The organism is Nocardioides sp. NPDC000445 (assembly GCF_040300245.1).
In the GTDB taxonomy this organism is placed as follows: Bacteria; Actinomycetota; Actinomycetes; order Propionibacteriales; family Nocardioidaceae; genus Nocardioides.
This window is the reverse complement of sequence record NZ_JBEPDH010000002.1, coordinates 57672-115342: the sequence shown is the minus strand read 5'-3', so window position 1 is coordinate 115342 and position 57671 is coordinate 57672. Positions and strand designations below refer to the sequence as shown.

The following is a 57671-nucleotide window of genomic DNA, read 5'->3' as shown; positions in this document are numbered from 1 at the left end:
GACGGCTCCACCGCGATCGTTCTGGCCGGCGCCGGCGCCGACACCAACGAGATGGTCCGCGTCGCCACCGACCTCAAGGCCGAACTTCAAAACCTCTCCACCGACACAGTCGAGGTCAACCCAACTGGGTCCTCGCTGCTATGGAGCGACTTCAACGAGGCCAACCTCGACGCCATGCTGAAGTCGGAGTTCATGTCCTGGCCGGTCACCCTGGCCATCTTGGTACTCGCCTTCGGCGCCCTCGTGGCCGCCGGACTCCCACTGATCCTCACCCTGGCCGGCCTTGTCGCCTCGGCCGGTTCCCTGGTGCTGATCAACGAGCTCGTGCCCGTCTCCATCTGGGCCATGAACTTCGCAATGATGTTCGCACTCGCCCTGGGCATCGACTACGCCCTCTTCTTGGTCGTGCGCTACCGCGCCGCCCGCGCCGTACGCCGCGAGGCTAACCGCGCCGCCGGCCGCCCCGACACCCGCGAAGACCGACAGTGGGCTATCGCCCAGACCATGGACACCGCAGGCAAGGCCGTGCTGCTCTCCGGCCTCACCGTCCTCGTCTCGCTGTCCGCGGTCATGCTGGTGCCCTCACCCTCCTTCCGCTCCATGGCCGGCGGCATCATGCTCTCGGTGGTCTTCGTCCTAGCCGCCACCCTCACCCTGCTGCCGCTGGTGCTGTTCGGCCTCGACGACCGAATCAACAAGCTCGCACTGCCCTGGTCCCGCGCTGGTGAGCACCGTTCCTCGGCATTCGCCGCCTGGGGCGAGCGACTCTGGAAGCGCCCCGTTGCCTGGGGCCTCCTCGCCACGGTCATCCTGCTCGCCCTCGCCGCCCCGATCCTCGGCCTGAAGACCGCCATGCCCTCCATCAAGGTGCTGCCCGAGGACGCTTCTGCCCGAGTCGGCTACAGCCAGGTCCAAGACGCCTTCGGCACCGGCGCCCCCGGTACTTTGCAGATCGTCACCGACGACACCGACGCCTCGGCCGCCAGCGCAGCACTCAAGGACGACCCCGGCATCGCCGCTGCCATGCCGCCGATGCCGGCTGCCGACGACAGCGGACTGGTGCTGATCCAGGCCGTTCCCTCCGTTGACCCCTCCGACCCCGCACTCAGCGACACCGTCGACCGGCTCCGCGCAGACCTCCCCGACTCCGCCGTCCTCGGGGGCGCCGCCGTGGAGAACCTCGATCTCAAGGCGCAGCTCGACGAGTCCACCCCGCTGGTCATCGGCGTCGTGCTCGTCCTCGGCTTCATGCTGCTCCTCATCGCACTGCAGGCCCCGCTCATCTCCCTACTCGGCACCCTCGCCAGCCTGCTCTCCACCGCGGCGGCGTTCGGTGTCGCCCGACTGATCTTCCAGGAGGGACACGGCGCCGACCTGCTCGGCTTCGAATCACAGGGCTTCCTCGACGCCTGGGCGCCGGTGTTCTTCTTCGCCATGATCTTCGCCATCGCGATGGACTACACCGTGTTCCTGCTCGCCTCGGCCAAGGAGCACTACGAGCGCTCCGGGGACCCCAAGGACGCCATGATCGGATCACTTGCCCACTCCGGCCGGGTCATCTTCGCCGCCGGCGCGGTCATGGTCGCGGTCTTCTTCACCTTCGCCCTCTCCGGCCCCATCCCGCCCAAAGAAATGGGCGTCGTCCTCGGCCTCGCCGTCCTCCTCGACGCCTTCCTTGTCCGGCTCGTCCTCCTACCGGTCATGCTTCGCCTTACTGGCAAGGCCGCCTGGTACACCCCCGCCTGGCTGCGGAAGATCCTGCCTAACATCACCTTCGCTCACGACTGACCTCCGGATTCGCCGACAGGAGACCTGGCGACGACCCCACCCTTAGCACTGACGGTCCTCCACCGGCATTCCCGATTACGGATGCCCTAGGGAAGCTGGCTCCCGGAGGAACGCGGCCCGGTCGGACCCAGCTCGGAGACGTTTCGACCGGTGCAAGCACATCAGCGCTGGCCGTCTTGTCGCCGCGGTTCCCGGCCCGAGCGGTTTGCGAACTTAGGTGGCCCCGTGCTCTTGGTCTTGTCGCAGACCTGGAACGTTGAGTTTCTGCGAGTCGTGGGGTGTACTTAGCGACGGCCCTTCCCCCCGGGGCCACGAGAATGCAGACGAAGAGGCCCACCGTAGAACGGTGGGCCTCTTCGCGTTGCCGCGAGTTTGTGCCGAAACGGTAGACGTGCCAGTTCGGGAGGCGCCTGTCTAGATGCATGGGCCCAGCATGTGTGTTGCCGATAGTTACCTCTATCGGGTTAGGTCTAGTGCTCCCGACGTCGTCGCACTCTCTGCCAAGGAAGTCTCGTCGGCCGGCGCGAATCCGTGGGTGATCGCCCATCTGACCGCCTGGCTGCGGGTGGTGGCCTCGATCTTGCGGTATGCCTGTCGGATGTGACTCTTGGGCGTGTTCACGCTCATGACGAGCTTGGCGGCGATCTCCTGGTTGGAGAGTCCCTGGGTGATCAGCGCGAGTACCTCCACCTCTCGGGAGGTGAGTCCAGCGACGGCACTCATCCGGTCCTCATGTTCACCGATCGGCTCGCCGGCGGCGGTCGCTTCGATGCTGCGCACGAGGTCTCCGGCATGGAGGCTCATCGAGACCCAGGCGCTGGCGCCGAGCGAGTAGGCCTTGGCGCGCAGGTCCGGGCGCGTGTCGCGGCTGAAGATCAGCACCTTGGCGCTTGTCTCGTTCAGCAGGTGCTCGAGGTCCGAGATGTCGCCCAGATGCAGACCGAGCGTGTCGTAGAGGACCACATCGACACCAGGAGCCCTTGCTGCGTACGGCAGGCAGCGCTGTGACGACTAGTCGGTCGGGATAATCGGCGAGCATCGTGGAGAGTCCCCGCATGACGACTTCCTGCGGACTGACCACCGCTACGCGCACAACCCCCGAGCTCATCATGGGCTCAACCTTCTCAGGTCTGTGTTCGGATTGACAGGTGGTGCGAGAGCATGCCTCGCAGCACTGAAGATTGCCGATCGTTACCTCTTTCGGCGGAGCCCAGGCATTTTTCCGATGGGCACCTTCGCTCCCGAAGGCCCCGAGTCGTGCTCAGGCCTGCCCACCGCCTGCCATGACGCCGACTCGGTCGCCCGGCTGTTCGCGAAGTCGACCAAGAGTCGCTGGTTGCAACCGGTCCGCAGACGTTGACCAGCCCGACGCGGCCGCTGTCCAGGCTCATTTCGACCGGCTGCTCGACTACGTCGAAGCCAAGCTCCCCGCTGTCTTCGAGCACCTCGACCGTGCCCGCGTCGACCTGCTGGCCTTCATCGCGTTCCCGAAAGAGATCTGGACCCAGATCTGGTCCGACAACCCCACCGAACGTCTCAACAAAGAGATCCGCCGCCGCACCGACGCTGTCGGGATCTTCCCCAACCGCAACGCGATCGTGCGCCTGGTCGGCGCCGTGTTGGCCGAGCAGACCGACGAGTGGGCCGAAGGCCGCCGCTACCTCGGACTCGACGTCCTAGCCCGGTCCCGCATGAACATCGTGCCCACCAACGAACCCGAGATCGGAACTGATGACCTGCCCGCGCTAACTGCCTGACCCTCATCAAGGAGAACGCAGCGCTACACCACTACCTGGGACATAACCACGTGCGGCAGCATCTTCTCGAGCGTGCGCGGCAACGCCGACCCTGATCAGAAACTTGCAATGGGCTTCGATCGTCCTCGGAGATGCGTCCGATTCACGGCACCCGCCGAGAGCCATCCATCGGTTCTGATCAACATTCCTTCTCGTGACCCAACCGTGCATTGGTCCATAGCCTCGTCGAGGTGTCTCGCTCTGAGACAACTCGACGAGGAACACCTTGGTGGTTGGAGAGGCGTAGAAACATCCCTGACCAGCAAGAATTGTCGAAATCTGCTCCCCCTTCGAGCGGGGCCGAGACGGTGTCTCCGATTGAGACAACGCGATCGCAGTCAACGCTGCAAACATCTTTCCGACACAGCCCGATACCCGGGCTAACGAGAGGAAACGCCCGTGAGCACCGAAGAACGTGACGTCTTGATCGTCGGCGCTGGATTCGCCGGCCTCTACCAGCTCAACGAATTGCGTAAGCGGGGGCACAATGTCCACGCCGTGGAGTCCGCCGGCGGACTAGGGGGCGTGTGGTACTGGAACTGCTACCCCGGGGCCCGTGTCGACACCTGGGGCCCCATGTACCAGTTCTCCGATCCGGAGCTGTGGCGTGACTGGAACTTCTCGGAGCTGTACCCGGACTGGTCAGAGGTCCGCGCCTACTTCCAGCACGTGGACGACAAGCTGAACTTGTCGAAGGACATCAGCTACAACACTCGGATCACCGCAGCTCGCTTCGACGAGGGCTCGCGGCGCTGGGTGGTGACCGCCGTGAACTCCGAGACCGACGAGAGCCGCGAGATCTCCACGCGGTATCTGCTGCTGTGCACGGGCTTCGGCTCGAAGCCCTACATCCCCGAGATCCCCGGCCTGGAGTCCTTCGGAGGCATCGCGCACCACACCGCGCGTTGGCCGCAGGACGGCGTGGACCTGACCGGCAAGCGCATCGCGGTGATCGGCACCGGTGCCTCCGGGGTGCAGGTAGCCCAGGAATCCGCACCAGTGGCCGCGCAAGTCACGGTCTTCCAGCGCACCCCGATGATCGCGCTACCGATGTGTCAGCGGAAGATCTCTGAGGAGGAGAACGCCGAGGAGAAGTCGACCTACGTCGACCGGATGGCGAAGCGCAACACCACTTTCGCCGGCTTCGACTTCGACTTCCTAGACAAGGCAGTGGCCGACGTGACGCCCAAGGAGCGGGACGCCGAGTTCGAGCGGATGTGGGAGATCGGCGGCTTCGTGCCGTGGCTCGGGAACTTCAACGACATCTTCTTCAACGAAGACAGCAACCGCGCCTTCTACGACTTCTGGCGGGACAAGACCCGCCAGCGGATCAACAACAAGGAGCTGTGGGAGGACCTGGCCCCGACTGATCCGCCGCACCCGTTCGGGGTGAAGCGACCCTCGTTGGAGCAGCGCTACTACGAGATCTACAACCAGGACAACGTCGACTTGGTCAACCTCCGCAAGAACCCGATCGACCACGTCACCGCCAAGGGCATCGTGACCTCCGACGGGGTGGAGCACGCGTTCGACATCATTGCCCTGGCCACCGGCTTCGACGCCGTCACCGGCGGCATCACCGCCGTCGACATCCGCAACGGCCAGGGCGAGCCGATCGTGGACTCGTGGGCCAAGGGCGCTCACACCGCCCTGGGGGTCGCTACTTCGGGGTTCCCCAATCTGCTGTTCGTCTACGGCCCCCAAAGCCCGTCTGGGTTCTGCAATGGCCCGACTGCGGCCGAGGCACAGGGCGACTGGGTCGTCGGACTTGTCGATCATCTTCTCCAGAGCGAGGTGACCCGCATCGAGCCCACCGGTGAGGCCGAACAGACCTGGCAGCAGAAGATCGACGCGGTCTGCGAGGTGGCGCTCTTCGATCGGGCCGCCTCGTGGTATATGGCCGCGAACGTCCCGGGCAAGAAGGTCCAGATGCTGATGTGGCCGGCCGGACTGCCCGCGTACCTCGACGAGGTCAATACCTCCGCGGCCAACGGATACCCCGAGTTCATCAAGGCCTGAGGCAACCCAGTTGCCGCCGATCCACGCAAGGAGTCGCACCGTGCAGAGCCTGATGATGGAGACGCCGCTACAGATCAAGACAGTCCTGTGGCGTGCTGAACACCTCTACGGGCACAAGGAGGTCATCGCCCGCACTGACGACGGCTTCGACACTTTCCCCCTCGCCGAGCTTGGCCGCCGAGCCCGCAGGTTGTCGAATGTGCTGACCGACCTCGGCGTCCGGGCTGGCGACAGAGTGGGGACCTTGGCATGGAACACGGCCGAGCACCTGGTGTCATACTACGCCGTGCCCTGTATGGGCGCGGTGCTGCACACCATCAACACCCGACTGTCTGACGAGCAGATCGCCTACATCATCGCCCATGCCCAGGACACCGTCCTGCTCGTGAGCAACGACCAGATTCCGCTGCTCGAACGGCTCGGGGACCGGCTGGCACACGTCCGGGCCATCATTCAGCTCAATGGTCCGGTTCCAGCAGAGAGCGCGCTTCCCGTGCCGGTGCATTCCTACGCCGACCTGATGGCCGCAGCTTCCGACGAGTACGACTATCCCGACCTCGATGAGCACACGGCCGCCTCGATGTGCTACACCTCCGGCACCACAGGAGATCCGAAGGGGGTGGTCTACAGCCACCGCAGCACCGTGCTCCATGCACTTGGGCTGTGCACCACCGGCACGATCGGCGTGAGCGAGGCCGAGCGGTACATGCTCGTCACCCCGCTATCGCACGTCAACTCCTGGGGCATGCCATTCGCCTGCGTCCTGCAGGGCGCCACCATCGTGCTGCCCGGCGATCATCCGGTGGACACTGACTACCTCGCCATCATCGACCACGCGAAGCCGACCGTCTTGGTGGGCGCGGTCACTGTTGGCATGCTAGTCCGCCGCGCTCTAGAGCGGTATCCCGGGAAGTACGACATCTCGTCGTTGCACACCTTGTGGCTCGGCGGCCAGGCGCCACCGATCGGTGAGATGAAGTGGTGGAAGCAGCACCACGACGTCCACGTCACCCAAGCCTGGGGCATGACCGAGGCCTCGCCGGTCCTCACCTTCTGCGGCTTGACCACCGCAAACCGGCACCTGGATGACGAGGTCCGCTTCGAGATCTTCGGTTCGCAAGGGCAGCCACTGCCCTTGGTCGAGCTGAAGCTGGTCGACGACGACGAGCGGGAGATCCCGTGGGACGGGACGACGCCGGGCGAGGTCCTCGTCCGCGCGCCCTGGGTGATCCGCGACTACTACAACGATGCTCGCTCCGCCGCCAGCTTCAGCGACGGCTGGTTCCGCACCGGTGACATCGCCACGATGACACCCGACGGCTATCTCACCATCGTCGACCGCGCCAAGGACCTCATCAAGAGCGGCGGCGAATGGATCTCCTCGGTGGCACTGGAGAACGCGCTGATCGGCCACCCGAAAATCGTCGAGGCCTCGGTGATCAGCGCGCCGGACCCGAAGTGGATCGAACGACCCGTCGCCTTCATCGTCGTGGCCGAGGAGGTCTCCGAAGATGAACTCAAGGCCCATCTGAAGGAGCGATTCCCATCGTTCTGGGTTCCAGACCGGTTCGAAGTCATCGACGAACTGCCCAAGACGAGTGTCGGGAAGTTCGACAAGAAGCGGCTCCGCAGCGAGTTCCTGTGAACCGCAGCCCCACCCCGACCGCAGCCCATCGATTCGGATTCAAGGAGAACGACATGCCCACCGACCACAAGTTCAATGAGCTCAGCAGCGGCCACGGATTCCTGGAGTCACCGCGCTACCACGACGGCAGGCTCTACCTCAGCGACTTCTTCAACACCCGGGTCATCGTCATGGACCCCAAGGACGGCAGCTGGGAGAAAATCGCCGACGTTCCCACGTCGCCCTCCGGCTTGGGCTTCCTCGCTGACGGCTCGATGCTGATCGTGTCTCAGCACGACCACAAGCTGCTCCGCCGCGCGGCCGACGGCACGACCACCGTCCACGCCGATCTGGCCGCCTTCTGCGGCGGTGACGCCAACGACATGCGGGTCGTGGACGGGCACGCCTACATTGGCAACTTCGGCTTCGACCTGGCCGGCGGCGCAGAACCGCGCCCCACCAATCTGATCCACGTCAATCCCAATGGCGAGGTCTCGACCGCGCCCGGCGACGTGCTCTTCCCCAACGGCGCAGAACTGCACCCCGACGGCAAGACCTTCTTGCTCTCGGAGACCTTCGCTCACAAGATCGCCGCCTACGATCGACAGCCCGACGGCACTCTGATCAACTACCGGACCTGGGCGGAACTTCCCGAAACCCACAGCCCGGACGGCATGACCGTCGACTCCGACGGCGGCGTGTGGTACGGCAACGCGTTGACCGAAGGCCCGGAGAGCGGCTTCTACCGGGTCGAGGAAGGCGGGAAGATCACCGACCAGATCCTCGTCCCGGACGCCTGGGCTGTCGCCGCCACCTTCGGCGGACCTGACAACGACGTGCTGTACCTGATCACCAACGCCACCACCCTGCCCGACTTCGCGGAGGGCAAGTCCGCCGGATACGTCCGCACCGCAAGCGTCGGGCGACGCGGCGCCAACTGAGCCACCCGCCGTCCATTTATGTGACAGCTGTCCGGTCGACGGAGCCCGAGAGGGCTCCGCCGTGCGGCCATCTCCACCAAGGCTCCCGACCATCCGAGAGGACCCCCATGTTTACCGGCCGCATCGCCCGGTTCGACGCACCCAACCAGCCCTTCACCCTCACCGACGCCACCCTCGACGAGGTGCGCCCGGGCGAGATCCTCATCAAGGTAATCCGCACCAACATCTGCGGCTCTGACCTGCACGCCTGGCATGGCGCGTTCAACACCAAGGGACTCGGCGGTCAGCTGCCCACCGTGCTCGGCCACGAGATGGTCGGCAAGATCGCCGCGCTCGGGGACGGGGTCTCCGCGGACTCCGACGGCCGCCCGCTGCAGGAGGGGACGAGGGTGGTCTTCCCCTACTTCTTCTCCTGCCACCGGTGCCACTACTGCCTACGAGGACAGCGCACCGCCTGCGAACACCTCTCGATGGCCATGCTGGGCAACGCCGAACAGCCCCCCCACTTCGTCGGCGGCTACGGCGACTACTTCCTGCTTCCAGCCGGCGCCACCCTCTACCAGGTCCCCGACTCAGTCCCCGACGAGCTGGCGTCCGGCGCGAACTGCGCGTTGTCCCAGGTCATGTACGGTCTGGAACGCGCGAACCAGACCTTCGGCGAGGCCGTGGTGGTGCAGGGAGCCGGAGCACTCGGTCTCTACGCGGTCGCGGTCGCCAAGGCGCGCGGGGCGCGCACCGTGATCGCGATCGACGGTGTCGCCGAGCGACTGGAACTCGCCACCGCCTTCGGCGCTGATCACGTCATCGATCTCACCGACGTCACCGAGGCCAAGGACCGGGCCAAGCGCGTGAGGAGCTGGACCTCCGGTCGGGGCGCGGACGTCGTCGTCGAAGTGGTCGGCATCCCTGCCGCCATCGACGAGGGGCTGAAGATGCTCGCGATGCACGGCCGCTACGTGGAGATAGGCAACATCAACATAGGTCGGACGTTCGACTTCGACCCATCGCGTTTCGTCTTCGGAAACAAGACGATGATCGGGGTGTCGCTCTACGAGCCCGACGTGCTCTCACGCGCCCTGGCCTTCCTCGAGGAATGGCAGCACAGGATCCCGCTCTCCCGGCTCGGGGCGGCCACCTACCCCCTCGGCCAGATCAACGACGCCTTCGCCGCCGCGGAGAGCAAGCGCGACGTCCGCGCCAGCATCGTGATGTGAACCCATCCAAGGACAGAGGCGAACAGATTATGCACGAACGCAACCAGCTCTACATCGACGGCCATTGGGTCGATCCGATCGCGGCAAGTGGGGTGATCGAGGTGGTGAATCCGGCCACCGAACAAGTGATCGGCCACGTCCCCCATGGCACCCCCGCCGATGTTGATGCCGCCGTGGCCGCCGCTCGCCGGGCTTTCGATCCCGATGTCGACCTGACCGAACGCCGGCGCCGTGTCTCGAACGTCATCGAGGCCACCACGCGTACCCTGCCCACGATCGCCGCCCTGATCACCGCGGAGATGGGTGCCCCGACCCGGATCGCCGATGGTGTTCAGACGAAGGTGCCGCTGTCTGTGGCCCGCGGCATTCTCGACGTCCTCGACCAGCCGGTCGCGGAAGAACGGATCGGCAACTCGCTGATCCTGCGCGAACCCTACGGCGTGGTGGGCGCGATCACCCCGTGGAACTATCCGTTGTACCAGGTGGTGGCCAAACTCGTCCCCGCGCTCGCGGCCGGCTGCACCATCGTGCTCAAGCCCAGCAACGAGGCACCGTTGTCGGTTTTCGCCTTCTTCGACGCCCTCGCCGAGGCCGATCTCCCACCCGGCGTTGTCAATCTGGTGTCGGGGCCAGGCCGCGTGGTCGGTGAGGCGATCGCCTCGCATCCGGAGGTCGACTTCGTCTCCTTCACCGGCTCCACCAGTGCCGGTGCTCGCGTGGCCGAACTCGCCGGCACAGCGGTCAGCAAGGTCGCCCTCGAGCTCGGCGGCAAGTCGGCCAACATCATCCTGGACGACGCCGACCTGGCGACCGCGGTGAAGGTCGGGGTCAGCAACGCCTTCCTCAACGGTGGACAGACCTGCATGGCCTGGACCCGCATGCTCGTGCCTCAAAGCCGCTATGACGAGGCCCTCGACCTCGCCGCCACAGCCGCCGCTAGGCTCACCGTGGGCAACCCCACCGACCCCTCGACGCGGATCGGGCCCTCGGCCTCCGCCTCCCAGTTCAAGACGGTCCGGGGCTTCATCGACCGCGCGACGAACGCGGGCGCCCGCGCGGTCACCGGCGGCTCAGAGCAGGTGCTGCCGGTCGGCTACTTCCTGGCCCCCACCGTCCTCGCCGACGTTGACCCGATGACCGAGATCGCGCAGGAGGAGGTGTTCGGACCCGTCCTGGTGGTCCTTCCGTTCGAGGACGACGACGACGCCGTTCGGATCGCGAACTGCACTCCGTACGGGCTCTCGGGCGCGGTCTGGTCCGGTGACCAGAACCGGGCGATCGCGGTGGCGCGACGTGTCCGCACCGGGCAGATGGACATCAACGGCGGCGCATACAACCCGCGAGCGCCGTTCGGGGGCTACAAGAACTCCGGTTTCGGCCGCGAGCTCGGCTCCTACGGCTATGAGGAGTACCTGCAGATCAAGTCGCTGCAACTCCCTTCCTGATCACTGCACACCAGACACCGAAAAGGACCAAGACCCCCAACCGGGACCCGGCTCTTTCCAAACAACATCGGGCCGCTGGCTCGTTTCAGCCGATCCGGACACTTCAAGAGGGCAGCCGAACATGAAACCCACCCTTAACATCACCGCCTCCGGGCACGTACAGACGTGGACCATCGACAACCAAGACATCGGCAATGCCATCACTGGTCCGGACTTCATCGAAGCATTTGAGCGGGCCGTCGATGGCGCCAATCAGGACCTGAACGCCCGTGCCATCGTCCTCACCGGCGCGGGCAAGATCTTCTCCTCCGGCGGCAACGTCAAGGAGATGGCCGACCGGCAGGGCATGTTCGGACTCGACCCCCGCCAACAGCGACGGGCCTATGTCAACTCAATCCAGCGTATCCCCCGGGCTCTCGAACGACTCGAGGTCGCCATCATCGCCGCAGTCAACGGCCCCGCCATCGGCGCCGGCTGCGACCTGGCGATGATGTGCGACATCAGGGTCGCCTCCGACCAGGCCGTCTTCGCCGAGAGCTTCGTCTCGATCGGACTGATCCCCGGCGACGGCGGCACCTGGTTCCTGCCGCGCGCCATCGGGTACGAGCGTGCGGCGCTGATGACCCTCACCGGCGAACGTGTCGACGCGGCCACCGCGAAGGAATGGAACTTGGTCAGCACCCTGGTCCCTCACGAGGAACTGCTCCCCGCGGCAACCGGTATTGCCGAGCGGATCGCCGCGAACCCGAGCGAGTCACTGCGGATGGCCAAACGGCTGCTCCAGGAATCCCGCACAGGGGCACTGGAGTCCGTGCTGGGCATGGCTGCCGCGATGCAGCCACTCGCGCATTTGGACCCCGAGCACGAGCAGCGACTGGACAGGTGGCGTAGCAAGTGAGCGGGTCGATGCGGCTCGTCCCGCCCACGTCCGGCGATCCCCAGGGCACCGCGGGCCTGCGTCGCGAGGTCCGGCAGTTCCTGGCCGAGCAGCGCTCGGCCGGCAACTACCGGCCGAGCATCGACTGCTGGCTCTCCGCGTGGGACGCGGACTTCACACGGGCACTCGCCGCGCAGGGTTGGATCGGCATGACGGTGCCGGCAGAGTATGGCGGTCACGACCGCTCGTTCGTCGAGCGCTTCGTGGTCACCGAGGAGCTGCTCGCCGGAGGTGCCCCGGTGGCGGCGCACTGGATCGCTGACCGCCAGATCGTGCCCTCACTGCTCAAGTACGGCACCACGCAGCAAAAGCAGAGGTACCTGCCCGGCATCACGCGTGGCGAGATCTTCTTCGGCATCGGCATGAGTGAGCCCGACGCCGGCTCGGATCTGGCGAGTGTCCGCTCCACCGCGACGAGGACGGACGCCGGCTGGCTGATCAACGGGTCGAAGGTCTGGACCTCCGGTGCACACCGCGCCCACGCCTTCATCGCCCTGGTACGCACCTCGCCCGTGGATCCGGCGAATCGCCATGCCGGCCTCAGCCAGTTCCTGATCGACCTTCACGCACCCGGCGTGGAGGTCCGCCCGATCATCTCGATGAGTGGCTCCCACCACTTCAACGAGGTGTTCTTCACCGATGTCCTAGTCCCGGACACCCATGTGTTCGGAACGATCGGGGAGGGTTGGGAGCAGGTGACTTCTGAGCTGAGTTTCGAGCGCAGCGGCCCTGAGCGGTTTCTGTCTACTTTCCCGCTGCTGGGGCAACTCACTGCGATGAACGACGGACTCGAACTTGGACGGCTGGTCGGACGCATCGCCGGGCTCCACGAGATGTCGGCCGCGGTGGCCGGTGCGCTCGAGCGTCGCGAGCCGGCCGATGTCGCGGCTGCGGTGGTCAAGGTGCTCGGCACCAGCACCGAGGGCGACATCGCCGAAGCCGCCTCTCTGATCAGCGGGGACGAGAACCCCTCTGGAGCCGGATGGTGGGAGTTGGTGAACGCCGGACTGGATCAGCGCCCCGGCTTCACCCTCCGCGGGGGTACAAACGAAGTGTTGCGCGGCGTGATCGCGCGAGGATTGGGACTACGATGACGATCATTCCCGGCGTGGACAGCGACTTGTCGTCGATGATGCACGCAGTTTTCGCCGAGCATGCGGCAACCCGCGAGAACTCCACCGTTACTCAAGACGCCGCATTCTGGCAGAGACTGGGTGATCTTGGGCTCTCCCGGCTCACGGGTGCGGCCCAATCCGGGGGCAGTGGAGCCGGCTGGCTCGAGGCCGCTGAGTTGCTGTCCGCGGCGGCAGGAGCTGGAGTTCACATCCCGCTCGCCGAGCACGACCTGCTCGCCGGTGCACTGCTCGAGGCCGCCTCGCTTGAGGTCGATGACCGGCCGCGTACCGTCGCAGAGCTCGACTCTGCAGGTGTCGCACGCGCGGTTCCGTGGGGTAGCACCGCCGCGAGCATTGTGACGTTGTGGCGCTCCGCCGACTCGTGGTTGGTCGCTGATGTCGAGGTATCTGCGGTCCACGAGATCATCCCCAGCTTCAACCTCGTGGGCGAGCCGCGGGATCGGGTGACGGTCGACACAGGGTCGCTACGGGGCGCGGTAGTCGATGCGACAGCGGTGGAGCAGTATCGCTTGAAGGGTGCTCTCGCCCGCTCCATCCAGGTGTCGGCCGCGCTGGACCGTGCGATGACGCTCTCCTGCGAGCATGTCACCACTCGCATCCAGTTCGGTCGTCCACTGGCACGGTTCCAGGCGGTGCAGATCCTTATCGCCGACATGGCGGCCGAATGCGCACTCGCACGCGCCGCCACCGAGGCGGCACTTGCGGCCGCGGTGCAGAGCGGGTGGTCCAGCGATGATCTCGGTTTCCGAGTCGCAGTGGCGAGATCGTGCACTGGTCACGCCACGACCACGGTGGTCCGTAACGCCCACCAGGTTCACGGCGCCATCGGTACCTCCCAGGAGCACGATCTCCACCGATTCACGCGCGCGGCGCTCGCCTGGCGCGGCGATTTCGGTTCCGTCGACTACTGGGATCGACGGCTCGCCGCAGCGGCGGCGGCCGCAGGCCCGGAAGGGCTTTGGCCCCTCATCGCTGGCTGACTCCGGTTCCAGCGCGACATCGCGGTGGTCTGGTTGGCAGAGTGCAGCCCGACGAAGCCACGCACCAGTCGCCTTCCCATCGCGACCGCGAGCGGTTGTTAGACCGGGCGCTGGCGTTAAAGGCGGGTCTGCATCAAACGCGGCCCGAACGGCTCTAGGCCGTCAGATCGGAGCCGTTCGGGATGGCCAGTGTCCGGAGCTTGCGATACAGCGTGGCTCTGCCGATGCCTAGCACGCGTGCCGCCTCGGCCCGATTGTTCGCAACGCTGGCAAGCGTATCGATGATGAGGTCCCGCTCAGATTGCTCGATGGGGGTCAGTTGCCGACGGTGTGCGCGCTTCATTAGCCACGCCGGCAAGTCTCCAACCTCAATCTGAGATCCTCTCGCCTCTACCAGCGCTGCGGCGAGCACATCGCGCAGTTCGGCCACGTTGCCTGGCCAGGAGTAGCGCATCAGCACCTGATGGGCAGGCAACGAACAGGTCTTCTCCCGGTCCGGTTCCAACTCTGCAAGGAGTTGCGGGACGATGTCGGCGAGGTCGTCCAGTCGCTGCGCCAGCGGGGGAATCCAGAGTTGGTGGGCGAACCCGGCAAGTGCGCGGACAACCGTGTCGCGCGGATCATCGGTACAGGTGACGGTCAACCGCATACCCCAACCGGAATGGCGGACGAGGTCGTCCAGTTCAGCCCGGATCGGGACGGTGAGCCTGTCAATCCGGCGAAGGATGACCGACTCGCCCGCGGCGAGAGCGCATCGGCAGCGGTCGATCAGCGTGCTTTGCCGCGCTCCCCGCTCGAGCTCGGCATCAAAAATTCGCACGCCGCCGCCACGCATCGCTGCAAGCCGCCTTGCCGCCCAGAGCTTGCCTGATCCGTCGTCGCCAGTGAACGCGACGGGTTCGGAGACTTGCGCCAGGGCTTCCATTCGGTCGAGCAGCATCTTCCACTGCGCACTGCGCCCCGATTTCGGCTGTGGGGTGCTGGGCAACGTTGTCTGGCCGGAGCGAGATGACTCCCCATGGAGGGATCGGGAGCGACTGGCCGGGCGCGCTACGACGAGCCGGGTGGAGTCCGGAGAAGTCCCGGGCGGTTGGACGCTAGTCTCCTGGCGAAGCATGAACACCACCCCGCCGCCTGCCTCCGTGCAATCGGCGTCCAGGGCCATTCGAAACGAATAGCGCCCACGTGACAGCTCGACGAAACCTTCGCTACGGCCACGCTTCGCGTACGTGCTTGCCACGTCCCAAAGGACCGCCTGGTCAGTAGCGTTGATCTGTTCTGTTGCGACGGTGTTGGTAAGGAACACGTTCGGCCGCATGCCGACCACGGGTCCGCGATGACGGCGAGAGTTCCGCACAAAGCACTCGAGCAAAGCGACCTCGGATGCCGACGCCTGCTGCGCGAATCGTGTCTCGATGTGCTTGGCGACTTCCACCAGCAGTGGCGTCATCAGCACATTGAACTCCTTGGACAAGCAACTGAAGTCCAAGATCCCCTCGACGTTTCCCCGGATGGGATTGCGGATCGGCACCCCGACACAGGCGAAGGAATGCAGGCTTTCGGTGAAGTGCTCCGTGCCGACGACCGTGACCACCCGCGCCTCTTCCAGCGCGGTCCCTACACCGTTGGTGCCCGCATGCTCCTCGGCGAACACGAAGCCAGGAGCGATGCTCGCACTATCCAGCCGCCCGTGCAGCGCGTTTGTTCCCACCCACCTATGGATGAGCCGCCCGTCAGGATCTGCGAGCAGCAGGCTGTACCGAGTCTCGGACATCGTGGCCATGAGACGCTCAAGCACAGGTTCAGCCGTCCGGATGAGTCGGCTGTCGTCGTCGACGTCCTCGTCATAGGGAAGTTGCAGGTCTGACCCTTGTCCTACACCACATGCAGTAGATCTCGCCCATGACCGCGCGATGACGGGGCGCACACCTACGTCCGGACCATCCTGGGCGAGCATCTCCATTGACAACGCCATACCTCCATTATGTGACGAGCGTCTCTCGATGTCTTCACACTGTGCGTCGTCAGTCAAGGTTCACTGTGTCTCATTGTGAGACACACGGTGCCCTTCGTCGGCGGGCGCACGCATCGGGTCAAGTCCCAGGTAGTGGTGTAGCGCTGCGTTCTCTGTGAAGTCTCAAGAGATCGAGGACGCTTCTGTCTCGTGACATCGTGGACAGCCGGTCTCACGACATCGTGGCCGGTTCGGTTCAGCTATGGACTCGAACCACGTGGCCGCAGACGTGCGGTGGGCGATTGCGAACTGGCCAGAAGATGCTGAGCGCGGTGCGGTGACGCGCTTTTGTGAGCGGCACGGAATCAGCCGGTCGGTGTTCTACAAGATCCAGCGGCAGGCACGCGAGCAAGGTCCCGTCGGCGCGACGGAGCCGGGGTCAAGGCGGCCTCATCACAGCCCGACGCGCACAGACCCGCCCGTGATCGAGCATGCGCTGGCGGTACGCGCGTGGCTGGTTGAGCAGGGCCTTGATGCCGGCCCACTCTCGGTGGTTGCCAGGATGCAGCGCCAGGGACTCAACCCACCATCACGAGCGACGCTCGCCAGGGCGTTCGCCGCGGCCGGGGTGTCCAAGCCTGAGCCGCGCAAGCGTCCACGGGCAGCGAATCGACGCTTCGTCTACCCGGCACCGAACTGCTGCTGGCAGATCGACGCCTTCGCGTGGTCACTTCGCGACGGCACGGTGGTTGCGATCCATCAGGTCCTCGACGACCACACCCGCATGGCGGTAGCGACCCTGGTTGCCGACGGCGAAACCGCCAAGGCGGCCGTGCAGGTTGTCTCGACCGCGGTACGACGGTGGGGCGTTCCGCAGCGGCTATTGTCGGACAATGGGCTGGCATTCAACCCCACGCGCCGGGGGTTCACCGGCAAACTGGTCGACTACCTCCTCGACCTGGGCGTCAAGCCGATCACCGGCAAGCCTGGACGGCCCACTACGCAGGGCAAGAACGAACGGCTTCACCAGACCCTGCAGAAGTGGCTCAACGTACGACCACCCGCCGCGACGGTCACCGACCTTCAGGCACTGGTTGATGAGTTCGACCGGTACTACAACCACGAACGCGTCCATCAGGCCCTGGACGGCAAGACTCCGGCCGAGGCCTGGGCTGCCACTGATCCTGCCCCCGAGCCCGTGGCCGAACCCCGGATGCCCTCGGTGCCGTCCTCGGTGCCGTCCTCGACCGTCAGCCCTGTCGACGGCTCTGCGATGCCGGCGACCGGCAGCAGGACTCCACTGGCGTTGCATGCGGCCGAGGGGACCGCTGACCTGAAAGTCAGACAGAACGGTCAGATCAAGGCGCTCAGCTGCCTGTTCTACGTAGCCACCAGCCGCGCTGGCCGGACCGTCCACGTTCTGTGGAACGAGACCACCGTCGAGATCTTCGCCCACGACGGCGAACACATCATCAGCTATCCACGACCAGCGAGCACCGGGATGTACTACGGACCCCGCACAGGCCCTCAAGGCACTCCCGTCAAGGGCATCAATCAGAACCCATCGGCTGGCGTCACGGGGACCGTCGAGCGGACAGTTTCCACGGGTGGCTACGTCGGCGTGCTCGCCTGCAAGTTCTACGCCGGCTACAAACGCCACGGCCAGCAGGTCACGATCACCTGGAACGCAACGACCGTCACCATCACCGAGGCGACCGGGCAGACCATCGCAAGCTACGCCAAACCGTCCCAGCCCGGAGGCTGGCACGGTCCCGCCGAGGCTCAACCGTCCACGAAGTCCTGAGACATGCCAGTGTCCACGATGTCATGAGACATATCCGTGCACGATCTCCCGAGACATCACACGGGCGACCGCGCTACACCACTATCGGGGACTCAACTACGCATATATCGCGACCATCGCGTGTGCATGCGCGGCCAGGTGGCTTGGAAAGAGCCACCGGGTAGGTCCAGCCCGTTGACAGCCGACGTACGTATCCGCTGTGGCGGGTGCGGCGTCACATCTTTGTCGACGCCGTTCGCATTCACGGCGTCGAACCGGATGGCCACGTCAAGACCCGCCTTGCCGCGCTGTTCCCGATGTCCGACGCAACTCAAAGACTCCTCGAGGATCCGCACCGCGGTCAGATGCTGGCGGACGAGGGTTCCCTCCAGCGCCCATCGCAACAGTTTCCCCAGGAGCCGTGCCCGCGGCTGCGCCCATCCGCGCCGGCAGCGAATGCGTCGGTGGCGCGGATATTGATCTCCGGGTCAACTCGCCCGCAAAGCCCGGCGGCTTCTCCGTCAACCGCCGAGCACGGTGGTTCGTGAAAGTGGCCAGCATCCGCAGCGTAGGGACACCATCCACCCTGTCGGGCCACCAGCGGGCCAGGACTGCAGATCGGCCTTGAGTCGCTGATCGGTCACTACCCCGCCGGGCCCGTCGAGCCGACAGACGTTGGGTCAGGTCAGGCAGCGAAACGAAGCCGATATCGTGGTGGCTCAGGCACGTTGAGGTCTCCACGCGGGCGAGGTGAGCATGGCCCGTCCTTGGGCGCCTGGACCTCTGTCCGGTCGTCGCCGCGCCGTGGCAGCGCACACCCTCATCGACGAAGAGTCTCGACGACCACTTGATGGACCTCCTGACCACGCTCCACCGACAACGCCCATCAAGGCACTGCTGCCGCCGGGGACTCTGTTCTGAGCCCACTTCTGCAGCAGGCGAGCGATCGCTGACTTATCTCAAGCGCAGACACCAGAAGAGGGAAGATACGCGTTCGGTGGCTCACGCCCGCTTCGCGCCGCACAGGACGTACACCATGGTGCACACCTCGGAATCTCGGTTGCGCCATGCGTGCCGGGTTCCTCTCTGTACGACCACGGTTCCCGGGGTGATTCGCTGCTCCGCACCGTCGTCGAGCTCGAGGTAGATCTCACCGGACAGGCAGATGCCGTAGTCGATCGAGTCGGTGATGTGCATGCCGGGGTTGTCGGCTTCGAACGCACCGATCAGGCCCGGCTGGGTAACTTCCGGGTCGGCTCCTTCCTCGCTGTGGTCGGTGTCCGACGCCGGCGGGAAGTGAACTACGCAGAACCGGGTGCCGTTCCCGTCCGGGAAGAACGGGAACAGCACAGGCTCGTCGGTCCCGCCACGCCCAACGGTCACCGAACCGTCGTCGGGCGTACCCCACACGTTGTAGATGTTCATTCCGCCCGCCTCGGCGCTGCGCGGTGCTCCGACCGAGCTGAACACGGCCTTTCCGTCAGGGTTCACGTCGGTGACGACGCGGGTGATGTTAACTGCGGTCATATCGCTGGCTCCTCGATATCGCGGCGGGCGCCTGTCGGCCACGCCCTGGACCCGAGGGTAGGGGGCTTTCCGAACTGCTCCCTGTATCACTATGAGGCACTCGGGAGGGTGGCCTGTGACGCCATCCACCCCAGCTGCTCGTGGATGCCCCAAGCTAAGTGCAAGCTGGCGTTCAGCTGCGGCCGCTCGGTAGCCCCATAGCGCACTTGAGGTGGCCTCCTCCCGGCGATCGAGGTAGTCGGTGGGCGTCGAACCATGAGTGATGGTGTACCTGATCGCCGTGGTCATTGCCCCGCATGTCGTTAAGGCGAGTGGGAGACTATCCTCGCCAGGACCTGGCTCCCATGTGTGTTCTGAGATGGATCACTTACGGGATGCAGGTCGATGGTCGAGATTTGATTCCCGCGCGAGCACGTGCCCAAAGACCCCTGCTTTGCGGGACTCGTGGTCTCGAGTGCCAACATCGCCTTCGAGACCACACCCGGCAACTTCCATTCGCTGCGAATCGAGTGTCTAATCGGCGTACCCTTCCGGCGTCGGCAGCGCATTCTCGGAGAGCTCGAGTACCCGCCGGAGCGCGGGTGAGTCGTCGTCGGCGCGCCAGACCAGCCGGCTCACCGCGACCTCCCGGCCTTGGTCCAGAGGGATCACCGATAGCCCGGTGGTGGTGACGTTGGCGAAGGCGGTGTCGATGGTGAGGGTGATCCCCACTCCGGCCGCGACCAGCGCCATGATCGTCCACGTGTCCGGCGCCTGCTGGGCGATGGTCGGCGCGAAGCCCGCATCGTTCGCTTTCTGCAACGTGGTCTCCCGCAGTGACGACCCCCGCGACGCCTCCAACAGGATCCAGTGTTCGTCGGCCAGTTCGTCCATCCGTACCGACTCGCGCTCGGCCAATGGGTGGGACTCCGACACCACGATCACGTAATGGTTGACGCGCACCACCCGCGATTGCATCGCCGGGGATGTCGAGTCATATCGAACGATGGCCAGGTCGAGGTCGCCCTGGGACAACCTGCTGAGCGCCTCGCCGCCGTAGAGCGTCGAGCTCAGCGCCAGCTCGATTCCCGGCTGCACTCGCCGCACCGTCTGCGCCAGCGCGCTGATCAGTGAGTGGGAGGAGGGGCCGGCAAAGCCGATCGCCACCCGGCCGATCTCGCCGCGCCCGGCGTAGGCCACCGCTCGCTCGGCGTAGGCGAACGACTCCACGATCCGCCGCGCCGGCTCCAGCAGCGCCTGGCCCTGGGGAGTGAGCCGCACCGTCCGCGTGGTCCTGTCGAAGAGCGTGGTGCCGAGCCGCCGCTCCAGCTGCTGAATGGTCCGGCTCAGCGGGGGCTGGGCCATGTGGAGCCGGGCGGCTGCCCGCCCGAAGTGCAGCTCCTCGGCGACCGCGAGGAACGCGGTGATGTGGTGCAGATCCATCATGCCTCACGGGAATTGATTGCAGGCCAGCATTAATGCAATACCGACTTAGGCCTTGCTGAGTATAGAACAAGGTTGCGACGATCACAGGTATGAGCTTCGAAGTCCCGCAGTCGCCGGGTGAGCAGGCCGAGCTGCCCCTCGCCGGGGTCCGCGTCGTCGCGATCGAGCAGGCGGTCGCCGCCCCTTTGGCAACCCGCCACCTCGCTGATCTCGGTGCCGAGGTGATCAAGGTCGAGCGCGTCGGGGAAGGTGACTTCGCGCGGGCCTATGACTCCTACGTGAACGGCCTTGCCTCGCACTTTGTCTGGCTCAACCGCGGCAAGCGGTCTGTCGCCCTCGACCTCAAGACGGACCGCGGTCGGGAGGTGGTCACCGACCTGATCGGTACCGCCGACGTCTTCGTCCAGAACCTCGCTCCAGGCGCCGCCGAGCGGCTCGGCCTCGGCGCGGAGCACCTGCGCGCCGCCCACCCGCGGCTGGTGGTCGTCAACCTGTCCGGCTACGGCACCGCCGGTCCCAAGGCTCAGCGGAAGGCCTACGACATGCTGGTCCAGGCCGAGACCGGGCTGATCTCCATCACCGGCACCCCCGAGACCCCCACCAAGACCGGCATCCCCACAGCCGACATCGCCGCCGCGCTCTACGCCCTCACCAGCGTTCTCGCTGGCCTGCTCCGCCGCGAGCGCACCGGCGCCGGCGCGGTCGTCGATGTTTCCCTGTTCGACGCTACCGTCGAGTGGCTCGGCCACCCGATGTACGTCCAGATGTACGCCGGCCACCAACTCCCTCGGATGGGCCTGAGCCACGCCGCCATCGCGCCATATGATGCCTACCCGACCCGCGACGGCCAGGTCCTCATCGGCGTCCAGAACGACCGCGGCTGGGACCTGCTTTGCCGCAAGGTGCTCGGCGACGACGAGCTCGCCGAGGACCCCCGGTTCGCCACGAACCAGGTCCGCGTCAGGCACCGCCAAGAGATCGACGGGGCAGTCGCTCAGCGCACCCGCGGCTGGGGGACCGCCGAACTCGAGAAGCGGCTGGCCGACGCCGGCGTCCCGGCCGCCCAGCTCAACGACATGACCGGCCTGGTCGCCCACCCACAACTCTCCGCCCGCGACCGCTGGCGCGAGATCGGCACCGAGGCCGGCCGGATCCAGGCGGTGCTGCCGCCGATGACCTTCAGCGATACCGAGTTGGCCATGGGCGACGTACCCGCCCTCGGTCAGCACACCGACACCGTCCTGACCCGTCTGGGCATCGACGCCGAGGAGATCGCCCGCCTCCGGCACGACCTGGTCGTCGGCTGAGACAACCCCGAGGAAGAGGAACCAATGGAGCCCAAGGAGTTCACCGCAGTGCTGGAGGCCGTCGAGACCTTCGTCGCCAAGGAGGTCATCCCCGCCGAGACGGAGATTGAGGAGTCCGACGAGATCCCGGCGCGTATCCGCACCGGGGCCGCCCGGATGGGACTCTTCGGCTACGCCCTCCCCGAGGAGTACGGCGGTCTGGGCCTGACCATGAGCGAGGAGGTGCAGCTGGCGCAGGTGATCGGCGGCACCACCCCCGCGTTCCGGTCCATGTTCGGAACCAACAATGGGATCGCGGGCCAGGTGCTGGTCAACTTCGGCACCGATGAGCAGAAGAAGCGGTACCTCCCCGACCTCGCCGCCGGCGAGAGCATCGCCTCCTTCGCGCTCACCGAACCAGAGGCCGGCTCCGACCCCAGCGGCTTACGCACCCGGGCCGTACGGGACGGCGACTCCTACCTGATCACCGGCCAGAAGCGGTTCATCACCAACGCCCCCGAGGCGGATGTGTTCATGGTCTTCGCCCGCACCGGCGACGTCTCCGACGGCCCCAAGGGGATCAGCGTCTTCGCCGTCGACGCCACCCTGGCCGGCGTCACCGTCGGTCCCTCCGACGACAAGATGGGCCAGCGCGGCGCGCACACCGCCGAGGTTGCCTTCGACGAGGTCCGGATCTCGAGCGACTGCCTCATCGGCGGCGAGGAGGGGGCCGGGTTCTCCGCGGCGATGCGGTCGCTGGCCAAGGGCCGCCTGCACATCGCCGCCCTGTGCACCGGCCTTGCCGAGCGGTTGATCAAGGAGTCCGTCACGTACGCGGTCAGCACCCGCCAGGGCGGCACCCCGATCGCCGACTTCCAGCTCGTCCAAGCGATGCTCTCCGACTCCTGGACCGAGCACTACGCCGCCAAGGCGATGGTCGCCGAAGCCGCCAGAGCGTACGACGCCGGCGAAGACCGCTGGCAGGCACCCTCGGCCGCCAAGCTCTTCTGCACCGAGATGGTCGACCGGATCGCCGACCGGGCTGTCCAGATCCACGGCGGCATGGGCTACATGCGGGAAGTCGCCGTCGAGCGGTTCTACCGCGACGCCCGCCTGTTCCGCCTCTACGAGGGCACCAGCGAGATCCAACGGCTGATCATCGCCAAGCAGATGGTGCGGGCCGCACGTGATTGACCCGTACGACGGCCTCCGTGTCGTCAACCACGGCGCGGTCGTAGAGCCCGACTTGGACCGACCGGGCGTCGGCAACGCCCTCAACACGGCCGACCAGCACCACCCGACGGCGCGCCGTCAGGGCGGCGCCGCAGACCCGGCGGTTCCGGTGACGCCGCGCACCGGCGCCGGTCCGGAATTCTGCGCCGGCGGCAACATCGCCGGAGTACGCGTCGCGCCGGCCGACCTCGTCGACCGGTTCGCCAGCCTCACCGCCCTAGTGACCGCGATGCTCCGCGGCCGGCAGGTGATCATCGCCGCCGTCGAGGGCGACGCCTACCGCCTCGGCCTGGCCTCGTCGCGCGACCTGGTGCTCACCGTCCGGTCCGCGTGGTTCGCCGCGGCGTTCGTCAAGCTGGGCCTCACCGCCGACATCGGCTTCCTCGCGGACCAGGGGGGAGCCAGGGAACGGGTCACCGGGATGGCCCAAGGCCTCGCCATCACCCGCCAACTGATCGCCGACCTGCCGGCCGAGCTCGACGCCGCCGTCACCGCCGACAACGCCGCCCAGACCGAGCTGCTCAAGGATCTGGAGTTGAGCGCCGCACAGGCCGCCTTCCTGGCCCGCCGCCCCGCCTGTGTGGGGGGAACTCGATGACCGCGCTGCTGAAGGGTTCGCGAATCCTGGAGCTATCCAACTACGTCGCCACCCCGCTGTGCGGGCTGGTGCTCCACCAGCTCGGCGCCGACGTGGTCCGCCTCGAACCGCCCGGTGGTGCGCCCGACCGGACCCGGCTGCCGCTCTCGGAGACCGGCACCTCGATGTACTGGGCGGGCCTGAACAAGGGCAAGCAGGCGATCGCGGTCGACCTCCGCACTCCCGACGGTGCCGCCCTCGCCGCCGACCTCGCCGTCGACGCCGGCATCGTGGTCACCAACGGCGCCCACCGCGGACCCCTAGCCACCGAGGCGCTCCGCGAGCGCCGACCGGACCTCATCCATGTCCGGCTCAGCGGCACCCCCGACGGTGGCCCCGCCGTCGACTACACCGTCCAGGCCGAGACCGGGTTCCCCCTGGTCACCGGCCCCGGCAGCGGCGGGACACCGGTCAACCAGGTCCTCCCCGCCTGGGACATCGCCGCCGGCCTCTACCTGGCCACCGGTCTGCTGGCAGCCGTCCACCGCCGCCAGCAGACCGGCGAGGGTGCCACCATCACCCTGGCGCTGGAGGACGTCGCACTCTCCACCGCCGGCACGCTCGGGCTCCTCACCGAGGCCCAGACCCGCGGCATCGACCGCGGCCCCGACGGCAATCACGTGTACGGCACTTACGGCCGCGACTTCCAGCTCGCCGACGGCCGACGGATCATGCTGGTCATCCTCACCGACCGCCACTGGCGCAGCCTGCTCGAGGTCACCGGGCTCACCGATACCATCGCGGCGCTGCAGAACACCTTGGACGCCGACTTCTCGCTCGAGTGCGTCCGCTACCAGCACCGCGCCCTGATCAGCGCCCTGCTGGAGCCCTGGTTCGCCGCCAGGACGTTGCCCGAAGTCGGCGCGGCCCTCGAGGGCACCCGGATCCTCCTCGCCGTGTATCGGACCTTCGATCAGGTCGCCGCCGACCTCGCCGACCGACCGCTCTTCACCGAGCTCGACCAGCCCGGCGTCGGCCCGCACCTGGCCCCGGCCGGCCCGCTGGCCGTCGACGGCAGCAATGGCCCCGTCGAGCGAGCCCCCGCGCCCGGGGAGCACACCCACCGGGTCCTCGCCGACCTCGGCCTCACCGCCGAGGAGATCACCCGACTCGCCCACGCCGGTGTCATCGACACCGGCGCAACCACCCGCCCTGACACCAGGAGTGCCTGATGATCCTGCTCGAGAACAAGACCGCCGTGATCACCGGCGGCGGCCAGGGCCTCGGCCTGGCCATGGCCAGGGCGTTCGTCGCCGAGGGCACCCGCGTGGTGCTCGGCGACCTGGACGGCGCGAAGGCGAAGGAGGCCGCCACCTCGCTGGGCGGTGAGGATGTCGCGGTCGGTGTGGAGTGCGACGTGGTCGACGCCTCGGCGGTGCAGCGGCTGCTGGACACCTCGGTGGAGCGGTTCGGCTCCCTGGACGTGGTGGTCAACAACGCGGGCATCACCCGCGACGCCACCATGCGGACGATGACCGAGGACGACTTCGACCAGGTCATCGCGGTACACCTCAAGGGCTGCTGGAACGGCACCCGGCTGGCTTCGGCAATCATGCGGGAGCAGAAGTCCGGGGCGATCGTGAACATCTCCTCGCTCTCCGGCAAGGTCGGCATGGTCGGTCAGACGAACTACTCCGCAGCCAAGGCCGGCATCGTCGGCCTCACCAAGGCCGCCGCCAAGGAGATGGCCCACCACGGCGTACGGGTGAACGCGATCCAGCCCGGCCTGATCCGCTCGGCGATGACCGAGGCGATGCCGCAGAAGGCATGGGACCAGAAGATGGCCGAGATCCCGATGCAACGCCCCGGCGAGCCCGACGAGGTCGCCGGAGTCGCCCTCTTCCTCGCCTCGCCGCTGTCGTCCTACATGACCGGCACGGTGCTCGAAGTCACCGGCGGCCGCTTCATGTGACCCCACGCCCCCTCAACCCCTGGAGCAAGCCATGCGCGACGTCGTCATCTGCGAGCCCGTCCGGACCCCCGTCGGAGGATACGGCGGCAGCCTGCGCCCCCTCACCGCCGCCGAGCTCGGTGCCCAGACCCTCCGCGGCCTGGTGGAGCGGACCGGGATCGACCCCGAGGTGATCGAGGACGTCATCCTCGGCCACTGCAACGCAAACAGCGAGGCACCCGCGATCGGCCGGGTCGTGGCGCTCGACGCCGGCCTGCCGATCACCACCGGCGGCATGCACATCGACCGCCGGTGCGGCTCCGGCCTGCAATCGGTGATCCAGGGCGTCCTCCAGGTCGGATCCGGCGCCAACAACGTACTGGTCTCCGGCGGGGTGGAGTCGATGAGCAACGCGATGTTCTACACCCTCGACGCCCGCTGGGGCGCCGCGCGCAGCGGCATGCGGATGCACGACGGTCTGGTCCGGGCCCGCGAGACCGCGGGTGGCAAGCACTACCCGGTGCCCGGCGGCATGATCGAGACCGCGGAGAACCTCCGCAAGGAGTACCGGATCCCGCGCGAGGAGCAGGACCGGCTCGCCCTCTCCTCCCACCAGCGCGCCGTCGCCGCCCAGCAGTCCGGCGTCTTCACCGAGGAGATCATCCCCGTCACCATCAGCAGCCGGAGGGGTGACACTGTCGTCGACACCGACGAGCACCCCCGCGCCGACGCCTCGCTGGAGAAGCTCGCCGCGCTGCGGCCAGTCCTCGGCAAGGTCGACCCGGAGGCCACCGTGACCGCCGGTAACGCCAGCGGCCAGAACGACGCCGCCGCGCTCTGCCTGGTCGCCAGCCGTGACGCCGCCGAGCAACACGGCCTCACGCCCATGGTGCGGCTGGTCAGTTGGGCCGTCGCCGGCGTACCACCGAAGACGATGGGCATCGGCCCCGTCCCCGCCACCGCCCGCGCACTCGAACAGGCCGGCCTGACGCTGGCCGACATCGACGTGATCGAGCTCAACGAGGCGTTCGCCGCGCAGGCCCTCGCGGTGATGCGGGAGTGGAAGTTCACCGAAGCCGACCACGAGCGGACCAACATCCACGGCTCCGGCATCTCCCTTGGCCACCCGGTCGGCGCCACCGGCACCCGGATGGTCGGCACGCTGGCGCGCGAGCTCACCCGGCGTGAGGGCCGGTACGGGCTGGCCACCATGTGCATCGGCGGAGGTCAGGGCCTGGCTGCCATCTTCGAGCGGGTCTCCTGATGGGCGCCCGAGTCATCGATACCGCCGAGGAGCTGAACGGCCTGCTCGGACAGCAGCTCGGCGTCACCGACTGGCTGACCGTGGATCAGGAGCGCGTCGACGGGTTCGCCAAGGTCACCGACGACCACCAGTGGATCCACGTCGACACCGAGCGCGCCAAACAGAGCCCGTTCGGCGGCACCATCGCCCACGGGTTCCTCACCCTGGCGCTCACCGTGCCCCTCGGTGCGGAGCTCTACGAACTCAACTTCGGGTCCTCGAGGCTCAACTACGGCCTCAACAAGGTCCGATTCCCCGCGCCTGTCCCCGTCGGTAGCCGGATCCGGGCCCAGGTGACCCTGGACGAGATCCGGGAGACCGGAGCCGGCCTCCAGCTGACCACGACGTACACCATCGAGATCGAGGGCAAGGAACGCCCGGCCTGCGTGGCCGAGCGGCTCACCCTCGTCACCCCCTGAGTAGAGGAACCACGCCATGACGAACCTGGAAGACCTGCCCGAGGAGGAGCGCGAGATCGTCGCGCTGGTCCGCCGCTTCGTGGACAAGGACGTCAAACCGACCGTCCAGGAGCTCGAGCACGCCAACACCTACCCCGAGCAGCACATCGAGAAGATGAAGAAGCTCGGCGTCTACGGGCTCGCCATCGACGAGCCCTGGGGAAGCGGCAAGGTCAGCACCCCGTGCTACGTGCTGGTCACCGAGGAGCTGGCCCGCGGCTGGATGAGCCTGGCCGGCGCCATGGGCGGCCACACCGTGGTCACCAAGCTGCTCCAGGACTACGGCACGGCCGCGCAGAAAGAGAAGTACCTCAAGCGGATGGCCACCGGTGAGCTCCGCGCCACCATGGCGCTCACCGAGCCCGGCGGCGGCTCGGACCTGCAGAACATGCGCACCACAGCCCGCCCCAACGGCTCCTCCTACCGGGTCAACGGCTCGAAGACCTGGATCTCCAACGCCCGACGCTCCGGCCTGATCGCGCTGCTCTGCAAGACCGACCCCGACGCCTCCCCGGCCCACAAGGGGGTCTCGATCCTGCTGGTCGACAAGGAGGAGGTCGGTGACCGGCTGACCATCTCCCGCGACCTGCCCAAGTTGGGCTACAAGGGTGTGGAGAGCTGTGAGCTGGTCTTCGAGGACATGGTCGTCCCCGCCGACGCGGTGCTCGGCGGCGTCGAGGGGCAGGGCTTCGCCCAGATGATGCGCGGACTCGAGGTCGGCCGCCTCCAGGTCGCGGCCCGGGCGCTCGGTGTCGCCCGGGCCGCGCTGGATGACGCGCTGACCTACGCCCAGGAACGGGAATCCTTCGGGGTCCCCATCTGGCAGCACCAGTCGATCGGGCACTACCTGGCCAACATGGCCACCAAGCTCACCGCGGCCCGGCAGCTCACCCTGCACGCCGCACAGGTCTACGACTCGGGCAGGCGCGCCGACATGGAGGCCGGGATGGCCAAACTGTTCGCCTCCGAGGTGGGGATGGAGATCGCCCTCGACGCGATCCGCATCCACGGCGGAATGGGCTACTCCACCGAGTTCGACGTGGAACGGTACTTCCGCGACGCGCCGCTGATGATCGTCGGCGAGGGCACCAACGAGATCCAGCGCAACGTCATCGCCAAGCAGCTGGTCCAGCGCAACTCGGTCGCCCCATGAGCACGTTCGGTGCGACCGTTGACCTCGCCACGGCGGTGACGCTGCTCTTCGTACCCGGCAACCAGCCCGACCGGTTCCCCAAGGCCGCAAGCGCCGGAGCCGATGTGGTGGTCTGCGACCTGGAGGACGCCGTGCCTGCCGACGCTAAGGACGACGCCCGGAGCGCGGTGGTCGACTGGCTGGCGGACGGCCGCTGCGCCGCGGTCCGGGTCAGCGCGCCAGGTACCGCTTCCCACCTCGCCGACCTGGCGGCGCTCGCGGCGGTCGGCGCAGACCTCGGCGGCGTCCTCGTGCCCATGGCCAAGACTCCCGAGTCGTTGGCCACGGTCGTCGAGGCGCTCCCAGGCATCCCGGTGATGGCGCTGGTCGAGACCGCCCGCGGGATCCGCGCCGCCGCCGACCTGGCCGCCGTCGAAGGGGTGGTCCGGCTCGGGATCGGTCACCTCGACTTGGCCGCCGACCTCGGCGCCGACCCCGACGGACCGCTCATCGCACATTGTCGCCACGAGCTCGTACTCGCAGCCCGCGCTGCCGGCAGCGCCCCTCCCGTGGACGGCGTCACCGCAAGTGTCCGAGACGAGGAGCTAGTCGCCGCCGAGGCATCCGCTGCCAGGCGCAGCGGCTTCGGTGGCAAGCTCTGTATCCACCCGGCCCAGATTCACCCGGTCGCTGCCGCCTTCGCGCCCTCGGCCCAGGAGACGGACTGGGCGCGCCGGGCATTGAGGGCCGCAGGCGGCGGTGTCAGCGTCGTGGACGGCGCGATGGTCGACGCCCCGGTGCTGGCTCGGGCTCGCTCGATCCTGACCCGCGCGGAGCACACCTGATGGCCGAGACGGCAGTACGTCGCGGCCTGATCACCGTCGCGCAGCAGGAGGCGCTCGCCGCCCTACTGGACCTCGAAGACCCCCTCGGCAGCACGCTCCCGGAACTGTGGCACTGGACCCAGCTGCTGAACGCGCCCGCTCAACGCGATCTCGGGCCCGACGGTCACCCTTCCAACGGCATCCCGGCGCCTCCAGGGCCTGGTCAAAAGCGGATGTTCGCGGGCGGCCGGGTCCGGACCTACCAGCTACTCCGCACCGGCGAGGCCTGCGAGCGGACCACGCAGATGCTCGGCACTGTGGTCAAGGAAGGCCGCACCGGCGCGCTCACGTTCGTGAAGATCCGGCACACCTACATGCAGGCCGGCGAGGTCTGCATCGTCGAGGAGAACGACATCGTCTACCGCGACACCGGCAGCCGCCTTGACCTCACCCCCAGCACCCTCAACCATCCCGGACCAGCCGTCGAAGCCGAGCCGGTGATCCGGCTCGCGGTCGACGAGACCTTCTTGTTCCGCTTCTCCGCCCTCACCTACAACGCCCACCGAATCCACTACGACCTAAACTGGGCCGACCACGAAGGCTATCCGGGGCTGGTCATCCACGGCCCTCTCCAGGCGCTGCTGATGGGCGAGCTGCACCGCCGGCACGGCGACGGACTGGTCGGTCGGGAGTTCGCCTACCGCCTCAAGGCGCCAGCCGTGGGGCCGCAACGCTTGACAGCCGTGCCGGGACCCCACGGTCTCGAACACGGCTCCCGGGTCCTCGACACGTGCGGCAACGTCACCGCCGCCGCCACCATCTCCGCCATCGACAAGCCAGCGCACCGACCGGTCTGACAGGCCGGAGGAAGATTCGAACACAACTTTGCCGTGAGAGACCGACCAACGAACAGATCACCAGAACGACCTCCCACGGCGGCCTCAGGGAGCGTCGGTGTACCCGAAGATTCCGGCTCCTCCTGTCGGGAAGCCGACGCGCCTGGCATCGCTCCGAGGCTTCGGCGTGACGTCGCGCCGGCCCTCGTGGGACGAAGACACAGCCCGCACGGCAGCGTGCTCTTGGTGGCCGGTCAAGCGTCGGGCCTGCGTCTGCGTGACGTCGCCCCGACACCGATCGGGCGCTACGCGGTGCGGCGGGAGGTGGCCGACGCGGACTGGCTGGTAGGGCAGGGGCTACCCCTCGTTGAGCCCGAAGCCGCCCTCAGCCGACGGGTTGTGGGAGGGGGCCATCTGTTCAGGGCATTCGATATGGAGTGACCGGATCTTGCGGTACAAGGTGGTCCGCCCGATGCCCAAGAGCTCGGCAGCCTTGGAGCGGTTGCCGCCGGCTTCCTCAAGCGCCGCTAGGATCGCGTCGCGCTCCGCTCGCTCGTACCCGCTGAACTGGCGTCCCCGAGCCGCATCACGAAGCCAGATGGGCAGTTGCTCCAACTGGATCAGCCAACCAGGCCTCGAGGCCGCGACCTCCACCATTGCTTGGCGCAGTTGACGGCAGTTACCCGGCCAGGAGAACGTCATCAGCGCCTGCCGGGCGGCGGATGTGAAGGTGGTGCCCGGTGCGATGCCCGGCAGGCCGGACAGGATGGCCCGGGCGACCTCGGGGATGTGCTCTTTCATGTGGACGAGCTCGGGCAGGCACACCATGGTCGCGGTGTGCCGGACAAGCTCGGCTACCTCCTCGGGTGCTTGCTTGAGGTTCGCAACCAGAATCAGGCGGCCGGGTCCGGTTCCTGTGCCATCCGGAGCGGTGGTGGTGATACAGGTGAGTGCCTTGAGCTCGGTGGTCGCGCCGGCGTGCAGATCCTCGAGGTGACGAAGGATCACCTGGCCGCCGCTGGTCAGAGTGTTCGTGGCCTCGGTGAACCACCTCCGGTCGGTCTGTTCGCGGCCGGCGAGGTCGAGGTCGCGCACGGGGCGGTCCGGGTCGAGCGCAGCAATCCGCAAGGCGACGTGGTGTTTCCCGGTGCTGGCGGGGCCGTCGAGGGCGATCGGGCCGGACAGCCGGGCGGTGTACTGCAACCGGTCATCGATCGCAGGCACTGGATGCAGGGACCCGACGGGTGCAGCGTCAGCGCTGCGGGACGCCGGGGGGGAATGAGACTGGTGGCGGAACTCCAGCCGAAAGGCGTCGCCGGTCGGGTCCGTGATCCGATGTGCCACCGCGAGCACGCGCCCGGCGGGCAGGTCCAGCTCAATCGTCTGCGGGTCCGCGCTCCAGGATCGACCGGTCACGGCCTGCCAGAGCAGCGGGTGCTGCTCGGGGCTGACGAACTGCAGCCCGGCGGTGTTGGACAGCACCGCGTCGGAGGTCAGCACCACCATCGGCGCCCGATGCTGGCCAGACCTGGGCGCCAGGGCGGCGAACAGCGCCCGGTTGCGTCCGCCGTCGAGGTCGGCCATCACCTGTTCGAGCTGCCGCGCGGCGTTCACCGCCAGGGTCAGCATCATCGGGTTGGTGGTCTCGGCCGCACAGGTCAGCGCAAGGGAGCCGACCACACGGCCGGTGTGGGCCATGCGAATGGGTGCGCCCGCGCAGGTCAACGGCTCGAGCAGATCGTTGAAGTGTTCACCGCCGCGCACGAACAGCGCGGACTTCTCCTCCAATACGGTGCCGATCGCGTTGGTGCCGACCGCGCGCTCGGAGAAGTCGAAGCCCTCGGCCGCGCAGGCGTTGTCGAGCTTGTTGCGCTCGGTCCTGCTGCTGGCCCGGCGGGACAAGATTCGGCCCTGGTGGTCGCTGAGGAAGATCGCGACGCCAAGCCCGTCGAGGTCTTCCTGGAGCCGATCGAGCACCGGACCCGCGGAGCGGCACAGCAGCTCTGAACGTCCGCGAGGATCGAGATAATGGAATGCGATGCGGTCAGTGGGGACTGCTTCGCTGGCGGACCGGCGCCAACTACGCAGGATGGGATCCCGCACGGCTCCGGAGACATCGACATGGCGCTGCACGCCCTGGCGCACCAGCAGGTCGCGGGCCTGCCGCAGATCCTCCACGGCGGCGACGGGCGATGGTCGCTTCATTGGCTACCTCCGGGCGGTCAGTTCACCCGAGTCCGGCGCTTGTTCCGCGGATAGCACGATCCGCCCGGCCACCCGCCGCTCGACGAGTCGGGCCAGCGAGTCGGCAACGCCGGTGGCGTCCAGCCTACCGTCGATGATGGGGATGTGCGGCAAGGCACCGGCTTTGGCCAGATCGACCAGCTCCCGCAGTTCGGTCAGGTTGCCGACGTAGCTGCCCTGGAGCGTCAGCATCTTGACCGGCAGCAGCACGGTGGGGATCGTGAGCTCCCCCCCGAAGAGCCCGACATGGACGAGCAGGCCTCCCTTGCGGAGGGCGTCGAAGCCGTGGATGGCCGTTGCGGTGCCGTTGACGAAGTCGATGACGGCCGCGACGGGTCCGCCGGCGGCCTCCACGATGGCTGCGGACAGGGTCGGGGAGTCGGCGGGCACCGTGGCGGTGGCGCCCATCTCCATCGCCAACTTGAGGTTGGGCTCGGAGAGGTCGACGGCGATGGTGTGGCGATGACCGCGCGCGTTGAGCATCGCGATAGCCGTCAGTCCCAACCCGCCGGCGCCGATGATGACGACCGCGTCGTCGGGGTCCAGTGCCCGCACCTTGTTCACCGCACTGTAGGAGGTCAACCCGGAGCAGGCGAGGGTGGCAGCCCAAGCCGGATCGAGTCCGCTGATGTTGACCAGGTACTTCTCATGTGGCACCGAGATGTACTCCGCGTAACCCCCTTGGCGTTGAACGCCGAGCATCCGTCCGTCGGTGCAGGCGTTGTCGTGACCGGCGCGGCACGTGGAGCATTCCCCGCAACCGATCCAGGGGAACACCAGCAAGGTCTTGCCGACCAGCTCGGGGGATGCCTGGGGACCGACCCGTTCGACCGTGCCGACCACCTCGTGACCGAGGACCAGCGGATAAGGAACCCCGCGGTCCTTCAGCAGCATCATCCCGCGCGCCCCTAGGTCGTACCCGCCCTCGAGGAGGTGGGTATCAGAGTGACAGACCCCGCTGTGCAGGACCCGGAGCACCACCTCGGACCCCACCGGGACCGGAGTGGGGAGGGTGATCTCGCTAATCTCCGTGGCGCCTTCGAGCACCGCGTAAGCCTTCATGTGTGAGTCCTTCCATGCAGGATGCCCTCCATCGGGCAATGTGTCCACCATCACACCGCACGAGCGTGGCCGTCCAATACATAGTGAGCCATGCATTGATGCGCCAATCGCAATAAAGCGACGGCAGGCTGGTATCGGCCGGCCCCCTCCCCGTCATGACGGCTCCGACGGGTTGCGTACCGGTGTCTTGGGGGCCACGGGAGCGTTTCAGATCGGAACACTCAATGGTGTTGCGCCCGTCACACACTGGCGGAGATCAGTCGCCCAACACGCTCCTGGGCTCTCCGTCATCAGAAAGGAAGTCCGATGACCATCTCTGCTCAAGCCGGCTATCTCGAGGCGCTCTACCGCGACTGGACCGCGCGGATGGCTGCCGACCCGCAGATGTCCATTGCCATGCTGCGCAGCCTCTTCGACGAATGGCACCAGCCCACCTACGAACCCGAAGACGTGACCTACCGGTCCGGCCGCCTTGCCGGGGTTGAGACCATCTGGACCCTCCCGATCGACGCCGACGCCAACAAAGTGATCCTCTACACCCACGGCGGAGGCTTCGCGGTCGGGTCGGCTGCAAGCCACCGCAAACTCGCCGGACACCTCGCCAAGGCACTGGGCACGACTGCCGTGGTCATCGATTACCGGCGAGCCCCAGAACACCCCTTCCCCGCGCAGATCGAGGACGCCACGGCGGTCTACCGCGCGCTCCTGGACATGGGCTACGCGCCGGAGAACATCGTCACCGCCGGGGACTCAGCGGGTGGCAACCTGGCCATCTCCACCGTGCTCAAGCTTCGGGAGGACTGCACTGAGTTGCCCGGCGCGGTGGTCGCCCTGTCGCCCTGGCTGGACATGGAGCACTCCGGGGACACCCTGGTCAGCAACGCGGCTACCGACGGACTGGTCAGCCGCGAGATCCTGGAGGGGATGTCGGCGATGTTCCTCGGACAGACCGGCAAGCCGGACGACCCCCTGACCAACCCGCTGTATGCCGACTACACCGGGTTCCCTCGGCTCTACGTGACCGCAGGATCGGTGGAGACGCTGCTGGACAACTCCACCCGGCTCGCCGACCGTGCCACCACGGCAGGGGTCGACGTGACCTTGTCCGTCGTCGACGGCATGCAGCACGTGTTCCCGTTCCTGGCCGGCCGGGCCGCAGAGGCCGACACGGAGATCGAACGCATCGGCGCCTGGTACCGCGGCTGACCGCCCACCCGACCATTACGCAACAGAAGGAAGCAACCTCCATGACTACACACCATGACGCGATTGTGATCGGCGCCGGATTCGGCGGCATCTACATGCTGCACAAGCTGCGCAACGAACTTGGCCTCTCGGTGAGGGCCTTCGAGAAGGGCGGCGGTATCGGGGGCACCTGGTACTTCAACAGGTACCCGGGTGCCAAGTCCGACACGGAGGGCTTCGTCTACCGCTACTCCTTCGACAAGGACTTGCTGCAGGACTACGACTGGCATACCCGGTACCTGGACCAGCCGGACGTCTTGGCCTACCTCAACCACGTCGTGGACCGCTTCGACCTGCGCCGCGACATCCAGCTTAACACCGAGGTCACCGCCGCCTTGTTCGATGAGGTCACCAGCCTGTGGACCGTCACCACCGCCGACGGGCAGGAGTTCACGAGTCGTTACGTGGTCAACGCGCTGGGACTGCTCGCCAGGACCAACATCCCTGACATTCCGGGCATCGACAGCTTCGGGGGCGTCATCACTCACACCAACGCCTGGCCCGAGGACTTGGACATCACCGGCAAGCGCGTGGGGGTGATCGGCACGGGCTCGACCGGCACCCAGTTCATCGTCGCTGCCGCCAAGATGGCCGGACACCTCACCGTGTTCCAGCGCTCGCCGCAGTACGTGGTGCCGTCCGGGAACGGCCCCGTGGACCGAGCCGAGGTCGAGCAGACCAAGGCGGACTTCGACGCGATCTGGGACCAGGTCCGTGGCTCTGTGGTCGCCTTCGGCTTCGAGGAGAGTGCCGTGGAGGCAATGAGCGTCTCGGGGGAGGATCGTCGCCGCGTCTTCCAGGAGAACTGGGACAAGGGCAACGGTTTCCGGTTCATGTTCGGCACGTTCTGCGACATCGCCACCAATCCGGAGGCCAACGCTGCGGCTGCGGAGTTCATCCGCTCGAAGATCGCCGAGATCGTCGAGGACCCGGAGACCGCACGCAAGCTCACCCCGACCGACCTCTACGCCAAACGCCCGCTGTGCAACGAGGGCTATTACGAGACCTTCAACCGCGACAACGTGGAACTGGTCTCCATCAAGCAGGCCCCGATCGAGGAGATCACGCCGGTCGGAGTGCGCACCGCCGACGGAGTCCTGCACGACCTCGACGTCCTGGTCCTCGCCACCGGCTTCGACGCAGTCGACGGAAACTACCGCGCTATCGACCTACGAGGCCGCGGCGGCAAGCACATCAACGAGCACTGGACCGACGGCCCGACCAGCTACCTCGGTGTGTCCAAGGCCGGCTTCCCGAACATGTTCATGATTCTTGGACCCAACGGCCCCTTCACCAACCTGCCACCGAGCATCGAGACACAGGTCGAGTGGATCAGCGACCTCATCAGCCACGCCGAACGTCACGGCATCCGCACGGTGGAGCCGACCGAGGAGGCGGAGGACGGCTGGACGGCCACCTGCATGGAGATCGCCAACATGACCCTCTTCCCCAAGGCCGAATCCTGGATCTTCGGAGCCAACATCCCCGGCAAGAAGCAGGCGGTCATGTTCTTCCTTGGCGGGCTCGTCAACTACCGCGCCCAGCTCGCCGACGTCCAAGACCACGGCTTCCACGGGTTCGATTTCGACAAGGTGCCCCAGCCGTCCTAGGGCCTGACGCGCGACCCGGGCTGATGAACCTCGTCGGCCCGGGCGGCCCCAGGAACTCTTCCAACGCTCCGCGGGCGCTCCGGTCCGAGCGCCTCAGCGGCGCACAAAACGATCCGTCACCGGCATCCCCCGTCCACCACCATCCCCGCACGAAAGGCAGAGCACGTGTCCCGCACCATCACCGTTCAGATACCCGGCACCGAACGACGCCACACATTGCATGCAGGCATCCACATCAACGGTGAATGGATCGACCTCGCCGATACGTTCGCCGTGGTCGACCCCGCGACCGGAGATGAGTTCGCCGCCGTCTCAGACGGTCGCGCGAGGCATGCGATGGACGCGCTGGACGCGGCCCACGCCGCACAGGGCTCCTGGGCGGACATCGCCCCTCGGGTTCGCGCGGACATCCTGCACACGGTCCACCAGCTGCTGACCGACCGTGCGGAGGCGTTCACCGACGTGATGGTGCTTGAGGCCGGGAAACCCCGCACCGAGGCCGCGGGCGAGGTATCCCTCACCCTCGACTTCGTCAAGTGGCTAGCCGAACAGGCGGCCCACGTGCATGGTTCCTACGCCCGGGCGTCCCGCGGCGACTTCCGGATCATCACCACGACACGGCCGGTCGGACCGGCCCTTCTGGTCTCGCCGTGGAACTTCCCGGTCCTCATCCCCGTTCGCAAGGCGGCCGCCGCACTCGCGGCCGGTTGCACGGCCATCATGAAACCCGCGCCACAGACACCCCTCACCGCCGCCCTGTTCATGCAGACCCTCGTCGACGCGGGGCTGCCGGCGGGAGTGATGAACCTCGTCCACACCACACGTCCGGCAGAACTCTCCGAACACCTCATGCAAGACCAGCGACTGCGCAAGGTCAGCTTCACCGGATCCGTCGCGGTGGGCTCGCTGATGCTGCGCCAAAGCGCCCGCAACATCACCAGCGTCCAACTCGAGCTCGGCGGAAACGGCCCCTTCATCGTCCTGGACGACGCAGACCTCGACAACGCCGTCGAACAAGCCATCGCCGCCAAGTTCCGCAACGCCGGACAGGCCTGCGTCGCCGCCAACCGGATCATCCTGCATCAAGCCATCGCAGACCAGTTCACCGAACGATTCGTCGATCAGACCCGAAACCTCGTGGTCGGCCCCGGCTACCGCAACGGCGTGGACGTGGGACCGATGATCTCCGACAGCCAGCGCGACGCCACCGCGGAGACCGTGGAGTCGATCGTAGGCGAGAAGGCGGAGTTGTTGGTCGGAGGGAAGCCGATCGGTGGCGACGGCTACTTCTTCGAACCCACCGTGCTGCGGATGCGGGAGAAGGCGCCGGAGTTCTCCTCTCAAGAACTCTTCGCGCCGGTAGCACCGCTGTTCACCGTCAACTCGGTCGACGAGGCGATCGAGTTCGCCAACGACACCGTCTATGGACTGGCTGGTTACCTATTCACGCGGGACCTCTCACGTGCGATCGGCATCAGCGAACGACTCGACGTCGGGATGGTCGGGGTCAACCGCGGCATCATGGCGGACCCGGCAGCACCCTTCGGCGGCGTGAAGACCTCGGGCCTGGGTCGTGAGGGCGGCCACTCGGCGCTCGAGGAATTCCTCGAGACCAAGTACGTGGCAATCACCGTGCATTAGCCGGCCTCAGGGGCCGCAGCGCAACTCCCCGGGACTGCTGCAGGATCCGGGTGACAGGTTGGGTCACGCAGCCTGAGTGGCTGATGTGGTCATGATTGTCTCGTACTCGATGGGCGCCAAACGTCCCAGGGGCGCCTGCCGTCGGCGGTGGTGCGTCTTCTCGATCCGGGTCACGATCGCGATGCGGAGGTCTTCGCGGGTCTCCCATGCGCTCCGGCCATGGAATCGTTCTTCTGGAGCAGACTGAAGAACGATTCCATGGCCGCGTTGTCGCCACACGCGCCGACACGACCCATCGACCCGACCAGTCCGTGGTGGTTGATCGCACGGACGAACTTCCGGCTGCGAAATTGGGCAGGTTCAAGGGGTCGATGCAACACCGGGTTGTTGAAGTGAGCGCAGCTGTTCCTCGAAGACTTCTGCCGGTGTCTTCCAGCCGAGGACTTGCGTGGCCTGTTGTTGAGTGCGTAGGCGACGGCCTCGAGGTCGTCGTCGGACCAGCGGGACAGGTCGGTGCCCTTGGGGAAGTACTGGCGCAGCAGGCCGTTGGTGTTCTCGTTCGTCGGTCGCTGCCATAGTGAGTGCGGGTCGGCGAAGAACACCTTGGTCCCAGTCTCCATCGCGAACTGTGCGTGGCCGGAGAGCTCCTTGCCCCGATCCCAGGTCACGGTCTTGCTCAGTTGCTCGGGCAGTTTAGTGATCGACGCTGTCAGAGCGGCGTTCATCGCGACGGCGCCGTAGCCACCCAGCGATGGCCCGTTCTTCACGTACGGCTTCTCGCCCCAGCCCTCCATGCGCGGCAGGTGGGCCAGGATCGTGGACCGGCTGCTGCGCTCGACGAGCGTGCCGATCGCGGACCTGCCCGTCCCGATGATCATGTCTCCTTCCCAATGGCCCGGAACGGCACGGTCCTCAGCCTCGGCAGGCCGCTCGCTGAGGACGACGTCAGCGGTGACGTGGCCTTGGGGCTTGTTACGCGAGCGTTCCCTCGGCTCCCGCAGCGCCCGCCCGGTGCGCAGGCACGCGACCAGTTCACGCTGAGCGCACCACGGCCCTCGATGAACAGGGCCTGGTAGATCGCCTCGTGGCTGATGCGCATGGACTCATCATCGGCGAAGTCGACCTTCAGCCGCTGGGCGATCTGCTCGGGACTCCACGCCATCGACCAGCGTCGATCCTTACGGTGGGGTTTGTTCAACCCCTTCCACGGCGGCGGGTTGGGGATGCAACGATCGTGCCGTCAGGCCCACGGACCTGGCCAGCAAGCCGGTCTGTACGTACCCACGCAGCTGGTCATTGGCCGCCAGTTTGGAGTCCTTCGGTCGCTTGGCGGCCTGCTGCCGCCTTCCACTGCGCGACCGTGGCTCGGTACTCCTGCTTCCCACCACGAGTCGCGGCGTTGCGGCGCAGCTTGCGTGAAATCGTCCCTGAATCCCGCCCCAGCGCACGAGCGATCTCACGCACTCCCTGGTCCTTGGCACACAAGATCGCGATCTCCTCGCGCTCCTCGAAGGACAGATAGCGGCCAGTGGGCTCGGCCAACGAGATCGGCGCCATGCCGCCAGCGTGGCGAAACCAACGCATCCCGACCGGCACCGACACACCGACCGCCATCGACGCCTCAGCGGTCGTGATGCCCGTGGCGATCAGCCGCCAGAACTGCCGCTGCACCACCCCCAACGGATCAGGCCTCCCCGGCGAACGCATCGCCGGCCGCAGCACACGATCAGCTCGCCACTGCCGCCGCAGCCCCTCGGGCACATCGCTGGTCTTCTTGCTCCAGTCCACCTTCGCCATCGTTGAACACCTCCGAAGTCAAGGTGTTGCGACGACCGGTTGAATCCGCCCTGGCTGCCCCGGTCGGAATGAACGATGCAACCGGCCACGTCCTCACCGGCTGCCTGACGCATCCCGACGGCGTTCTCCAGGGCCGCGACGGCGAGTTTGGACTTCATCGGGTCGCTGATGGAATAGCCCACGATCCGGTTCGCGAAGACGTCTTTGACCGCGCACAGGTAGACTTCCCCACACCGATTGGATGCTCGGGTAGGGGTCGGACCGGGGCGCCCTGTCGGCCTCTCGGCTGATGGGTTTCCGCGGCCCGCCTTCCGAACCGGACGTGCGGCTTTCACCGCATCCGGCTCTCCACGTGTTCATGCCGCTGGGGTGGGTTCTGGCGTTGTTGCGCTCGTCCATGGCGTGGGGATTCTGGTGCCCCGGGCCATGCCACAGGGGCATTGGCTAGCGTTGTGGATCGCCTCAGATAGCGGAGCTCGGGCGTGCCTGAGCGAAGTGCTCGGCGTCGACTGTAACGAACACAGCCGTCGATGTGGCGGCGGTTCGCCCGTCGAGTGCGGTCACCTTGGCGTTCACGAACAGCTTACGGCCCTCGCGCCGATCTACCCGGGCCTCGAGTCGGTATGTCGTCCCGATCAGGACCGGCGCGAGGTATTCGACCACCAGTTGGCGAGTGACAGCTGGTTCTCCGACCAGGTAGAGCAGGAAACCGTAGAGGTCGTCAAGGACGGTGGCGACCGCGCCGCCGTGCGCGATGCCGGGTGCGCCCACGTGGCGATCGTCGAAGACGTGGGTGGCCACCACGAGATCGCCTTCGCGATGCACGCTCAAGTGATGGCCATGAGGGTTGTCAACGCCGCAGCCCAGGCATTGCTCGTGGTGAGCCGGCAGGTGCGCGCCATCTGGATGGGGGCCGATTCTTTGCTGCAACGCAGTCATGAGTGCTTGAAGGTCAGCCACGGGTGCTGCCGTTCAGAAGGCGTGCCCAGCCGGTGAGCAGTTCTGCTTGCCGATCGGGACGTGGCGTCAACAGCCGTGCGACACCCCGTCCGAGGACAAGGTCCAAGGTCAAGCGAACTTCGATCGGGTCGTCGCTGATATAGGTGCGACAGATCTCAGCGAGCTCCGCGTTGACACGCTCCTCGGCTGGGACCAGCTCCTTACGCAAGCCGGGGTCTGAGCGCGCGGCCACCCAGAGCTCGAGACTGGCCGCGTACAACGGTCCGGACAGGGCCTCAGCTAGCAAACCCAACGCCGCTTCGCGTTCCTGGGTGACCGTCGTCAACGTCTGGAGTTGGGCCCCTTGTGGTGCGATCCGAGACATCTCCGTCCGCACCCTGCGCATGCGTTCTTGCGCTAAGTGCTCGACGGCGGCTACCACGAGTTGGTCACGGGTTCCGAAGTGGTGCAGTTGGGCCCCGCGGGACAGCCCGGCTCGCTCCGCCACGGCGACACTGGTGGTGCCGGCATATCCCAGGTCGGCAAGGCAGGCGATGGTCGCGTCCAACAGCGCGCGTCGGGTGGTGGCCGAGCGTTCGGCTTGTTTTCGCGGTCGTCGCGTAGCTACCTTCATGCCCGAAGCGTACATGCATGCATGAACGTATGTACTAGGCCGAGCTGGCTTTTCTGATCTGTGTTCCCTTAAGCCCAGGGTTCCGGATCTGGCGGGCAGGCCACCAGTTGTGGTCCTCAAGCAGGGCGGCACAGGCGGGAACGATGAGGCTGCGGACTACGAAGGTATCGAGCAGCAGTCCGGCTGCGACGGCGAAACCAGTCTCGACAAGCGTGACCACGGGAGAGGTGAGCAGCGCGATGAAGGTGCTCGCAAAGATGATTCCTGCGGATGTGATCACCGGGCCGGTCAGGGTCACTGCTTCGGCAACGGCGCCTCGAGTCAAGGTGGTGCCGTTCTCGCGCATTCGGCTCATGAGCAGGATGTTGTAGTCGGCGCCAACGGCGACGAGCAGCACGAACGTGATCACTGGGACGGCAAACTGGATGTCGTGGCCAAGGATGCCTTGGAAGACCAGGGTTGTCAGGCCAAGGGCCGCGGCGCAGGATAGCGCTACAGAGGCGAGCAGGTATAGCGGCGCGGCCAGGGAGCGCAGGGCGATGATGAGGAGGAGCAGGACGATCAGAAGCACCGCCGCGAGCACGAGTTTCGCGTCTTCGTACAGATAGCGGTTCAGGTCGGCGCCGAGTCCAGCGGCCCCGGTGCCGCTGACGGTTGCGCCTTCGAGACGTGTCCGATTCAACGCGTTTTCAGCGGCTGCCTGGGATTCTTCGAAGCGGCGCAGCCCATCCGGGCTAAGAGGATCTGAGTCACCGGTTACCTGGATGCGGGCAACGCGGCCATCGGGGCTCAGGAATACGCTGCGGGCGTAGGCGAAGCGCTGGTCGTCTAGGGCGCTCGCGGGCAGGTAGAAGCCACCAGCCTCTGGTGTGTCGGCCTGACGGTTGACCGTGCGCAGGTAGGACTCAGAGGTCTCCAGGTTCTGGGCGAGTTCCTTGGTCTGGCGGATGAGGTCCTTGATCCCCGGCGCAAAGGCCTCGGCGTTCTCAGCGATCTGGGAGGTGCCGTCCGCCATCTGCCCTAGACGCGTGCGCAGAAGGCGCTGTCCTTCGGTGATCCGGTCGGCACCCCGCTCGGCCTGCCTCAACCCGGAGGCGAGATCGTTGAGGCCATCGGCGAGGCTTCCTTGTTTGCGGGCGATCAAGTTCGCTCCGTTGGCTGCCTCCTGCAGTCCTGGGAGGAGTTCATCCTTCATGCCGCGGTGGATGTCGGCAAGTCCTTCCCTGGACCTGCGGCAGATCGGGTCTGCGGTGCACAGCAGGTCGCGGTCGAGTGCCTGGACGATCAGGCCGATGCTACTCACGACCACGGTGACTTGGTCGTGAGCGGTTTGGATGCCTGTGGCCAAGGCGGCAGCGCCGGTCTGCAACTGGCGGGCGCCGTGCGCTGCGTCACGCGTGCCCTCGGTAGCGCGGCCGAGACCGTTGGCGAGATCGCTGGTTCCGTTCGCAAGTCGGTCGGCGCCGCCTTGGGCGCGGCCGGCGCCGTCGGCCACCCGGCTGATCGCGTCGGCTAGCTGGGCGCTGCCCGAGGAGAGGCGTTCGAGATCGGGCTGACCCTCCTCCAAGCCATCGCTGGCCCGACCCAGCCCGGTGGCGAGGCGCTTGAGCTGTCGCGCGATCGACGCTGGTTCTAGTGGCTCACCTGCCGGCTGGGTGATGCTCCGGACGCTGGAAACACCATCGACCTTGGCCACGGCTCGGCTGACCTCGTTGAGGACTGCCAGATCCTTCGAATTGCGCATGTCATGTGTGGACTCCAGCAGCAGGTAGTCCGGCAGGGTCTCGTTGCGAGGGAAGTGGTCCTCCAGCACCGCCAACCCCTTGTTGCTCGGCGTGTCGGGCGGCTGGGAGTTCCGCTGGTCGTAGGAGATCACCATCGTCGGAAGAAACGCGGCAAGCACAACCAACACGGCGGTACCGGCAACAAGCACCCGGACCGGTCGGCGCGCCACGAGGCGGCCGACGCGTGACCACGCCGACGTCGGTGCTGGCGTGCGCGCCGGCCCGATCCGGGGGCCGAACCAGACCATCAGCGCGGGCGTGAAGGTCAGACTCACCGCAACGGTGACCGCGACGCAGATCGCCATCGGCGGTCCGGTGGTGGAGAAGATGGCCAGCTTGGTGAATCCCAGACATATCGCGGCGAGGATGACCGTGCCGGCGGACGCCACCAACGCCGGTCCTACTCTGGTGGCTGCCTCCTCGACGGCCGGCAGCGCGTCGACTCCGCGCCCGTATGCCTCGCGGAATCTGCTGATCAAGAACACGCAGTAGTCAGTGCCAGCGCCGAGCACGATGGCGGTTACGAACGCGTCGGTGTAGGTCGACAGCGACATTCCTTGCATCCCGGCCCATGCCAGCACTCCCCGCGCGCACGCCAGTGCCACCCCGATCGATACCAGGGAAACCAGTACAGTGGTGACGCGGCGGTAGATGATCAACAAGATGATGACCAGCAGCAGCCCGGAGACCACCGTGATCCTTACCGAGGCCTCGTTCACCTCGGTGGTCAGGTCGGTGATCATCGCTGGGTCCCCGGTCACATACGCGCTGCTGCCACGGGGCACGGACAGGTCGGCGACCCGTTCTCGCAGCCAGTGGATGTCCTGTTCGGAGTCCGGCGATCCGATGCCACTGGTCAGCCCGGCCACCAGGTAGGCCGCCTGGCCGTCCTTGCTGACCAAGTGTCGCCGCGCGTCCTTGTTGCCGACGAAGTGCTGCACTTCGGAGACCCGCTCCTGGTTCGCACCCAGGGTGCGAACCAGGTCGCGATACGCAAGCGTGTCAGCCGCGCTCAGGCCGTTCTCGTTGCGGAACACGATGTAGGCAAATGACTCGGTGCGCCCCGAGCCGAACGCCTCGTCCATGTCGTGCAACGCGGTCAACGTCGGCGCGTCCTCGGGCAGAAAGGCTGCACTGCTGCGCTCGACCACCGACGGCAGCGACGGCAGGCCGAGAGTGACCGCTGCAGCCGCGACCAACCAGCCGACGACGACCAGACGCGGGAAACGGATTCCCGCCGTGCACAAACGGGCCAGACGACCCGGCGCCCCAGCATCCACGGATGCCTCCATGATTTGTATCTTGAGTTTGTACTCGCAGTACAACATAGGCTGAGGCTGCTGTCGATACCCTCCGAATACGCAGTGTCACTCGTCCGGAAAGGTGTGTGGAGATGCGGCAACTGCCTGCCTCCATCGCAAGCAAGCTCTACGGAGCCGCGGAATTGATCGCCGAGCGCGGAGTCGCCGAGGCCAAGATGGACGAAATCGCGGCTGCCTCCGGCATCCCTCGCGCAACCCTCTATTACTACTTCACCGGTAAGGATGAGATCCTCGCCTTCCTCCTCACCGACATGCTCGAGGCAATTGCTGGCGAGGTAGCGGCAGCTGTTGGGGCCACCGGAAGCGCCCGCGTCCGCCTCGAAGCTGCGGTCCAAGCCCAGATCGCCGTGATGCTCGACCAGCCCGCCGCATGTCGGGCGCTCGTTGGTGACCTCGGCCGAGCCACCAGACTTCCTGCGCTCGCTCACGCCCTCCAAGAAGCATTCCGCCGTCCCATCGAACAACTCCTTGCCGAAGGCGCCGCCGACGGATCGCTACACGTGCAGCCCCACCCAGAAGAGGCATCCCTGGCGATCTTTGGGGCCATCACAGTCGCCGGTCTGTATCACGCAGTTGAAGACAGCCGCCCCTCTGCAGAACAGGTTGCGAAACGAGTTCTCGGCGTTCTGATGCAAGGGCTTGGCGGCCAAAAGGAACCACGCACCACTGATTGCCCTGCTAGCGCGACTGACGCTCAGGCCTGATGGTGAGATGGCCTCTGAGTGCATGCCCGGGGGTAGCGCGATCACGACCTCGTTCCTCGGCTCCCTGCCGCCCCCACCGCTCAGTCCGACCCGACCTGGGACTAGTTGATGTGCCCGCTGAGAGGACACCCCAAGATTGGGTCGCTCGCCCAGGTCTCAATGCCTGTGCTGCCATGCAGGAGCCCACCTAGACCACCTGGCTCTGCGGAACCGGCGGGCTGCGGCTGCATCAGATCTGGTGATTCAGTGCGGAACCGTCACCACCTCAGGCATTCTTGTCGGAACTGGCTTGGAGACTGGCCAGTCCATCGCTTGAAGGCGTGTGAGAAGTTGGTCAGGTCGCTGAAACCGAGTTCAACAGCTATCTCGCTGACCGACAAGGATCGGTCGAGCAGCTTTAGCGAGGCCCGCTCCAGCAACGACGATTCGAGTATCTCTCGGAACGTGGTGCCCTCGTTGAGGAGACGTCGCTTGAGAGTGCTGGTCGAGATTGACAGTTCGTTTGCGACCGACTGACAGGTTTTTAGTCCGGGGCCCTCGTCTATCGACAGTCTTACCTTGGTCGCGTATGACGCCGGTCCGATCCGGTGCTCAAGGGATTTCGACAGATCGGCGATCGCGTGTCGGTATGCAACGGGGTCGGAGAACCGGCAGACCTCGTTCAGGACCTCCGTGGGCACATACAGGAACGTCATGGGCGCGTTGAAAACCAGGTGTCCTCCCAGCGCGTCCTCATGCTGGGTCGTGGAGGCGGGCGCCGGCCAACTGGTGTGCAGCCTGACGGTTGACACATCGCCAGCGAGCATTCGGATCAACCGCAGCAGCGCGGAACCACAGTAGGTGACGACCAGGCAGTCCAGGTCCGGATCGCCCGTCTGACCTGTGAGCCCGACCGCAAGGCCGTCGTCATTCGGATGGAACCGCGTACTGACGGCCGTCGTAATCAAGGGAAGATACGTGAGCAGTTCCATGACCTCAGCGACCGAGCCCGCACTGATCAAGGGAAGACTCAATGGGCCGAATGAGGTCAGCTGGGCCTGATCTGCGAACGCATGGCCGAGGTGGGTCGCTTGATCGGCGTCTAGGTCGGGGTACACCTCCCGGAACCATCGAGCCGGTGCCTGGCCGCCGAGTTGCAGCAGGGTCGTCTCGTCGGCTCCCTCGCGAACCATGATGGCGCGGAACCGTGCGGCTGCCTCTGCGTCGAGAGTTTGGCTCTCGAGCAGCTGTGCGAAAGCCGTGTAGGGCACGCCCGCGTCGCTGCCGTTCAAAGACACTCCTTGAGCCGAAATCACAACTTTCTGACTCGTGTGACCATAGCCACAGGGCGCATCCGCGACAAGAGTTTGTCCAAGGCTTTGCGGCCCACAACAGCACCAGGAGAGTTGATCATGACAGTGGTTAGGTTTGTGTCACACGACGGGAAGACGCACGCGGTGCCCGTTGAGGAAGGGCAGTCGTTGATGCAGGTCGCGACGAACAACGCGGTGCCTGGCATCGACGGTGACTGCGGTGGAGAAGCTGCGTGCGGGACCTGTCACGTCATCGTTGATCCGCAGTGGTCCGAATGTGTCGGGCCGCCCGGCGCCGATGAGGAGGAGATGCTCGCGATGAACCCTGAGCGTGAACCGACCTCCCGGCTGTCTTGCCAGATGGTGGTCTCCGACGTGTGGGACGGGCTGAGCGTCCGGCTTCCCGAATTTCAGATGTGACGACGAGAACGGGTTGAAATGATGAAGATTTCTGAGGCAATCACGGCCAAAGTTCAATCCTCCATCCCGATGGAGCGCCAGATTCAGGGCGCGCATCTCTACGACAAGACCATGAGATGGGTGAGAGGTGCGAACGGCGACAGGATGTTCGTGGAGCGTCCTATCCCGCCGGTCGACGAGGTGGAGCTCGCGGACATCGACGTCAGCAATCCCTTCCTGTATCGGCAGGGTCGATGGCAATCCTACTTCGAGCGCCTGCGCAACGAGGCCCCGATCCATTATCAGCCCAACAGCCCGTTCGGCCCGTTCTGGTCGGTCACTCGTCACGCCGACATCATCGCCGTTGACAAGAACCATGAAGTCTTCTCGGCCGAACCTTTGATCGTCATCGGTGTTCCACCTCGATTCCTCGACATCGAGATGTTCATCGCGATGGATCCTCCGCGTCACGACCTGCAGCGACAGGCGGTCCAAGGCGTTGTCGCGCCGAAGAACCTGCGCGAGATGGAGGGCCTCATCAGGACACGTGTCCGCGAGGTGCTGGACGATCTTCCTGTGGGTGAGCCCTTCAACTGGGTGCAGCGAGTATCAATCGAGCTGACGGGCCGCATGCTCGCCACCTTGCTGGACTTCCCGTACGAGCAGCGGCAAAAGCTCACGTACTGGTCAGACCTTGCGTCGTCGATGGAGCAGGCAAACGGTGGTCCCTCGGACAACGACGAAGTCTTCCATGGAATGCGCGACATGGCGCGAGGTCTCAGCGCGCTCTGGCATGACAAGGCGGCCAGGACTGCTGCCGGGGAGGAACCCGGCTTCGATCTGATCACCATGCTGCAGAGTGACGACAACACCAAGGATCTGATCGACCGCCCCATGGAGTTCCTCGGGAACCTGGTGCTGTTGATCGTCGGCGGCAACGACACCACCCGGAACTCGATGAGTGGCGGGGTTCTAGCGCTCAACCAGTTCCCGGACCAGTTCGAGAAGCTAAAGGCCAACCCCGACCTGATCCCCAACATGGTGTCGGAGATCATCCGCTGGCAGACGCCGCTCGCCTACATGCGCAGGGTCGCGAAGACCGATACCATCCTGAACGGCCAGTTCATCCGCAAGGGCGACAAGGTCGTCATGTGGTACGCGTCTGGTAATCGCGACGAGACGGTGTTCGATCGGCCAGATGAGCTGATCATCGACCGGCCCAACGCACGCAACCATATCGCCTTCGGCTTCGGTGTTCACCGTTGCATGGGCAACCGGCTGGCCGAGTTGCAACTGCGCATTCTCTGGGAGGAGCTGCTCCCGCGCTTCGAGAACATCGAAGTCGTGGGTGAGCCGGAGTACGTGCAGTCCAACTTCGTGCGGGGTATCAGCAAACTGATGGTCCGACTGACCCCGAAAAGCAGCGCATGACCGCGCTGAGAACGGTGATTGTCGGAGCAAGCCATGCCGGCGCGCAACTCGCGGCCAGCCTGCGCCAGGAAGGCTGGGACGGCGAGATTGTCTTGGTGGGCGATGAGTCGCCAGTGCCCTATCAACGCCCACCACTGTCGAAGGCCTATCTGGCTGGGAAGAGCGCCTTCGAAGAGCTGGAAATTCGCAGTGCGGAGTTCTACGACAAGCGGAAGATTAGCCTTCTCGATGCGAGGGTCGAGGCGATCGACCGCTCTGCTGGCCACCTGACGCTGAGCAGCGGCCAGTCGCTGGCCTACGACCATCTCGCGTTGTGCACCGGCGCGCGTCCGCGACGGTTGCTCGTCCCAGGTGCCCATCTTTCCGGTGTTTGCTACCTGCGCACCGCCATGGACGTGGACCTGATCCGAGCAGCCGCCCAACCAGGAAGCGTGGCCGTGATCGTTGGCGGGGGGTACATAGGGCTCGAGGTGGCAGCCTCGCTGCGCGCCTTGGGGCTGGACGTCACCGTGCTCGAGGCGACCGAGCGTGTTCTCGAAAGAGTCACCGCTCCCGAGGTCTCAGCGTTCTTCCAACGGGTCCACCAAGAGGAGGGTGTGAGCATTCGAACCGGAGCCCTCGTCGAGGCCTTCACCGGTGAAACCAAGGTCCGCGAAGTGCTCCTGTCCAATGGCGAGGCCGTCCCTGCAGACCTCGTGATCGTTGGCATCGGTGTCGAGCCGAACACCGAGCTCGCCGCATCAGCCGGCTTGGAGGTCGACAACGGTATTGTGATTGACGACCGTGCTCGGACAAGTGACCGGAACATCGTTGCGGCCGGTGACTGCACGAGTCGATACATGGCCTCCTACGGCGGTCGGGTCCGCCTGGAATGCGTTCCAAGCGCGGGGGAGCAGGCCAAAGTGGCCGCAGCGACGATCTCTGGAAAGTCCAAGGAGATCGCTGCTCTTCCATGGTTCTGGTCGGATCAGTACGACGTCAAGCTCCAGATCGCTGGGCTCAACACCGGGTTCGACGAAGTCGTCCTCAGCGGTGACCCGAAACTGGACCGTGACTTCACCTGCTTCTACCTTCGTCAAGGCGAGCTAATCGCTGCGGATTGTGTCAACCGTCCCCGTGACTTCGTCGTCAGCAAGCGGCTTCTGACGCAGGCGTCTCGGGGCGTTGGGCGAGCCGAGCTGACTTCGGCTGTGAGTGACGCGGGTGCGTAATGCCGTGCGATCCGGGCTCGTCGCGAGCCGGGCGTGCTGGAGCGGAGGGCTCCGGGCCAACCGCGAATCCCATGGCAACGAAGAGTGGACCTATCGTCGAGAGGACATTCAATGACGACCTGCCTATCGCGTTCGGGCAGACAGAGCCCTGCGCGCGGTCCGAGACCAGTTGCCAGTCCGCGACCTCGCACCAGTTCGGGCAGGCTCCGGTCTCAAGTCGGTTCAGGAAACTGTCAGGCTCCCGTCTCTTGGCCACGTCATGGACTGCTCCCGATTCGGACCAGTCTCACCCGGGCCAAGAACAAGCGATGGGACAACGCCTCGCTACCGGTTCTCGCGGACGAGTATCCGATGACCTTGGAGCGAGGATGAGCTGCAGTCCGGCGTCGTTCCTTGAGGCGACTGAGTTCCTCGACATCGAGCACGAAGACATCCGCGCCTTCACCGAGGCCACCGTTGGTGACGCGTCCGGCGACAGGGAAAAGGCGAGGCGCCTCTTCGCTGCCGTCCGGGACCAAGTCTGGTACGACCCCTACACCGTTTCGGCCGACCCCGCCAACTACCGCGCGAGTTTCGTCCTCCAAGCGGGCCGTGCCTATTGCGTCCCGAAAGCGGTCCTCTTGACCGCAGTGTGCCGTGCAGCGGGAATTCCAGCGCGGTTGGGGTTCGCTGATGTGCGCAACCATCTGCAGACCGAATCACTGCGAAAGCTCATGGGCGGCACCGACCTGTTCGTCTATCACGGATACAGCAGTCTCCACATCGACGGGAGATGGCTCAAGGCCACCCCGGCATTCAACGTCGAACTATGCGCTCGTTTCGGCGTTCCACCTGTGGAATTCGACGGCGAGCACGACGCGCTCATGCACGCTTTCACTGGGGACGGAACCCAGCACATGGAGTACGTCCGCGAGCGCGGCGTCTATGACGACCTTCCCCTGGCCGCGATCCTGACCGAGCTTCGGAACACCTATGGATCGATGGTCGAGGCCTCGCCGCAGGCGATCGACGACGCCTTCACCGCAAAGCCCGCCAGCCAGGTCAAACCCGGTGGATCCTCACGCCGGTCCACTTCGCCTCAGGAGGATCAATGACCACCACAACGACCTCAAATAGCGCACTCGAGGTGCGCAACCCGTCCGACGGTCAGCTGGTGGGAACCGTGTCCGTTGACGACCGTGACGCTGTGAACCGCCGCGCCACGCAGCTCCGGCTGGCCCAACGTGCATGGGCCGAGGCTGGTCCGCGGCAGCGCTCCAAGTGGCTGCGCCTCTGGCGCGACTGGATCCTCACGCACTCCGATGAGCTCACCGACCTGCTGCAGGCCGAGACAGGCAAGGTTCGTCCGGACGCGCTCGTAGAGACGACCGCCTCGTGCGAGTTCATCACCTACTACGCCGACCATGCCGAGGAGTTCCTCGCCGACGAACGGGTCAAGACCGCGGGTCTACTCAGCCTGCCGAAACGACTGTCCAAGACCTACCAGCCCTACCCACTCGTCGGTCTGATCACCCCGTGGAACTTCCCGATCACCCTTTTCCTCATGGACGCAGCCCCCGCACTGGCTGCCGGTTGCGCGGTACTGGCGAAGCCCTCAGAAGAGACACCGCTGACCTGCGCGCGGGTCATCGACGGCTGGCGCGAGATCGGCGCGCCACCCGTTCTCGCACATGTCACAGGAGCCGGCGACACTGGTGCCGCAGTGGTGGATGCCGCCGACTTCGTCCAGTTCACGGGCTCGACAGCGACAGGGCGCCAGGTCGCCCTCCGCTGTGCTGAGCAGTTGAAACCGGTGAGTCTGGAGCTGGGCGGCAAGGATCCGGCGATCGTGCTGGAGGACGCCGATCTCGCTCGAGCGGTCGAGGGCGTCGCCTGGGGTGGCCTTTTCAACGCAGGGCAAGTCTGCATCTCCGTCGAACGCGTGTATGTCGTTGCTGCGGTCTACGAGGAATTCGTGGCCCGCCTGACACAGCGCGTGCAGTCCCTGACCCAGGGGGCGGATGCCGGCAACGATGTTGGTGCGATGGTCACCGCGAGACAAGTTGACATCGCGGATCGCCACGTCAGCGAGGCGGTGGCCGCGGGAGCGAAGGTAGTGGCCGGCGGCAAGCGGGGTGCGGCCGGGAACTACTACACGCCAACGGTCCTTGTCGACGTGGATCACACGATGTCCTGCATGACCGAGGAGACCTTCGGACCCACGATCCCGGTGATGTGCGTCGCCGACGAAGAAGAGGCCATCCGACTGGCCAACGACTCGACGTACGGATTGTCGGCGACCGTGTGGACTCGTGATCGTGCTCGCGCCCGCCGTGTTGCACGGCGCCTGGAGGTCGGCGCGGTCAACATCAACGATGTCTTCAGCAACCTCTTCGCGATGACGTTGCCTCATAGTGGCTGGAAGGCCTCCGGGATGGGCGCCCGGCTCGGAGGAGCCGACGGGCTGCACAAGTACTGCCGCGTCCGCGCGGTCACCGAGCCGCGACTTCCAGTCCGGGCAAGAGAGCTCACGTGGTACCCGTACTCCGCCTGGCGTACGGCCATCGCCGCAAAGATCATGCGCGCAGCAGCCGGACGCGGCCTGAGTCAACGCCTCGGCCGGAACAAGGAGCACCGCAGATGACGCACGCCACTTCCTTCCCCGCCAAGACGATCGCGATCACTGGAGGAGCCCGTGGCATCGGCTACCAGACGGCGAAGGAGCTGACCGAACGCGGCCACCGCGTGGCCATCGGCGACATCGACGAGGCCCGTGTCAAGAAAGCGGCGGATGAGCTGGGTATCTCTGTTGTGGGCCATCTCGACGTCACCCACCCCGACTCGTTCCGGGCGTTCCTCGACATGGTCGAGGAACAGCTCGGTCCCCTCGATGTGCTGGTCAACAACGCGGGCATCATGCCCACCGGACACGCTCACGAGGAGGACGACGCCGTCACCCGGCGACAGGTGGAGATCAACCTCCTCGGAGTGATCTTCGGGACCAAGCTCGCCCTCCAGCGGATGCTGCCGCGGCGGGCCGGACACATCATCAACACCGCATCGCTGGCCGGGGAACTGCCCGTGCCTGGCCTGGCTACCTACTGCGCCACCAAGTTCGCAGTCATCGGATTCACCGAGGCAGCACGGCAGGAGTACCGCAAGTCCGGGATCCAACTGTCCACCGTGCGACCGACATTCACCAACACCGAGCTCGTCGCCGGCACGGCCGGAGCCAAGGGGCTGCGCAACGCCGAACCCGAAGAGATTGCTCGCGCGACAGCCGAGCTGATCGAGCATCCCCGTCCCTTCGTACGGGTCACTCGCCTCGCCGGCGGCATGGTCGCAGCAATGAAGTTCGTGCCCGGACGGGTGGCGTCCGCGCTTGGCTCTGTCCTGGGTACGGACTCGGTCTTCCTCGACGACGTCGACATGGTCGCCCGCCAGACCTACCTCGACCGCATTCGGAACAACTGACCCCCCAACCCCAACCATCCGGCACAAGAGAAGGACGCCACATGCCCGTCAATGCCTTCATCCAGGACTACCCCCATCGACTGGGGGGACACTGCGGCTCCGGTGCGATGCGCGATCTGCTGCACTGGCACGGCCTGGGATGGGATGGACCGCCCAATGAGGGCCTGGTCTTCACGCTCGGCGGCGCCCTAGGGCTCTCCTTCCTCCGGTCGAGCGAACTCTTTCCCCCGCTATACCTGGTAGGACGAGGTGCCGACTTCGAAATCGATCTACCAACACGACTGGGCGGTGTCGTGCAGGTCCTCACCACCGACGATCCCGCCGAGGGATGGTCGTGGGTCCGTACCGAACTCGACGCCGGTCGACCCAGCCTGATTTGGGGAGACATCTCCGAACTTCCCTACCTCCGTGTCCAGCTGCAGATGAGCCGTCACGACATCGTCGTCATCGGCTACGACGAAGACGAACAACTCGCCTACGTCGTGGACAACGACCGCGCCGAGGTGCAGAAGGTGCCATTGGAAGCCTTGGCCCGGGCACGGTCCTCAACGGCATTCCCACAACCCACGCGTCACTGCACGTACCGCATCACCTGGCCGCCGTCCCTGCCCGCCATCGAGGAAGCCGCCGCAGGCGCGTTCATCCAGTGCGCCGGCAACATGCGCGATCCGTCACAACACAGCATTGCCGGCCCCACCACAGCCGCCGTCGGTGCCGAAGGCCTGAAGGCGGTTGCTCTGTTCGCTGACGACATCGCGACCTGGGCGGAACTTCCCGACGACGAACTCGGACTCTTGTTGTTCAGCCTGGGTGCCTTCATCGAGAAGGCAGGCACCGGCGGCGGGCTCTTTCGGCGACTGCTCGCAGATGGCTGCGCAGAAGTCGCACGTCTGACCGGCGACCAGGCGACCGCTGAGGCTGCGACCGAAGCCGCCCGTTGCGCACAGGGCTGGACAGAAGCCGCCCGCGCTGCGGTCAAACGCGACACCCACCCACGTTCGCGGATTGACGACGTGGTCCTGATGGCCAGCCGGCTACCGGAGTTGGAGTTGCGTCTCGTCGAGTCCCTGGAGTCTGCCGCAACCTCCTTGGCAGCGGCAGATGGCTGATCACCGCCATTGACTTTCCAAGGTCGGCTCTCTCCGAACAGCTGTCCGTCCGGATCCACACACGAGTGAAGGAACCTCATGCAGAGCACGATGATGAACGTCCCGTTGACGACCACAGCAATCATGCGTCACGGCGCAGGCGTGCACGGGTCTGCAACGGTGCGGACCCTGCAACCCGATGGAACCGTAAAGGTCGGCACCTTCGCCGAGGTCGGCCGTAGGGCTGCGCAGTTGGCTCACGCGTTGCGAGGCTGCGGAATCACTGGCGATGATCGGGTCGCCACCTTCATGTGGAACAACCAAGAACACGTGGAGGCGTACTTGGCGGTGCCCTCGATGGGCGCGGTGCTCCACACCCTGAACTTGCGCCTCACCCCGGAGCAGATCACCTACATCGGCAACCACGCCGAAGATCGAGTGATCATCGCCGATGGCAGTCTCGTACCCCTCCTGGCTCCAGTGTTACCGCAGATCACCAGCGTGCACACCGTCGTGGTGACCGGCGACGTCGATCTCACTCCGCTACGCAGCAAGGACGTCACGGTCGTGAGATACGAGGATTTCATCTCGGGCCAGCCCGAGGCCTTCGACTGGCCCGAGCTCGATGAAGGCACGGCGGCGGCCATGTGCTACACGTCCGGGACCACCGGCAATCCCAAAGGAGTCGCCTACAGTCACCGGTCGACCTACCTGCACTCCATGGCCGCCTGTCTCGCAGACGGCCTCGGTATCGGCGCCGGTGACCGCATCCTCGCGATCGTGCCAATGTTCCACGCCAACGCTTGGGGCCTGGTCTATTCCGCCTTCATGGCCGGTGCCGACCTACTCATGCCCGAGCGTTTCCTACAGGCCGAACCGCTCGTGCGCCTGATCGGTGCTGAGCGACCCACGATCGCCGGAGCAGTCCCGACGATCTGGAACGACGTCTTGAACTTTCTGGAGTCCAACCCAAGCCACGATGTGTCCTCGCTCGGTCTTGTCGCCTGCGGTGGCTCTGCGGTGCCCCTGCACCTCATGAAGACATTCCAAGAGAAGTACGGCGTGCAGATCGTCCAAGCATGGGGGATGACTGAGACCTCTCCGCTGGCCGCCGTCGCCCGTCCGCCCGCATCGCTCGACCCGTCCGAGCAGTGGCAACTGCGTGCCACCCAGGGGCGTCCGGTCGCTGGAGTGGAATTGAGGATCGTCGACGATGCGGGCCGAGTGCTGCCCAACGATGGCGCGGCGGTGGGGGAGTTGCAGGTGCGCGGGCCCTGGATCAGCGGCGCCTACTACCGGGAGGAGGACGACGGAGAGAGGTTCCACGACGGGTGGTTGCGCACCGGCGACGTCGGGCGCATCAACTCACGCAGCTTCGTCACGTTGACCGACCGCACCAAGGACGTGATCAAGTCCGGAGGGGAGTGGATCTCTTCGGTTGAGCTTGAGTTGCACCTCGCCGGTCACCCCGACGTTCTGGAAGCCTCCGTGGTGGGGGTTCCGGACGCGAAGTGGCAGGAGCGGCCACTGGCCGTCATCGCCGTACGCGAGGGCAGGGAACTCACACCGGCCCAGCTTCGTGACTTCCTCGAGGACAAGGTTGCCAGGTGGTGGCTGCCGGAGCGCTGGAGCTTCGTCGCCGAGGTACCGAAGACGTCGGTCGGGAAATTCGACAAGAAGCGCCTACGCGCACTGCATGCCGACGGCGAACTGGCCGTCATCGAAGTCTGAGAAGTATCGCTTCACTCGGACAACTCGAAGCCCGACGAATAGAGAAGTGACACGGATGACGGCGATTGGGAAGCACAGCAACCAGATGACGCCCGTTGGCGGTAGCGAAGGCGACGTATCCCGCGAGGGGGGAGTGATCTCTCGCTGGGCGGCGCACCTCGCCGGTCAGCGCCCGGTGGGGATCGGCCAGACGCTGCCCCCGCACTCGCCGGATTGCGCCGGATGCGGGCCGGATAATCCGGCCGGCCTGCATCTGCGTGCGGTCCGCACCGCGTCGGGAGTCGAAGCAGTCCACTGCTTCGACGAGGCGCATGTAGGAGCCCCAGGTATCGCGCATGGAGGAGCGGTCGCACTCGCGTTCGACGACTTGTTTGGGTTCGTGCTCTACACGGTCGGATCGCTCGCCGTCACTCGCAGCCTTACCGTCGAGTACCGAGCACCGTTCCGGTTGCGCCAGCCGTACACCTTCTGCGCCAACGTGGCCCAACGGGAAGGACGACGGCTGCTGCTCCACGCCGAGGCGCGGGACGACAATGGACGGGGGGTCGGATCCGCCGAGGCCACCTTCGTGGTCGTCGGTGCTGAACATTTCGCCGCGAACGCTGGACAAGGAATGAGCCCCGGCGAATGCGACCTGCAGATGAGAGATCCGAGAGGTCCGAGCAACGTGCCCAGTTCAGTAGCGGTGTCCTACGTGCACAGCCAGCCATCGGTGGAGGTCCAGTGAGGTTACCTGCGTTTCTACCTGGGTGGGGCGTGGCGTGGTGGATCGCGTTCTTGGTCTGCAAGCCGGCGTTGGTCTTGGTGCGCCGTCGGGACTGGCATGGCGTTGAACAGATCCCATCCAGCGGCGGCGTGGTGCTCGCCGTGAACCACGTTTCCCATGGTGGGCCCGCTGCTCATTGCCGAGATGGTGTTCGCGAACGGAAGGACTCCGGCATTCCTTGCCAAGAGCCGTCTGTTCGGCGAGCGCATCGTGGGGTGATGGTTCGTGCCGCTGGGCATGTGGAGGTTGACCGACATGGTGAGCAGTTCGCGCATCAGATCACGACTGGCTTGGGCCAGCTGCTCGTTCAGAAGCGGGCAGGGTCGGTACTGGGTCCAGCGGCCATCTCGGTGTCCTTCTTCGAGTCGGTTGTGAGAGATCACGAAGGAACCACCCGGTGGCACCGCCTACGTTGGAGGCACGCGCTCACTCAGGTCCGTGCTACCACTCCGCTGAACTCCACTTCGTTTCGGTGATTGACGTGCATGCCCAGCCCGTCAACTGTCGGTGCAGGCGACGGTTTCGAGGCTCAGAATCAATCTGAGAGAAGTCGAGCGGCGTATCGCGGATCGATTCGTGGGACTGCGTGCCATGTGTGGCAGGGACGATCTGAGCAGCCTTTCGAGGACGATCCGAAGCCGACGGGAGGTGCCGCCACACAGACGGATGGGCCAAGGTCTTGCTAGGGGCCCGGCTGAGCCGGAGGCTTCGGGCAAGACGGTCCCGCGGAACTGCTGCTGTTCTGCTCAGGTCGACATACGTTGCGCTCGCTTGCGGTAGGCGTGCGGGCTGACGCCGGTGCGGCCCTTGAAGGCCCGCGTGAAGGCGGCCGTCTCGGAGTAGCCGAGTCGTTCGCCGATCGCCCCGACGGTCATCGCGCTCGACTCGAGCCACTCCTTGGCCAGCGAGACGCGCACCTCGGCGGTTGCTTCGCGGTACGTAGTGCCGGCAGCCGCCAACCGGCGGCGCAGTGTGCGCGGGGTGGTCAGCATCTCTGCCGCCATCTGGGGGAGGTCCGGCATGGTGGCTGGGCGGGCCCGCAGCAGCTCGCGCACTTGCCCGGCGAGCCCTCGACGTGCCCTGCTGCGCGCCAGCTGCTGCTCGCAAGCGCGCACGCACCAGCGGTGGATCGTGGGATCTGCCTGGCGA

43 protein-coding genes and 5 pseudogenes (2 of these 48 cut by a window edge) are annotated in these 57671 nt (G+C 66.2%); 34 read left to right on the top strand and 14 right to left on the bottom strand.

Annotated elements, in window-relative coordinates:
* Window positions 1–1788 carry the 3' portion of an MMPL family transporter gene (locus ABT304_RS03030; protein ID WP_350713279.1) on the top strand. Its footprint begins 414 nt before the window's first position, so the window shows 1788 of its 2202 coding nt (coding positions 415–2202); its start codon lies off the left edge, out of view; its stop codon occupies window positions 1786–1788.
* A 456-nt stretch (window positions 1789–2244) separates the two neighbouring features.
* On the opposite strand, the gene ABT304_RS03025 is transcribed toward ABT304_RS03030, so the two are convergent.
* The gene (locus ABT304_RS03025) at window positions 2245–2751 is read right to left on the bottom strand and encodes a response regulator transcription factor (RefSeq protein WP_350713278.1); all 507 of its coding nucleotides are present in this window, start codon (window positions 2749–2751) and stop codon (window positions 2245–2247) included.
* A 395-nt stretch (window positions 2752–3146) separates the two neighbouring features.
* Here ABT304_RS03025 and ABT304_RS03020 point away from each other — a divergent pair.
* The 9 genes and pseudogenes from ABT304_RS03020 to ABT304_RS02980 all read left to right on the top strand — a co-directional run.
* Window positions 3147–3545: pseudogene (locus ABT304_RS03020) on the top strand (transposase); the annotation flags it as partial.
* 438 nt (window positions 3546–3983) lie between these two features.
* Window positions 3984–5603, top strand: a complete 1620-nt coding sequence (locus ABT304_RS03015) for a flavin-containing monooxygenase (RefSeq protein WP_350713277.1) — start codon at window positions 3984–3986, stop codon at window positions 5601–5603.
* Window positions 5604–5643: 40 nt separating this feature from the next.
* Complete coding sequence (locus ABT304_RS03010) at window positions 5644–7248, top strand: long-chain fatty acid--CoA ligase (RefSeq protein ID WP_350713276.1); 1605 nt, start codon at window positions 5644–5646, stop codon at window positions 7246–7248.
* 53 nt (window positions 7249–7301) lie between these two features.
* Entirely contained in the window at window positions 7302–8168 is an 867-nt protein-coding gene (locus tag ABT304_RS03005) for an SMP-30/gluconolactonase/LRE family protein (protein ID WP_350713275.1), read from the top strand.
* Window positions 8169–8275: 107 nt separating this feature from the next.
* The gene (locus ABT304_RS03000; protein WP_350713274.1) at window positions 8276–9382 is read left to right on the top strand and encodes a zinc-binding dehydrogenase; all 1107 of its coding nucleotides are present in this window, start codon (window positions 8276–8278) and stop codon (window positions 9380–9382) included.
* A gap of 29 nt (window positions 9383–9411) precedes the next feature.
* The gene (locus ABT304_RS02995) at window positions 9412–10827 is read left to right on the top strand and encodes an aldehyde dehydrogenase family protein (protein ID WP_350713273.1); all 1416 of its coding nucleotides are present in this window, start codon (window positions 9412–9414) and stop codon (window positions 10825–10827) included.
* 121 nt (window positions 10828–10948) lie between these two features.
* On the top strand, window positions 10949–11725 hold the full coding sequence (locus ABT304_RS02990; RefSeq protein ID WP_350713272.1) for an enoyl-CoA hydratase-related protein: 777 nt from the start codon (window positions 10949–10951) through the stop codon (window positions 11723–11725).
* Window positions 11722–12858, top strand: coding sequence for an acyl-CoA dehydrogenase family protein (locus ABT304_RS02985; RefSeq protein WP_350713271.1), 1137 nt, complete (start codon window positions 11722–11724; stop codon window positions 12856–12858). Before ABT304_RS02990 ends, ABT304_RS02985 begins: the two co-directional genes overlap by 4 nt.
* Entirely contained in the window at window positions 12855–13880 is a 1026-nt protein-coding gene (locus ABT304_RS02980; protein ID WP_350713270.1) for an acyl-CoA dehydrogenase family protein, read from the top strand. The genes ABT304_RS02985 and ABT304_RS02980 overlap by 4 nt, the downstream gene beginning before the upstream one ends.
* 154 nt (window positions 13881–14034) lie before the next feature.
* On the opposite strand, the gene ABT304_RS02975 is transcribed toward ABT304_RS02980, so the two are convergent.
* Entirely contained in the window at window positions 14035–15843 is a 1809-nt protein-coding gene (locus ABT304_RS02975) for a sigma-54-dependent Fis family transcriptional regulator (protein WP_350713269.1), read from the bottom strand.
* 253 nt (window positions 15844–16096) lie between these two features.
* Between ABT304_RS02975 and ABT304_RS02970 the strand changes: the two genes are divergently transcribed.
* Window positions 16097–17638, top strand: a complete 1542-nt coding sequence (locus ABT304_RS02970; protein ID WP_350713268.1) for an integrase core domain-containing protein — start codon at window positions 16097–16099, stop codon at window positions 17636–17638.
* A 981-nt stretch (window positions 17639–18619) separates the two neighbouring features.
* Here the strand turns inward: ABT304_RS02970 and ABT304_RS02965 are convergent.
* Window positions 18620–19144: a cupin domain-containing protein gene (locus ABT304_RS02965; protein ID WP_350713267.1), complete on the bottom strand. Its 525-nt coding sequence runs from the start codon at window positions 19142–19144 to the stop codon at window positions 18620–18622.
* Between the two features lie 513 nt (window positions 19145–19657).
* Entirely contained in the window at window positions 19658–20566 is a 909-nt protein-coding gene (locus ABT304_RS02960) for a LysR family transcriptional regulator (RefSeq protein ID WP_350713266.1), read from the bottom strand.
* A 92-nt stretch (window positions 20567–20658) separates the two neighbouring features.
* On the opposite strand from ABT304_RS02960, the gene ABT304_RS02955 reads away from it, so the two are divergent.
* The 10 genes from ABT304_RS02955 to ABT304_RS02910 are packed head-to-tail and all read left to right on the top strand — an operon-like array spanning window position 20659 to window position 30190.
* On the top strand, window positions 20659–21876 hold the full coding sequence (locus tag ABT304_RS02955) for a CaiB/BaiF CoA transferase family protein (protein ID WP_350713265.1): 1218 nt from the start codon (window positions 20659–20661) through the stop codon (window positions 21874–21876).
* Window positions 21877–21900: 24 nt separating this feature from the next.
* On the top strand, window positions 21901–23049 hold the full coding sequence (locus tag ABT304_RS02950; protein WP_350713264.1) for an acyl-CoA dehydrogenase family protein: 1149 nt from the start codon (window positions 21901–21903) through the stop codon (window positions 23047–23049).
* Complete coding sequence (locus ABT304_RS02945) at window positions 23042–23686, top strand: enoyl-CoA hydratase-related protein (RefSeq protein WP_350713263.1); 645 nt, start codon at window positions 23042–23044, stop codon at window positions 23684–23686. Before ABT304_RS02950 ends, ABT304_RS02945 begins: the two co-directional genes overlap by 8 nt.
* Window positions 23683–24897, top strand: coding sequence for a CoA transferase (locus ABT304_RS02940; RefSeq protein ID WP_350713262.1), 1215 nt, complete (start codon window positions 23683–23685; stop codon window positions 24895–24897). Before ABT304_RS02945 ends, ABT304_RS02940 begins: the two co-directional genes overlap by 4 nt.
* Complete coding sequence (gene fabG, locus ABT304_RS02935; protein ID WP_350713261.1) at window positions 24897–25637, top strand: 3-oxoacyl-ACP reductase FabG; 741 nt, start codon at window positions 24897–24899, stop codon at window positions 25635–25637. The genes ABT304_RS02940 and fabG overlap by 1 nt, the downstream gene beginning before the upstream one ends.
* 31 nt (window positions 25638–25668) lie before the next feature.
* Entirely contained in the window at window positions 25669–26880 is a 1212-nt protein-coding gene (locus ABT304_RS02930) for an acetyl-CoA C-acetyltransferase (protein ID WP_350713260.1), read from the top strand.
* Window positions 26880–27338, top strand: coding sequence for a MaoC family dehydratase (locus tag ABT304_RS02925; protein WP_350713259.1), 459 nt, complete (start codon window positions 26880–26882; stop codon window positions 27336–27338). The genes ABT304_RS02930 and ABT304_RS02925 overlap by 1 nt, the downstream gene beginning before the upstream one ends.
* 16 nt (window positions 27339–27354) lie before the next feature.
* Complete coding sequence (locus ABT304_RS02920) at window positions 27355–28530, top strand: acyl-CoA dehydrogenase family protein (RefSeq protein WP_350713258.1); 1176 nt, start codon at window positions 27355–27357, stop codon at window positions 28528–28530.
* On the top strand, window positions 28527–29354 hold the full coding sequence (locus ABT304_RS02915; protein ID WP_350713257.1) for an HpcH/HpaI aldolase/citrate lyase family protein: 828 nt from the start codon (window positions 28527–28529) through the stop codon (window positions 29352–29354). The genes ABT304_RS02920 and ABT304_RS02915 overlap by 4 nt, the downstream gene beginning before the upstream one ends.
* A complete protein-coding gene (locus ABT304_RS02910; RefSeq protein WP_350713256.1) occupies window positions 29354–30190 on the top strand; it encodes an HTD2 family dehydratase in 837 nt (278 codons plus the stop codon). Before ABT304_RS02915 ends, ABT304_RS02910 begins: the two co-directional genes overlap by 1 nt.
* 336 nt (window positions 30191–30526) lie before the next feature.
* On the opposite strand, the gene ABT304_RS02905 is transcribed toward ABT304_RS02910, so the two are convergent.
* Together ABT304_RS02905 and ABT304_RS02900 are read right to left on the bottom strand one after the other, a co-directional pair.
* Window positions 30527–32374 carry a sigma-54-dependent Fis family transcriptional regulator gene (locus ABT304_RS02905; protein WP_350713255.1) on the bottom strand — a complete coding sequence of 616 codons (1848 nt, stop codon included), beginning with the start codon at window positions 32372–32374 and terminating at the stop codon, window positions 30527–30529.
* 3 nt (window positions 32375–32377) lie between these two features.
* Entirely contained in the window at window positions 32378–33475 is a 1098-nt protein-coding gene (locus ABT304_RS02900; RefSeq protein ID WP_350713254.1) for an alcohol dehydrogenase, read from the bottom strand.
* 306 nt (window positions 33476–33781) lie between these two features.
* Here ABT304_RS02900 and ABT304_RS02895 point away from each other — a divergent pair, with 306 nt between their 5' ends.
* From ABT304_RS02895 to ABT304_RS02885, 3 genes are all read left to right on the top strand, one after another.
* Window positions 33782–34681, top strand: a complete 900-nt coding sequence (locus ABT304_RS02895; RefSeq protein ID WP_350713253.1) for an alpha/beta hydrolase — start codon at window positions 33782–33784, stop codon at window positions 34679–34681.
* Between the two features lie 41 nt (window positions 34682–34722).
* Entirely contained in the window at window positions 34723–36330 is a 1608-nt protein-coding gene (locus ABT304_RS02890) for a flavin-containing monooxygenase (RefSeq protein WP_350713252.1), read from the top strand.
* 165 nt (window positions 36331–36495) lie between these two features.
* Window positions 36496–37971 (top strand): NAD-dependent succinate-semialdehyde dehydrogenase, encoded by a 1476-nt coding sequence (locus tag ABT304_RS02885; RefSeq protein WP_350713251.1) that lies wholly within the window; start codon window positions 36496–36498, stop codon window positions 37969–37971.
* Between the two features lie 63 nt (window positions 37972–38034).
* On the opposite strand, the pseudogene ABT304_RS02880 reads toward ABT304_RS02885, so the two are convergent.
* The 6 genes and pseudogenes from ABT304_RS02880 to ABT304_RS02855 all read right to left on the bottom strand — a co-directional run.
* A pseudogene (locus ABT304_RS02880) lies at window positions 38035–38327 on the bottom strand (IS3 family transposase); the annotation flags it as partial.
* A 4-nt stretch (window positions 38328–38331) separates the two neighbouring features.
* A pseudogene (locus ABT304_RS02875) lies at window positions 38332–39768 on the bottom strand (IS30 family transposase).
* Window positions 39769–39818: 50 nt separating this feature from the next.
* A pseudogene (locus ABT304_RS30845) lies at window positions 39819–39998 on the bottom strand (DDE-type integrase/transposase/recombinase); the annotation flags it as partial.
* 232 nt (window positions 39999–40230) lie between these two features.
* Window positions 40231–40707 carry a PaaI family thioesterase gene (locus tag ABT304_RS02865; RefSeq protein WP_350713250.1) on the bottom strand — a complete coding sequence of 159 codons (477 nt, stop codon included), beginning with the start codon at window positions 40705–40707 and terminating at the stop codon, window positions 40231–40233.
* Window positions 40708–40720: 13 nt separating this feature from the next.
* Window positions 40721–41341 (bottom strand): TetR/AcrR family transcriptional regulator, encoded by a 621-nt coding sequence (locus tag ABT304_RS02860; RefSeq protein WP_350713249.1) that lies wholly within the window; start codon window positions 41339–41341, stop codon window positions 40721–40723.
* 34 nt (window positions 41342–41375) lie between these two features.
* Window positions 41376–44417, bottom strand: a complete 3042-nt coding sequence (locus ABT304_RS02855) for an MMPL family transporter (RefSeq protein WP_350713248.1) — start codon at window positions 44415–44417, stop codon at window positions 41376–41378.
* A 101-nt stretch (window positions 44418–44518) separates the two neighbouring features.
* On the opposite strand from ABT304_RS02855, the gene ABT304_RS02850 reads away from it, so the two are divergent.
* Entirely contained in the window at window positions 44519–45151 is a 633-nt protein-coding gene (locus ABT304_RS02850; RefSeq protein ID WP_008362719.1) for a TetR/AcrR family transcriptional regulator, read from the top strand.
* A gap of 257 nt (window positions 45152–45408) precedes the next feature.
* Here ABT304_RS02850 and ABT304_RS02845 read toward each other — a convergent pair whose 3' ends face one another.
* Entirely contained in the window at window positions 45409–46428 is a 1020-nt protein-coding gene (locus ABT304_RS02845) for a helix-turn-helix domain-containing protein (protein WP_350713247.1), read from the bottom strand.
* 114 nt (window positions 46429–46542) lie between these two features.
* On the opposite strand from ABT304_RS02845, the gene ABT304_RS02840 reads away from it, so the two are divergent.
* From ABT304_RS02840 to ABT304_RS02800, 9 genes and pseudogenes are all read left to right on the top strand, one after another.
* Window positions 46543–46863, top strand: a complete 321-nt coding sequence (locus ABT304_RS02840) for a 2Fe-2S iron-sulfur cluster-binding protein (RefSeq protein ID WP_040756907.1) — start codon at window positions 46543–46545, stop codon at window positions 46861–46863.
* A 21-nt stretch (window positions 46864–46884) separates the two neighbouring features.
* Window positions 46885–48258, top strand: a pseudogene (locus ABT304_RS02835) (cytochrome P450); the annotation flags it as partial.
* An 11-nt stretch (window positions 48259–48269) separates the two neighbouring features.
* The gene (locus tag ABT304_RS02830) at window positions 48270–49484 is read left to right on the top strand and encodes an NAD(P)/FAD-dependent oxidoreductase (protein ID WP_040756905.1); all 1215 of its coding nucleotides are present in this window, start codon (window positions 48270–48272) and stop codon (window positions 49482–49484) included.
* A 368-nt stretch (window positions 49485–49852) separates the two neighbouring features.
* A complete protein-coding gene (locus ABT304_RS02825) occupies window positions 49853–50578 on the top strand; it encodes a transglutaminase-like domain-containing protein (protein WP_008362709.1) in 726 nt (241 codons plus the stop codon).
* The gene (locus tag ABT304_RS02820; protein WP_350713245.1) at window positions 50575–52107 is read left to right on the top strand and encodes an aldehyde dehydrogenase family protein; all 1533 of its coding nucleotides are present in this window, start codon (window positions 50575–50577) and stop codon (window positions 52105–52107) included. Before ABT304_RS02825 ends, ABT304_RS02820 begins: the two co-directional genes overlap by 4 nt.
* Window positions 52104–52937, top strand: a complete 834-nt coding sequence (locus ABT304_RS02815; protein WP_350713244.1) for an SDR family oxidoreductase — start codon at window positions 52104–52106, stop codon at window positions 52935–52937. The genes ABT304_RS02820 and ABT304_RS02815 overlap by 4 nt, the downstream gene beginning before the upstream one ends.
* 41 nt (window positions 52938–52978) lie before the next feature.
* Entirely contained in the window at window positions 52979–54046 is a 1068-nt protein-coding gene (locus ABT304_RS02810) for a BtrH N-terminal domain-containing protein (RefSeq protein WP_350713243.1), read from the top strand.
* Window positions 54047–54124: 78 nt separating this feature from the next.
* Window positions 54125–55756, top strand: coding sequence for a long-chain fatty acid--CoA ligase (locus tag ABT304_RS02805; RefSeq protein ID WP_350713242.1), 1632 nt, complete (start codon window positions 54125–54127; stop codon window positions 55754–55756).
* A 55-nt stretch (window positions 55757–55811) separates the two neighbouring features.
* Complete coding sequence (locus ABT304_RS02800) at window positions 55812–56483, top strand: PaaI family thioesterase (RefSeq protein ID WP_008362700.1); 672 nt, start codon at window positions 55812–55814, stop codon at window positions 56481–56483.
* Window positions 56484–57268: 785 nt separating this feature from the next.
* Here the strand turns inward: ABT304_RS02800 and ABT304_RS02795 are convergent.
* Window positions 57269–57671, bottom strand: the final stretch of a protein-coding gene (locus ABT304_RS02795) for an AraC family transcriptional regulator (protein WP_350713241.1). Its footprint extends 614 nt past the window's final position; only the last 403 of its 1017 coding nucleotides appear in the window; its start codon lies off the right edge, out of view; its stop codon occupies window positions 57269–57271.

Coding starts and splice junctions, on each gene's coding strand:
- ABT304_RS02840 (WP_040756907.1), top strand. CDS start 46,543: ATGACAGTGGTTAGGTTTGTGTCACACGACGGGAAGACGCACGCGGTG.
- ABT304_RS02800 (WP_008362700.1), top strand. CDS start 55,812: ATGACGGCGATTGGGAAGCACAGCAACCAGATGACGCCCGTTGGCGGT.
- ABT304_RS03005 (WP_350713275.1), top strand. CDS start 7,302: ATGCCCACCGACCACAAGTTCAATGAGCTCAGCAGCGGCCACGGATTC.
- ABT304_RS02980 (WP_350713270.1), top strand. CDS start 12,855: ATGACGATCATTCCCGGCGTGGACAGCGACTTGTCGTCGATGATGCAC.
- ABT304_RS02970 (WP_350713268.1), top strand. CDS start 16,097: ATGGACTCGAACCACGTGGCCGCAGACGTGCGGTGGGCGATTGCGAAC.
- ABT304_RS02810 (WP_350713243.1), top strand. CDS start 52,979: ATGCCCGTCAATGCCTTCATCCAGGACTACCCCCATCGACTGGGGGGA.
- ABT304_RS02975 (WP_350713269.1), bottom strand. CDS start 15,843: ATGGAGATGCTCGCCCAGGATGGTCCGGACGTAGGTGTGCGCCCCGTC.
- ABT304_RS02855 (WP_350713248.1), bottom strand. CDS start 44,417: ATGGAGGCATCCGTGGATGCTGGGGCGCCGGGTCGTCTGGCCCGTTTG.
- ABT304_RS02900 (WP_350713254.1), bottom strand. CDS start 33,475: ATGAAGGCTTACGCGGTGCTCGAAGGCGCCACGGAGATTAGCGAGATC.
- ABT304_RS02860 (WP_350713249.1), bottom strand. CDS start 41,341: ATGAAGGTAGCTACGCGACGACCGCGAAAACAAGCCGAACGCTCGGCC.
- ABT304_RS02805 (WP_350713242.1), top strand. CDS start 54,125: ATGCAGAGCACGATGATGAACGTCCCGTTGACGACCACAGCAATCATG.
- ABT304_RS02960 (WP_350713266.1), bottom strand. CDS start 20,566: ATGGATCTGCACCACATCACCGCGTTCCTCGCGGTCGCCGAGGAGCTG.
- ABT304_RS02890 (WP_350713252.1), top strand. CDS start 34,723: ATGACTACACACCATGACGCGATTGTGATCGGCGCCGGATTCGGCGGC.
- ABT304_RS02825 (WP_008362709.1), top strand. CDS start 49,853: ATGAGCTGCAGTCCGGCGTCGTTCCTTGAGGCGACTGAGTTCCTCGAC.
- ABT304_RS02915 (WP_350713257.1), top strand. CDS start 28,527: ATGAGCACGTTCGGTGCGACCGTTGACCTCGCCACGGCGGTGACGCTG.
- ABT304_RS02940 (WP_350713262.1), top strand. CDS start 23,683: ATGACCGCGCTGCTGAAGGGTTCGCGAATCCTGGAGCTATCCAACTAC.
- ABT304_RS02910 (WP_350713256.1), top strand. CDS start 29,354: ATGGCCGAGACGGCAGTACGTCGCGGCCTGATCACCGTCGCGCAGCAG.
- ABT304_RS02850 (WP_008362719.1), top strand. CDS start 44,519: ATGCGGCAACTGCCTGCCTCCATCGCAAGCAAGCTCTACGGAGCCGCG.
- ABT304_RS02990 (WP_350713272.1), top strand. CDS start 10,949: ATGAAACCCACCCTTAACATCACCGCCTCCGGGCACGTACAGACGTGG.
- ABT304_RS02965 (WP_350713267.1), bottom strand. CDS start 19,144: ATGACCGCAGTTAACATCACCCGCGTCGTCACCGACGTGAACCCTGAC.
- ABT304_RS03000 (WP_350713274.1), top strand. CDS start 8,276: ATGTTTACCGGCCGCATCGCCCGGTTCGACGCACCCAACCAGCCCTTC.
- ABT304_RS02920 (WP_350713258.1), top strand. CDS start 27,355: ATGACGAACCTGGAAGACCTGCCCGAGGAGGAGCGCGAGATCGTCGCG.
- ABT304_RS02820 (WP_350713245.1), top strand. CDS start 50,575: ATGACCACCACAACGACCTCAAATAGCGCACTCGAGGTGCGCAACCCG.
- ABT304_RS02930 (WP_350713260.1), top strand. CDS start 25,669: ATGCGCGACGTCGTCATCTGCGAGCCCGTCCGGACCCCCGTCGGAGGA.
- ABT304_RS02955 (WP_350713265.1), top strand. CDS start 20,659: ATGAGCTTCGAAGTCCCGCAGTCGCCGGGTGAGCAGGCCGAGCTGCCC.
- ABT304_RS02950 (WP_350713264.1), top strand. CDS start 21,901: ATGGAGCCCAAGGAGTTCACCGCAGTGCTGGAGGCCGTCGAGACCTTC.
- ABT304_RS02895 (WP_350713253.1), top strand. CDS start 33,782: ATGACCATCTCTGCTCAAGCCGGCTATCTCGAGGCGCTCTACCGCGAC.
- ABT304_RS02995 (WP_350713273.1), top strand. CDS start 9,412: ATGCACGAACGCAACCAGCTCTACATCGACGGCCATTGGGTCGATCCG.
- ABT304_RS02905 (WP_350713255.1), bottom strand. CDS start 32,374: ATGAAGCGACCATCGCCCGTCGCCGCCGTGGAGGATCTGCGGCAGGCC.
- fabG (WP_350713261.1), top strand. CDS start 24,897: ATGATCCTGCTCGAGAACAAGACCGCCGTGATCACCGGCGGCGGCCAG.
- ABT304_RS02830 (WP_040756905.1), top strand. CDS start 48,270: ATGACCGCGCTGAGAACGGTGATTGTCGGAGCAAGCCATGCCGGCGCG.
- ABT304_RS02815 (WP_350713244.1), top strand. CDS start 52,104: ATGACGCACGCCACTTCCTTCCCCGCCAAGACGATCGCGATCACTGGA.
- ABT304_RS02865 (WP_350713250.1), bottom strand. CDS start 40,707: ATGACTGCGTTGCAGCAAAGAATCGGCCCCCATCCAGATGGCGCGCAC.
- ABT304_RS02925 (WP_350713259.1), top strand. CDS start 26,880: ATGGGCGCCCGAGTCATCGATACCGCCGAGGAGCTGAACGGCCTGCTC.